55 protein-coding genes (2 of these 55 cut by a window edge) are annotated in these 57,671 nt (G+C 49.0%); 24 read left to right on the forward strand and 31 right to left on the reverse strand.

Features of this window, described 5'->3' with window-relative positions; genetic code table 11:
* Positions 1 to 595: the final stretch of an aspartyl protease family protein gene (locus tag B160_RS0123940; protein ID WP_018630490.1), read on the forward strand. 605 nt of this gene lie to the left of the window's left edge; 595 of the gene's 1,200 nt are visible here — the last part of the coding sequence; the start codon falls outside the window, past its left edge; its stop codon occupies positions 593 to 595.
* Positions 596 to 718: 123 nt separating this feature from the next.
* Here B160_RS0123940 and B160_RS0123945 read toward each other — a convergent pair whose 3' ends face one another.
* Positions 719 to 1,189, reverse strand: a complete 471-nt coding sequence (locus B160_RS0123945) for a hypothetical protein (RefSeq protein ID WP_157558207.1) — start codon at positions 1,187 to 1,189, stop codon at positions 719 to 721.
* A gap of 108 nt (positions 1,190 to 1,297) precedes the next feature.
* On the opposite strand from B160_RS0123945, the gene ruvB reads away from it, so the two are divergent.
* Positions 1,298 to 2,332 (forward strand): Holliday junction branch migration DNA helicase RuvB, encoded by a 1,035-nt coding sequence (gene ruvB, locus B160_RS0123950; protein ID WP_018630492.1) that lies wholly within the window; start codon positions 1,298 to 1,300, stop codon positions 2,330 to 2,332.
* A 129-nt stretch (positions 2,333 to 2,461) separates the two neighbouring features.
* Here ruvB and B160_RS0123955 read toward each other — a convergent pair whose 3' ends face one another.
* Both B160_RS0123955 and B160_RS0123965 read right to left on the reverse strand, forming a co-directional pair.
* Positions 2,462 to 3,160 carry a response regulator transcription factor gene (locus tag B160_RS0123955; RefSeq protein ID WP_018630493.1) on the reverse strand — a complete coding sequence of 233 codons (699 nt, stop codon included), beginning with the start codon at positions 3,158 to 3,160 and terminating at the stop codon, positions 2,462 to 2,464.
* Positions 3,161 to 3,463: 303 nt separating this feature from the next.
* Positions 3,464 to 3,862 (reverse strand): hypothetical protein, encoded by a 399-nt coding sequence (locus B160_RS0123965; protein ID WP_018630495.1) that lies wholly within the window; start codon positions 3,860 to 3,862, stop codon positions 3,464 to 3,466.
* 214 nt (positions 3,863 to 4,076) lie between these two features.
* Here B160_RS0123965 and B160_RS0123975 point away from each other — a divergent pair, with 214 nt between their 5' ends.
* Positions 4,077 to 5,609, forward strand: coding sequence for a helicase HerA-like domain-containing protein (locus tag B160_RS0123975; RefSeq protein ID WP_018630497.1), 1,533 nt, complete (start codon positions 4,077 to 4,079; stop codon positions 5,607 to 5,609).
* Between the two features lie 129 nt (positions 5,610 to 5,738).
* On the opposite strand, the gene B160_RS0123980 is transcribed toward B160_RS0123975, so the two are convergent.
* Genes B160_RS0123980 through B160_RS0123995 form a run of 4 tightly spaced genes read right to left on the reverse strand, consistent with a single transcriptional unit; the run spans position 5,739 to position 12,761 of the window.
* The gene (locus B160_RS0123980; protein WP_018630498.1) at positions 5,739 to 8,120 is read right to left on the reverse strand and encodes a hypothetical protein; all 2,382 of its coding nucleotides are present in this window, start codon (positions 8,118 to 8,120) and stop codon (positions 5,739 to 5,741) included.
* Positions 8,121 to 8,135: 15 nt separating this feature from the next.
* Entirely contained in the window at positions 8,136 to 9,287 is a 1,152-nt protein-coding gene (locus tag B160_RS0123985) for a DUF4249 domain-containing protein (RefSeq protein ID WP_018630499.1), read from the reverse strand.
* A gap of 1 nt (position 9,288) precedes the next feature.
* Positions 9,289 to 12,054, reverse strand: a complete 2,766-nt coding sequence (locus B160_RS0123990; RefSeq protein WP_018630500.1) for a TonB-dependent receptor — start codon at positions 12,052 to 12,054, stop codon at positions 9,289 to 9,291.
* Complete coding sequence (locus tag B160_RS0123995; RefSeq protein ID WP_018630501.1) at positions 12,054 to 12,761, reverse strand: hypothetical protein; 708 nt, start codon at positions 12,759 to 12,761, stop codon at positions 12,054 to 12,056. Before B160_RS0123995 ends, B160_RS0123990 begins: the two co-directional genes overlap by 1 nt.
* A gap of 185 nt (positions 12,762 to 12,946) precedes the next feature.
* Between B160_RS0123995 and kbl the strand changes: the two genes are divergently transcribed.
* From kbl to B160_RS0124010, 3 genes are all read left to right on the forward strand, one after another.
* On the forward strand, positions 12,947 to 14,134 hold the full coding sequence (kbl, locus tag B160_RS0124000; RefSeq protein ID WP_026309988.1) for a glycine C-acetyltransferase: 1,188 nt from the start codon (positions 12,947 to 12,949) through the stop codon (positions 14,132 to 14,134).
* 5 nt (positions 14,135 to 14,139) lie between these two features.
* The gene (locus tag B160_RS0124005; RefSeq protein ID WP_018630503.1) at positions 14,140 to 15,129 is read left to right on the forward strand and encodes a hypothetical protein; all 990 of its coding nucleotides are present in this window, start codon (positions 14,140 to 14,142) and stop codon (positions 15,127 to 15,129) included.
* A 150-nt stretch (positions 15,130 to 15,279) separates the two neighbouring features.
* Entirely contained in the window at positions 15,280 to 16,815 is a 1,536-nt protein-coding gene (locus B160_RS0124010; RefSeq protein ID WP_018630504.1) for a S10 family peptidase, read from the forward strand.
* Positions 16,816 to 17,081: 266 nt separating this feature from the next.
* Here the strand turns inward: B160_RS0124010 and B160_RS0124015 are convergent, their stop codons facing one another.
* From B160_RS0124015 to B160_RS0124050, 8 genes are all read right to left on the reverse strand, one after another.
* Positions 17,082 to 17,609 (reverse strand): YceI family protein, encoded by a 528-nt coding sequence (locus B160_RS0124015; RefSeq protein ID WP_026309989.1) that lies wholly within the window; start codon positions 17,607 to 17,609, stop codon positions 17,082 to 17,084.
* Between the two features lie 70 nt (positions 17,610 to 17,679).
* Entirely contained in the window at positions 17,680 to 17,949 is a 270-nt protein-coding gene (locus B160_RS0124020; protein ID WP_018630506.1) for a DUF4143 domain-containing protein, read from the reverse strand.
* Between the two features lie 120 nt (positions 17,950 to 18,069).
* Complete coding sequence (locus B160_RS30890; RefSeq protein ID WP_018630507.1) at positions 18,070 to 19,239, reverse strand: TlpA disulfide reductase family protein; 1,170 nt, start codon at positions 19,237 to 19,239, stop codon at positions 18,070 to 18,072.
* A 46-nt stretch (positions 19,240 to 19,285) separates the two neighbouring features.
* Positions 19,286 to 20,731 carry an Asp-tRNA(Asn)/Glu-tRNA(Gln) amidotransferase subunit GatB gene (gatB, locus tag B160_RS0124030; protein WP_018630508.1) on the reverse strand — a complete coding sequence of 482 codons (1,446 nt, stop codon included), beginning with the start codon at positions 20,729 to 20,731 and terminating at the stop codon, positions 19,286 to 19,288.
* Between the two features lie 184 nt (positions 20,732 to 20,915).
* On the reverse strand, positions 20,916 to 21,902 hold the full coding sequence (locus tag B160_RS0124035) for a PDZ domain-containing protein (RefSeq protein WP_018630509.1): 987 nt from the start codon (positions 21,900 to 21,902) through the stop codon (positions 20,916 to 20,918).
* A gap of 114 nt (positions 21,903 to 22,016) precedes the next feature.
* Positions 22,017 to 22,889, reverse strand: a complete 873-nt coding sequence (locus tag B160_RS0124040; RefSeq protein WP_018630510.1) for an ion transporter — start codon at positions 22,887 to 22,889, stop codon at positions 22,017 to 22,019.
* 57 nt (positions 22,890 to 22,946) lie between these two features.
* Entirely contained in the window at positions 22,947 to 25,568 is a 2,622-nt protein-coding gene (gene alaS, locus B160_RS0124045) for an alanine--tRNA ligase (protein ID WP_157558208.1), read from the reverse strand.
* A gap of 145 nt (positions 25,569 to 25,713) precedes the next feature.
* Positions 25,714 to 26,616, reverse strand: coding sequence for a hypothetical protein (locus B160_RS0124050; protein ID WP_018630512.1), 903 nt, complete (start codon positions 26,614 to 26,616; stop codon positions 25,714 to 25,716).
* A gap of 182 nt (positions 26,617 to 26,798) precedes the next feature.
* Here B160_RS0124050 and B160_RS0124055 point away from each other — a divergent pair, with 182 nt between their 5' ends.
* From B160_RS0124055 to B160_RS30895, 4 genes are all read left to right on the forward strand, one after another.
* A complete protein-coding gene (locus tag B160_RS0124055) occupies positions 26,799 to 27,266 on the forward strand; it encodes a methylglyoxal synthase (RefSeq protein ID WP_018630513.1) in 468 nt (155 codons plus the stop codon).
* A gap of 23 nt (positions 27,267 to 27,289) precedes the next feature.
* Positions 27,290 to 27,700, forward strand: a complete 411-nt coding sequence (locus tag B160_RS0124060) for a four helix bundle protein (protein WP_018630514.1) — start codon at positions 27,290 to 27,292, stop codon at positions 27,698 to 27,700.
* 23 nt (positions 27,701 to 27,723) lie between these two features.
* Positions 27,724 to 29,763: an excinuclease ABC subunit UvrB gene (gene uvrB, locus B160_RS0124065; protein ID WP_018630515.1), complete on the forward strand. Its 2,040-nt coding sequence runs from the start codon at positions 27,724 to 27,726 to the stop codon at positions 29,761 to 29,763.
* Positions 29,764 to 29,996: 233 nt separating this feature from the next.
* Positions 29,997 to 30,410: a hypothetical protein gene (locus B160_RS30895; RefSeq protein ID WP_018630516.1), complete on the forward strand. Its 414-nt coding sequence runs from the start codon at positions 29,997 to 29,999 to the stop codon at positions 30,408 to 30,410.
* Between the two features lie 244 nt (positions 30,411 to 30,654).
* Here the strand turns inward: B160_RS30895 and B160_RS0124080 are convergent, their stop codons facing one another.
* The 4 genes from B160_RS0124080 to B160_RS0124095 all read right to left on the reverse strand — a co-directional run bounded on the left by B160_RS0124080 (position 30,655) and on the right by B160_RS0124095 (position 33,420).
* Positions 30,655 to 31,305, reverse strand: coding sequence for a class I SAM-dependent methyltransferase (locus B160_RS0124080; protein WP_018630517.1), 651 nt, complete (start codon positions 31,303 to 31,305; stop codon positions 30,655 to 30,657).
* Between the two features lie 124 nt (positions 31,306 to 31,429).
* Positions 31,430 to 31,945, reverse strand: coding sequence for a hypothetical protein (locus B160_RS0124085; RefSeq protein WP_018630518.1), 516 nt, complete (start codon positions 31,943 to 31,945; stop codon positions 31,430 to 31,432).
* 493 nt (positions 31,946 to 32,438) lie between these two features.
* Entirely contained in the window at positions 32,439 to 32,945 is a 507-nt protein-coding gene (locus tag B160_RS0124090; RefSeq protein ID WP_018630519.1) for a hypothetical protein, read from the reverse strand.
* 13 nt (positions 32,946 to 32,958) lie between these two features.
* The gene (locus tag B160_RS0124095) at positions 32,959 to 33,420 is read right to left on the reverse strand and encodes a MarR family winged helix-turn-helix transcriptional regulator (RefSeq protein ID WP_018630520.1); all 462 of its coding nucleotides are present in this window, start codon (positions 33,418 to 33,420) and stop codon (positions 32,959 to 32,961) included.
* Between the two features lie 179 nt (positions 33,421 to 33,599).
* Here B160_RS0124095 and B160_RS30050 point away from each other — a divergent pair, with 179 nt between their 5' ends.
* The 7 genes from B160_RS30050 (at position 33,600) to B160_RS0124130 (ending at position 38,557) form a co-directional block, all read left to right on the forward strand.
* Positions 33,600 to 33,851, forward strand: coding sequence for a VOC family protein (locus B160_RS30050; protein ID WP_018630521.1), 252 nt, complete (start codon positions 33,600 to 33,602; stop codon positions 33,849 to 33,851).
* 92 nt (positions 33,852 to 33,943) lie between these two features.
* On the forward strand, positions 33,944 to 34,855 hold the full coding sequence (locus tag B160_RS0124105; RefSeq protein WP_018630522.1) for a hypothetical protein: 912 nt from the start codon (positions 33,944 to 33,946) through the stop codon (positions 34,853 to 34,855).
* Between the two features lie 109 nt (positions 34,856 to 34,964).
* On the forward strand, positions 34,965 to 35,468 hold the full coding sequence (locus tag B160_RS0124110; RefSeq protein WP_018630523.1) for a thermonuclease family protein: 504 nt from the start codon (positions 34,965 to 34,967) through the stop codon (positions 35,466 to 35,468).
* A gap of 156 nt (positions 35,469 to 35,624) precedes the next feature.
* Positions 35,625 to 36,737 (forward strand): type I restriction endonuclease, encoded by a 1,113-nt coding sequence (locus B160_RS30055; RefSeq protein WP_018630524.1) that lies wholly within the window; start codon positions 35,625 to 35,627, stop codon positions 36,735 to 36,737.
* Positions 36,727 to 36,999, forward strand: coding sequence for a hypothetical protein (locus tag B160_RS0124120; RefSeq protein WP_018630525.1), 273 nt, complete (start codon positions 36,727 to 36,729; stop codon positions 36,997 to 36,999). The genes B160_RS30055 and B160_RS0124120 overlap by 11 nt, the downstream gene beginning before the upstream one ends.
* A 23-nt stretch (positions 37,000 to 37,022) precedes the next feature.
* Entirely contained in the window at positions 37,023 to 37,598 is a 576-nt protein-coding gene (locus tag B160_RS0124125) for a hypothetical protein (protein WP_018630526.1), read from the forward strand.
* Complete coding sequence (locus tag B160_RS0124130) at positions 37,595 to 38,557, forward strand: DUF4407 domain-containing protein (RefSeq protein WP_018630527.1); 963 nt, start codon at positions 37,595 to 37,597, stop codon at positions 38,555 to 38,557. The genes B160_RS0124125 and B160_RS0124130 overlap by 4 nt, the downstream gene beginning before the upstream one ends.
* Before the next feature lie 71 nt (positions 38,558 to 38,628).
* Here B160_RS0124130 and B160_RS0124135 read toward each other — a convergent pair whose 3' ends face one another.
* Complete coding sequence (locus tag B160_RS0124135; RefSeq protein WP_018630528.1) at positions 38,629 to 40,167, reverse strand: glycoside hydrolase family 10-like protein; 1,539 nt, start codon at positions 40,165 to 40,167, stop codon at positions 38,629 to 38,631.
* A 188-nt stretch (positions 40,168 to 40,355) separates the two neighbouring features.
* Between B160_RS0124135 and B160_RS31440 the strand changes: the two genes are divergently transcribed.
* A complete protein-coding gene (locus B160_RS31440) occupies positions 40,356 to 40,925 on the forward strand; it encodes a hypothetical protein (RefSeq protein WP_018630530.1) in 570 nt (189 codons plus the stop codon).
* A gap of 172 nt (positions 40,926 to 41,097) precedes the next feature.
* Here the strand turns inward: B160_RS31440 and B160_RS0124150 are convergent, their stop codons facing one another.
* From B160_RS0124150 to B160_RS0124165, 3 genes are all read right to left on the reverse strand, one after another.
* Positions 41,098 to 41,418 (reverse strand): ferritin family protein, encoded by a 321-nt coding sequence (locus tag B160_RS0124150; protein ID WP_018630531.1) that lies wholly within the window; start codon positions 41,416 to 41,418, stop codon positions 41,098 to 41,100.
* 83 nt (positions 41,419 to 41,501) lie between these two features.
* Positions 41,502 to 42,407: a DUF4267 domain-containing protein gene (locus tag B160_RS31240; protein WP_018630532.1), complete on the reverse strand. Its 906-nt coding sequence runs from the start codon at positions 42,405 to 42,407 to the stop codon at positions 41,502 to 41,504.
* Between the two features lie 87 nt (positions 42,408 to 42,494).
* Positions 42,495 to 43,082, reverse strand: a complete 588-nt coding sequence (locus B160_RS0124165) for a Crp/Fnr family transcriptional regulator (RefSeq protein WP_026309991.1) — start codon at positions 43,080 to 43,082, stop codon at positions 42,495 to 42,497.
* Positions 43,083 to 43,940: 858 nt separating this feature from the next.
* Here B160_RS0124165 and B160_RS0124175 point away from each other — a divergent pair.
* Positions 43,941 to 44,618, forward strand: a complete 678-nt coding sequence (locus tag B160_RS0124175; protein WP_018630535.1) for an NAD-dependent epimerase/dehydratase family protein — start codon at positions 43,941 to 43,943, stop codon at positions 44,616 to 44,618.
* Positions 44,619 to 44,677: 59 nt separating this feature from the next.
* On the opposite strand, the gene B160_RS0124180 is transcribed toward B160_RS0124175, so the two are convergent.
* Positions 44,678 to 45,133: an SRPBCC family protein gene (locus B160_RS0124180; RefSeq protein WP_040680388.1), complete on the reverse strand. Its 456-nt coding sequence runs from the start codon at positions 45,131 to 45,133 to the stop codon at positions 44,678 to 44,680.
* Positions 45,134 to 45,290: 157 nt separating this feature from the next.
* Between B160_RS0124180 and B160_RS32315 the strand changes: the two genes are divergently transcribed.
* Both B160_RS32315 and B160_RS32320 read left to right on the forward strand, forming a co-directional pair.
* Positions 45,291 to 45,521 carry an ORF6N domain-containing protein gene (locus B160_RS32315; RefSeq protein WP_018630537.1) on the forward strand — a complete coding sequence of 77 codons (231 nt, stop codon included), beginning with the start codon at positions 45,291 to 45,293 and terminating at the stop codon, positions 45,519 to 45,521.
* 9 nt (positions 45,522 to 45,530) lie between these two features.
* Positions 45,531 to 45,869, forward strand: a complete 339-nt coding sequence (locus B160_RS32320; RefSeq protein WP_245562277.1) for an ORF6N domain-containing protein — start codon at positions 45,531 to 45,533, stop codon at positions 45,867 to 45,869.
* Positions 45,870 to 45,928: 59 nt separating this feature from the next.
* On the opposite strand, the gene hemL is transcribed toward B160_RS32320, so the two are convergent.
* The 4 genes from hemL to B160_RS0124205 form a co-directional block, all read right to left on the reverse strand.
* Complete coding sequence (gene hemL / locus B160_RS0124190) at positions 45,929 to 47,218, reverse strand: glutamate-1-semialdehyde 2,1-aminomutase (RefSeq protein ID WP_018630539.1); 1,290 nt, start codon at positions 47,216 to 47,218, stop codon at positions 45,929 to 45,931.
* A 38-nt stretch (positions 47,219 to 47,256) separates the two neighbouring features.
* On the reverse strand, positions 47,257 to 47,613 hold the full coding sequence (locus B160_RS0124195) for a four helix bundle protein (protein WP_026309993.1): 357 nt from the start codon (positions 47,611 to 47,613) through the stop codon (positions 47,257 to 47,259).
* A gap of 101 nt (positions 47,614 to 47,714) precedes the next feature.
* Positions 47,715 to 48,551 (reverse strand): undecaprenyl-diphosphate phosphatase, encoded by an 837-nt coding sequence (locus B160_RS0124200; protein WP_018630542.1) that lies wholly within the window; start codon positions 48,549 to 48,551, stop codon positions 47,715 to 47,717.
* Between the two features lie 64 nt (positions 48,552 to 48,615).
* Complete coding sequence (locus tag B160_RS0124205; protein ID WP_018630543.1) at positions 48,616 to 48,867, reverse strand: DUF3098 domain-containing protein; 252 nt, start codon at positions 48,865 to 48,867, stop codon at positions 48,616 to 48,618.
* Positions 48,868 to 49,195: 328 nt separating this feature from the next.
* Here B160_RS0124205 and leuS point away from each other — a divergent pair, with 328 nt between their 5' ends.
* The gene (gene leuS, locus B160_RS0124215; RefSeq protein ID WP_018630545.1) at positions 49,196 to 51,976 is read left to right on the forward strand and encodes a leucine--tRNA ligase; all 2,781 of its coding nucleotides are present in this window, start codon (positions 49,196 to 49,198) and stop codon (positions 51,974 to 51,976) included.
* A 46-nt stretch (positions 51,977 to 52,022) separates the two neighbouring features.
* Here leuS and B160_RS0124220 read toward each other — a convergent pair whose 3' ends face one another.
* On the reverse strand, positions 52,023 to 52,412 hold the full coding sequence (locus B160_RS0124220) for a DUF4488 domain-containing protein (RefSeq protein WP_018630546.1): 390 nt from the start codon (positions 52,410 to 52,412) through the stop codon (positions 52,023 to 52,025).
* Positions 52,413 to 52,611: 199 nt separating this feature from the next.
* On the opposite strand from B160_RS0124220, the gene B160_RS0124230 reads away from it, so the two are divergent.
* Together B160_RS0124230 and B160_RS0124235 are read left to right on the forward strand one after the other, a co-directional pair.
* Entirely contained in the window at positions 52,612 to 53,898 is a 1,287-nt protein-coding gene (locus B160_RS0124230) for an OmpA family protein (protein ID WP_018630548.1), read from the forward strand.
* 89 nt (positions 53,899 to 53,987) lie between these two features.
* Positions 53,988 to 55,235 carry a M16 family metallopeptidase gene (locus B160_RS0124235; RefSeq protein WP_018630549.1) on the forward strand — a complete coding sequence of 416 codons (1,248 nt, stop codon included), beginning with the start codon at positions 53,988 to 53,990 and terminating at the stop codon, positions 55,233 to 55,235.
* 194 nt (positions 55,236 to 55,429) lie between these two features.
* Here the strand turns inward: B160_RS0124235 and B160_RS0124240 are convergent, their stop codons facing one another.
* Positions 55,430 to 56,092, reverse strand: coding sequence for a LytR/AlgR family response regulator transcription factor (locus B160_RS0124240; RefSeq protein WP_018630550.1), 663 nt, complete (start codon positions 56,090 to 56,092; stop codon positions 55,430 to 55,432).
* Between the two features lie 172 nt (positions 56,093 to 56,264).
* A protein-coding gene (locus B160_RS0124250) for a sensor histidine kinase (protein WP_018630552.1) crosses the window boundary here: on the reverse strand, positions 56,265 to 57,671 show its 3' portion. 69 nt of this gene lie beyond the right edge of the window; the window shows 1,407 of its 1,476 coding nt (coding positions 70–1,476); its start codon lies beyond the right edge, outside the window; it ends in the stop codon at positions 56,265 to 56,267.

The raw sequence follows: 57,671 nt of genomic DNA on the forward strand, positions 1-57,671 counted from the left end.
TGACCTGGGCGCCGGGCTTACTGTTTTATTTTCAGATGATTTTATGAACGACAGCGCCTTTTTAAAATCAAAGCGGAAAACCTATTTAAAGCAAGGGGAAGGCCTGGGCGGCCGGGTGGATATGCGTCTTACCGTGATGAAATCATTGCGCATTGGCCCCTACAAGTTCCGGAATGTGCCGATCAATATCTTTGATGATGACTACAATGTAACCTCCTATCCTTCGCTGGGAGGACTGATCGGGAATGAAATTTTCAGAAGGTTCAATGTCATCATTAACTATGGGAAGCAACAGATCCACCTGACACCCAATCGTTTCTTTACTGCGCCCTTCGATTATGCCTACTCGGGCATTGAGCTGTACCTGATCAACGGCATGGCCATTACCGGAAAGATACCGGCCGGCTCCCCGGCGGAGAAGGCCGGGCTGAAGGACGGAGACGAGATCCTCGCCGTCAACAACAAGTTTGGGTTACAGCTGGATGACCTGAAACAGGCCCTTCAATCCACCTACGGTAAAGTGAAGATCATTTACCGCCGCAACGGTGAGCTGCGGTCAACAGTCGTAAATGTCATCAATATCTCCCGGAAATAATACAAAATTGAATTATAATTCAGGCCGGTACTTCCCGTATAGTGCCCCCCGGTAGCTGTCAGGATGATAGCCGTTCAGGATAATGGAATGGATCCATTACGGATACAACCGGTATACGGCAGGTTAAATCGTTATACTCAAGAGATATCCGTCGCTGACTTTTTGAGAGGAAGCACCATGGTCCTTTACTTTTACATCACTGATCTCATACTTTCCGGTATTGCCCAGCTTTGAGGAATAGGAAACTTCAAGCAGAATATTGGGCTTAACCTTTAGAAAAAAACGGGACCGGTCCGGCATTGGAAAAATAATAGCACCCTTCAGATCGTCCGGGAATGCTACCGAGATATTGGAACTGCTGATCAGCTGGTTCAAAGCGTTCCGGACCTCGATATCTGTAACGGCGACCTTATTCTCCAACAGGTAATTGCCTCCTGTATTTTTATTGGTGAGCGTAATATAAAAACGTACCGAGGCGCAGTTTGCACAGTAATTATCGGCAGCGCCCATAGCCCCGGAGGGGCCCCTCTCACTACTCTTTTTACATTGCACCAACAATAAAAGCACAAAAGACAAATAAAAAAGGGATCGCATACTGCTTTTTTTACTATAGACGGGCAAAATACAAAAAACGAAACAGACCGGGCCAAATTTAGCTACCGGGCGCCGCCTCATTTTTATTTATAATATCTTTGGGCAACAATGAGCAACCCCAATTTAAACAAAGAAAAGCAGGGCATGAACGCTGTGGAGAGCGATTTTGAGAACACCATCCGCCCGGGCCAGATCAGGGATTTTGCCGGCCAGCCGCAGCTGGTGGAGAACCTGGTCATTTTTATCAGGGCTGCAAAAATGAGAGGAGAAGCGCTGGACCATATCCTTTTTCATGGCCCCCCGGGACTGGGGAAGACCACCCTGTCCAGGATCGTAGCTAATGAACTGGGTGTGAACATAAAAGAGACCAGCGGGCCGGTGATCGAAAAGCCGGGCGATCTGGCCGGATTGCTGACCTCACTGGAACCCAATGATGTATTGTTCATCGACGAAATTCACCGGTTGAGCACGGTGGTGGAAGAATACTTATATGCGGCGATGGAAGATTACCGGCTGGATATCCTGCTGGACAGCGGACCCAATGCCCGGAGCATCCAGCTTTCCCTGAACCCGTTTACGCTGGTGGGCGCTACCACGCGGAGCGGGCTGCTGACGGCCCCGCTGCTGTCGCGGTTTGCCATAAAGTCCCGCCTGGAATATTATAATACAGATACGCTCCAAAAGATCATTTTACGCTCGGCCGAGATACTGGGGGTGACCATTGCGAAAGATGCGGCGGCAGAAATCGCCGGCAGAAGCCGGGCCACCCCCAGGATCGCCAACGGCCTTTTAAGAAGGGTGCGGGACTTTGCCCAGGTGCTGAACGATGGGATCATTGATACGGGTATTACCAGGCATGCCCTGAAGGCGCTGAATGTGGATGAATACGGGTTGGATGAAATGGACAACCGGATCCTGCTGGCCATCATCGAAAAATTTAAAGGCGGACCGGTGGGTATCACCACCATCGCCACAGCCGTGGGAGAAGAGCCGGGAACCATCGAAGAGGTGTATGAGCCTTTTTTGATACAGGAAGGGTTTTTGCAGCGCACGCCCCGCGGACGCGAGGTAACACATAAAGCCTATGAGCATTTAGGCAAAAAACCGGGAAACCGCACTCCGAACCTGGAGCTGGACCTTTAAAAAACATTGAAAAGTTAAGAAATCAAAGAGGTTTCATAACCCGTGCTACAGCGGGTATACGGAACCCGGCAAATAAGAAACCCGCGCCGGTATCCCGGCGCGGGTTTCTTATTGATATCCGGAAAAAATTTAATCCTGCACTACCAGCCGGAATCCATTCCCATGAATGTTCACGATCTCAATTTTTTCATCGTCCTTCAGGTACTTGCGCAATTTGGCAATGTACACATCCATACTTCTCCCGTTGAAATAGGTATCGCTGCCCCAGATCTTTTTGAGCGCCTGTTCACGGGGCAGGAGGTCATTCAAATGCTCTGCCAGCATTTTCAGTAATTCGTTCTCTTTTGGAGAAAGCGTTTGTGTATTGTCGTTGTGAATGAGCTGGCGCAATTTGGGATTAAAATGATAGCTGGCCAGCTGGTATTCCTTGTTCTCTGTTTCTTTATTCAGCTCCTCATTTCTTTTAAGGATGGCACGGATCTTTAAAAGCAATACCTCACTGTCAAAAGGTTTGGTGATGTAATCATCGGCTCCCAGCTTATATCCCTGGATGATGTCTTCCTTCATGGTCTTGGCGCTCAGGAAGAACAGGGGAATGTCCGGGTCCACATTGCGCACTTCTTCTGCCAGGGTAAAGCCGTCCATATGCGGCATCATCACATCCAGCAGGCAGAGGTCAAATTTTTCACGCTGAAACGCAGCCAGACCTAAACGGCCATCCCGCTCCAGGGTAACGTCGTAATCATTCAGTTCCAGGTAATTTTTCAATACATTGCCAAGGTTAGGATCATCTTCGCACAATAATATCCTCGGTTTTTTTGTTTCCATGTTGCTGTGTTTGAGTTATTAGATGGCAAATAAAGTTAATGCTTTTTAATACACTAACAAATGGAAACGAATTTTTTGTTAAAAAGCAGCTGCCCTGCTGCAATGCAGAAACGCGCAGGAACGGCGATGACCGGAAAAATAAACAAAGGAGGCTGCCCGGCATATGTTTCAGCAAACATAGAAGACAGCCCCCCTGATGGAGCAAGACCGGTGATTTCAGTGCGCGTACCGGGATAACGATCATTTATCCGGCACAGCCGGGATGTTTTTCCTTTAATGATACAGGAATCGATCTCCGGCGGCCTATTTTTTGAAAATACGAAAGGTTCCTTCGCCACTTACATCGGCGCCATCTCCCCAGGTTCCGTCCATCGTGGTGAAACCGGCGTCAACGACCGCCTGTGTAGAATAAGAAGTGGCCGGTGGATAGGTATAGGTGGTTTTAACCGTGTTACCCGCTACAATATAAGTGCCCTCTGCTTTTCCGGCAGCAGCAGTGTCCGCATCGTCCGCATAAACCCTTACCGTTCCGTTTGAACGGAACAGGAAGTTAAATGTCTTGTCCGGTACGGCACTTCCATAACCATACATTCCTTCCCAATAACCTACAACGGTGGGTGCCGGCGGCGCATCTTCTTTTTTCTTCTTGCATGCGGCAATGATGCACAGGGCAACGATGGCGAACAGTAATGTTGATTTCATAATACGGGGGTTTTAGTTTTTAAGATTGAATCACCCAAAATTATCCGGATGGCTGGATTGCCACCAGCGCAGATTCCCTGTTTTTTTTACCGTATTTCTACGTATTTTGTATCCGGTAACTACCTTGTGCGGGCAACAGGAACAGTTTATGGTTGCCAGGGTTTTTATTTTTTTCAATAAACTTTGGGAATATTGCAACACCAAATATTAAATTATGGCAGATACAGCACAATTTTTACAGGCCGTAAAGGATGGCTACACTTTTAAAGGAGAAAGTTATAAGATAGGCCGGGCGCTCCTCAACGGGGAAGTAGTACCGGATGCAGATGTAAACCTGCCTTTTAAAACGCTGAACCGCCACGGTTTGATCGCGGGCGCCACAGGTACGGGAAAGACCAAGACCCTGCAGGTATTGTCGGAAGGACTGAGCGATGCAAGCATCCCGGTGTTGTTGATGGACATAAAAGGAGACCTGAGCGGGATTGGTGCTGCAGGCGCAACCAATGATAAAATTGCGGAGCGTTGCCAGAAGCTTGGGATCGAATTTAAGCCGGAGGCCTATCCCATCGAGTTCCTGACATTGAGCGAAGAAAAAGGGACCCGCCTGAGAGCTACCGTAAGCGAATTTGGCCCGGTGCTGTTCTCAAAGATCCTGAACCTGAATGATACACAGGGAGGATTTGTGGCCCTTATTTTTAAATATTGTGATGATAATAAATTACCCCTGGTAGATCTGAAGGATTTTATCAAGGTACTGCAATACGTGAGTGATGAAGGAAAAGCGGAGCTTGAAAAAAACTATGGAAAGATATCCACCTCCTCTACCGGAACCATTCTGCGGAAGGTGATCGAATTGCAGCAGCAGGGTGCCGATCTCTTTTTTGGCGAGCGCAGTTTTGATGTGGAAGACCTGATGCGCATCAACAGCGACGGGCGCGGCATGGTTTCGATCGTACGCGTTACCGACCTGCAGGACCGCCCCAAGCTGTTTTCTACCTTTATGCTGCAACTGCTGGCAGAATTGTACGCAAGCCTTCCGGAGGCGGGAGACCTGGAGAAACCCAAGCTGGTGCTGTTTATTGATGAGGCGCACCTGATCTTTAATGAGGCCAGCACAGCGTTGCTGGACCAATTGGAGACCATCGTAAAGCTGATCCGATCCAAAGGAGTGGGCGTATTTTTCTGTACACAGAACCCGATGGATGTGCCGGCTCCCATACTGGCGCAGCTGGGATTAAAAGTGCAGCACGCCCTGAGGGCCTTTACAGCGGCCGATCGTAAGGTGATCCGGCAAACAGCAGAGAACTACCCGCTGAGCGATTTTTATAAGACAGATGAATTGCTGACGCAAGTGGGTATCGGAGAGGCCCTGGTGACCATGCTGAATGAAAAAGGGATCCCTACCCCGCTGGTACACTGTATGCTGCGGGCACCGCAAAGCCGGATGGATGTTTTAACGGATGCGGAGATCAACAGCATTACCGCCCAATCGAAGATCGCGGCGCATTATAACGAGGTGATCGACAGCGAAAGCGCCTACGAAATACTGGCGCAAAAACTGAACGACGCTGCCGAAAGAACGGCGCAACAGGCAGAAGAAAAAACAACAAAGCGCGGAGCTGCGGAAAAAGGCTTCTTCGACAACCCGATCGTTAAAAGCATCGCGCGTACGGCGGGCAACACCATCGTACGGTCGCTGCTGGGTGCGATTGGGCTGGGCGGCAGGAGAAAGAAAGGGCTCTTTTAAACTTAAAATATCCAATGAAGAATTTGAAATGAAAAAGGAGATCCCGCTTAGGTGCGGAAGCCTTCTGATCCGAAAGAAAGCCCTTTCTTCGTTTTGCATGGGATATGCACTATTTTAGTTTTCCCCGGACTACTTTACCGTAAACGTAGCCTCTGAAAAAACAGGGGTCCCTTTGCTGGAAATACCCTGTAATACAATTTTATAATCGCCCCTGAAGTCGGATGTAAAGCAGTCCAGGCTCAACGGCTGCCGGCTGTTGAGTTCGATATCCGGCTTCCAAAGCAAGGTGGTACGGTTGTCGGGGATCCGCAGATCGCCTTTATTCCCATCTGCATAAACCGGTGCGTAGAAGATCCGCTGCAGCTGCAACCCTTCGTAATCGATGGCAACAGCAGAGGGGTCGAGCTCAAACCCGTCAAATGCAGATGTATAGGTCTGGAAACTTACAATGCCGGAATACAGGGAAGAGCCGATGAGATACCTGCGGGGCACCACATCCAGCCTTTTTACCTTGTACGGGTTATAATTAAAGATGCTGTTATAATCGGCCAGGGGCACACCATCCAGCAATACCAGCACCGCATACCGGTATACATTCTGGTATTTTTCATCATAGATCGTCATATGGAGCTTCCGGTCGCGCATCACCACATTTATCGGCCGTACATATTCGCGCAATACCTCCTCCATGGTTGAAAACCGTTTGTAGTTGTCCAGGAGGTAACTGATCTCGGGCTTACCATAAAAAGGCAGGGTATCCTTTGCTGCTGGCGTTGTATAGCTATTGATCCGGTCTTTATAATAGATATTGACCGTTTGCATGGCAATGCTGCGTTTTAACAGGTACGCGCTGTCCGCAGGATCAGGAAAATAGAGCGGCTGGGTAAAGGAACGGTTTGCACTGTCGATGAACGGCGAAATAATTGCAGTAGTATAGCTATCGGTGGAGTTAGCGGAAGGGGTTGGCTTGATAAATATATCCCCCGGGCCATAGTATTTTTTAACATTGAAGCGGACAATGCCCGAAGAGTCGCTGGTGCCGTTGTAAAGGCCAAAGGGAATGGATGGAGCCGTTAGCAGGCAGGAAACTCCCGGGGCAGGTTGTTGGTTCCAGTTATTCAAAACCCTTGCGGCAACAATATGCCCATCATACTCGGGCAGGTATTTTAATGAGGGGTCAAACAATGGTTTACCGGTATCAAAATGCCGCCATCCGTTTACAAGCATCAGGTTCTCTATGTAGTCTCCGTGAGTTGCCCCGGGCGTAAGATAAAATTCCGGGGATTCAATAGTTCCTGAAAGGCTGGCAGTGAGCTGGAGATACGTGCGGATATCCGATGCTTCTGTATGCCGATCCATTGCGTAAACCGAAAGGGAGCCCTGTATGGTTTCAAGACTGTCTCCATCCAACGCGGGTACCAGCTTTATGGCAGCATGGTCCCTTATCGCCAGTTCCTGTTTACCGGTACTAATGGCTACCACTGTTGAAGGCTGTTTGGCGGGAATGAAGACCAGGCGTTCATTTACAGGCCGGCGGTCTTGATCGAACAGTGTAAAGCAGATCACACCGGTTCCGAGCCTGGCTTTACTTACCCGGATCTCGATCGCATTACGGGTTTGCAGATCCACGGTGGTGGCAAACCGGTTCTTTTGTTCGTTGTGCGCCACCAGCGTCATCCGTTGCGGATCTGTGTTGTGGATCGTTATTTTGACCAGATAGGTGCCGTTTCCGTTATCGCTTATGTTTAAAACAGCACCGCTGGTCCGGGGCACGGGCAGCGTTGCTTTTAGAAGATCTTTCCCCGGTATCATTACTGCCGCGGTATATTTCCTGCCGGGCAGCGGTGTATAGGTAAACTGGCCCAGCCCAAATTTCAGGAGCTCAAAACGGGCAACGGTATCCGTGCCGTTTTCGATAACGTATCCGGTGGCTGGCAGTCCTTTTGTGGTTTTGGGGTCCAGTACCTGCACGCCTAATTTCGAGGGGATCCCTTCAACCAGGGTCCCCCCTTCGGGAAAGAACCGGATAATGGCCGCCGGCTGCACAGTACGGGCCGGACGGACGGCTGCCGCAACCGTATTGGTAACAAGGATCCTTTTTCTAAAGAGGGCGTTTTCGTTGCCTTGCTTCATCCGGCTGGTATAGGCAACAAGGGTATAAGCGCCCGTGGCAAGATGAACGGGAAGGTAAAAACTGCCCTTTCCCGTGCCCCGGTTGGCCTGTATCTTGGATTGGATCACCGATCGTCCTTTATCATTTATGAGTTCGATATAAAGGATACTATTGTAGTGCGCCAAAACATGCGTGCCTGCATTCAGAAGATACGTTTTAAACCAGAGGAGCTCGCCGGCCAGGTAGGCCTCCTTGTCGCTGTGAACAAAAATGGTTTCGTGTACCGGTTCTTTTATGGAATCCTGCAGCTGCGCCATAGCCGCCATGTGTGTGTACAGACCGATGAGGACCATCAACAGCCGGCAACAACGAAGAAAAGAATGAAGGATCATAAACATATTTGCTCAAAATTATCAGGGCCAGTAAGATGGTTTTTGAACCTTTCCGCCTCTTGTTCTGCAATCTGTACAGCTTGAAAAACCAGCCGCATATCCCTCTGTGCGGGGTTCCCGTATCGTATAGTCTACGGGGATAATGTTGCCTGGGCCGAACGCCACACGGGTGCTGTCCTTGTTTTGGAGTACAAATTGCAATTCGCAGTATTGTCCGAAGGCCCATCCGGCGGGGCGGTTTATAAATATCCGTTTCTGTGCGGGCGCCGTTGCCGAAATATACCCGATAACAGGCTCCTTTGGATCACTGGTACAATGGATATTGCCCCTTAACTCGGAAGGTAAGGGGCCAAAAATATCGCCGATAGACTCCGTATTCTTTTTCATGAGGTCATAGAATTCATAGGCGGCTTTGTCCATGGCATATTGGCGCAGCAGGATGCTGTATTTTACAGAAAGACGTTCGTCGCCGGCCGGTATCAGGTTCAGCGGCTGCTGAAAAATGACATCCGAGGTGAGTTTTGCGGAGTTGGCGATATAGATGCTATTGGACCGGCCATATTTCCAGCAATAGTAAATGTCTTCCTCCGGAAATCTCCGGACCCTGACCCCGGCCGGATCTGCGTCGGGAGATTCAGGATCGTAGATCAGCGTGGATCTGAAAAAGCTGTTGATCTCCCAGGTTTCATCAAAATCCCACCGGTAATAGATCGTACTGTTGGTTGCATCATGCGTATTCACATATAATTGAATACCTTTTTCGCTCTGCTTCCAGCCGATGCTATCGATTTCCGGGGTCATTTTTACGGATACAAAATCGGAGAGATATTCCTTTCCATTGGCGGTTCTGATCCGTATACGGTAACGATTGTTTGAAGACAACCCGAGGGTATTTTCATAATTGCCCGGTGTGCTCATGGGCAATTGCTTTACAGAGTTGTCGCTGCCTTCAACGGAAACGCTTGCATGAAGCTCGGGGCTCGCTTCCCTGATGCCGTTAACCGGCGTGGTCCTTGACAGGACCAGGTTTGTTGCAACGCTACCGGCGTTCAGGGTCCCTTCCACAACCAGGTAGCCGGTTCCCGGGGCGTCGATCTCCGGGTAGTACCGGTCCTTGCATGCCATGCAGAGAACGATGATGACCAGTATCTGAAAATAGTATCCCTGTTTCATTTTAAAATCGGATATTATAATTGATAAATGGTATGGCGCTTCCGAAAATGGATAGTTTGTATCCGTTCACAGCACCTTTTTCAGAGATAAAATATACCGAATACGGATTTCGTCTTCCCAAAAGGTTGTACACACCGATCGTCCAGGAATTATGGGTCTTCTGGTGCACTTTATGGTTCCCGTCAATATTCATCGAAAAGTCCGTCCGGTAATAATCGGGGATTCGGTATTGGTTCCGCTCGGAATACAGCATTCTTTCTGAACCCTGGTAGTAGAAGCGGCCTATCGGGTAGGTGATCGGCCTTCCAGTGCTGTACGTGGAGTTAAGCGACAGGCTGAACCGGTGGTTGATCCTGAAATTGCCGACAATGGTTATGTCATGGGGTTTGTCATAATTGGCAGGATAATCGGCTCCGTTGTTGACCATCGAACCAAGGCTTTGATCGGTAGACCGCAGCAGGATGCGGGAATATGTATAGCCGATCCAGCCATTCAGCTTGCCCACCGGCTTTTTGATCAGGAACTCAAGACCGTAGGCCTTACCTTTAGTACTGATCACATCCGTTTCGATATGATGATTGAGCAGCAGGGTTGCACCGGGCTTGTAATCCAGGTAGTTTTTAATGTTCTTATAATAGACCTCAACCGATGTTTCGATGGTATTTGACTTCAGGTTCTTATAAAAGCCAAGGGAAACCTGGTCGCCGGTCTGAGGCCTGATATTGGGATCGCTTAGTTTCCAGATATCGGTCGGCGAGATGATCGTGGTGTTCGACAGCAAATGAATATATTGTCTTAATGAATTGTATCCTGCCTTTACGGAGAAGGTGGGAGTAAAGGCATAACGCATAGAGAAACGGATCTCCGGTCCCTGGTAATTATTGATCACCTTTCCTTTGTTGTAATGTGTGATACCGGTGCGGGTATCATCGGTAAGGGGCTGCCCTTCCCGGTAATGGCTTACATCCTGCGGGCCCAAATAGGAATAAAACGAATAGCGGAGACCGGTACTGAAAGAAAGCTTACCCGTGGCGTTGAAGCGATGCGTTATATATGCGGCGTTTTCGAGTGCCCGCTCTGCACTTACTGTATCGGCCCTTACCAGCGACTGGTCGCTGGCGGGTTCAAAAGTGCCCGGCTGCAGCAGGTAAGAAAGGGAACTGACCCCAAAATCAAACGAATGCTTTTGGTTCATGAAATAAACAAAGTTCAGCTTGCCGTAAAGCTGCCGTATATCAAAGAACAGTTTAAACCCGTTGATGACATTGGAATCAGCGCCGATATTATAACGGTAATAATCATAGCCGCCGATAAATTCCGCCTGTAAGCGACGTGTAAAATTCTTTTTCCATTTCAGCGACAGGTTCCGGTTGGTATAGCGATAGGTGGTATCACTATTCAGATTAAACCGGTCATTGCTATAATAAGCGTTCATGTAAATACTGCTGCTGGAATCGAACCGGTGGCTGACGCCAAGGTTAAGATCCTGGAAGGAAGCCCGGCTTTGGTCATATTCCTCCGGCAAAAGATTGATCAGCCAGTTGGCATAGGTGGTACGTCCGCCAAAAATAAAGGAGGTTTTGTCTTTTACAATGGGCCCTTCCAGCTGAAGGCGGCTGGTGATCAGCCCGATCCCTGCTGATCCGGTGAGCTGTTTCTTATTTCCCTCCCGGCTGTTCACATCCAGTACAGATGCCAGGCGGCCTCCGTATTTTGCCGGCACAGAGCTTTTGTAGAGTTCAACATCTTTTACAATATCCGGGTTAAAGGCGGCAAACATGCCAAAAAAATGCGCAGGATTATAAATGGTGGCATCATTGAAAAGAATAAGATTCTGATCCGTCGAGCCCCCCCTTACGTTAAAACCGGTGCTGGCTTCTCCAACTGTTTTTACACCCGGTAAGGTGGTTACCGCCCGCAGGATGTCAGCCTCGCCAAAAACCGTCGGAATGCGTTTGATCTCCTGGATGCTCAGGCGTGATACCCCCATCTGCACATTCCGTATATTCCTTGTTTGCGTGGAGGAAACGATCACTTCTTTTAACGTAGGCACCTGTTCCTGCACGGCAACATCCATGCGCCCGTCGGTATGCACCACCAGGTTCAGGTTGGTTTCCCGGATGCCCAGCCCCATAATATTGAGCACGTGTTTCCCGGGCGGGATGCTGAGCGCGTAATTCCCATAGGCATCAGAATTTGAAAAATAGGCATTGTCAACCGCCACAGAAGCATTGGGGAAGGGCTCTCCCGTACGTGCGCTTTTTATGTTCCCGGTCAGCAGCACCTGAGGATGACGCGGGCCATTCCGGTTCCCGATCTCATAGACTTTTTCCTCCGCCTTAATATGCCGCCGGTCTTTATCGTTCAATCCATAATCGGTTGATGGCACCGTCTTTGGCATTGGAGCTGCCCCGCCGGAACGGTAGTATATACCCGCAGGCAGCGCGAGCTGAATCTTTAAATTGCCGGTGATATATACTTTTTTCCCCCCATCGTCAATGGCATAGGTCAAAGCGGTCCCGTTCAGGGCATTTTGCAGCTGCGCAGCTAAAGGGCCGTTTCCGGATGGAGCCGGGATCATTAAAGAATCGATCTGCTTCCTGTCGTAGTAAAAAAAATATCCGGACTGTTGCTCCAGTTGCAAAAAACAGGCCTTCAGAGGGATACTGTCCCGTGTGGCATCCACCGGCGGTATTGCCGTTTGTGCCATAGTGGAAACGGAGCACAGGTTGGGGAAAAGGAAGAATATGAAAATCCTTTTTAACATTAGTCCTGGTTATAAAGTTGAGCGGCCAGCCGGATGGCGGCCTCAGGCTCTTTTCTGAACCTGATCTGTTTTCTTTTCAGCGCTTTATGAATGGCTGCTTTTTTCTCTTTCAAAAGTGCATATAAATGTTTTTTTGAAGATACGGGGTAAAACGCCCCCTCCTTATACAGATAGAACCGGTTGCTCCAGGCAAATTCCCGCTCTACCTTCGATTGACCAACGGTTTCCTTGATGAATTTCTTTCGCAATACCAACGGGGTAAGCCGCCCTTCATCAAGGATCTCATAAAAACCGGCAGGCAGCGCTTTGCTGTCAGCGGGCCCCAGTTTTATAAATTTTCCCTTGTCAATGGTAAACGCATCCAACAGGTTGCCAGGAAGGATAACGGGCATTTTATTGGCGTTTTCGATCAATAGCTCGCCGGCAACCGCATCATACTTTAGCCGGACGTTCTTGTACCAGGTACTGTCAAAATACAATGTACCCTCCGTCCATTGATCTTCACCCAGGAACGGTGTGCCGGTTATGGTGGGCAGGTATCCCTGGTACAGGCGTCCGTTGTAAATGGGCAAATCATTGTTAAATCTTGCATAGAACTCGTCGGGGAGGTAGACCGGGTCTTTAAAAAGAGAGGCCCGGCCCTGCTGGGCATACAAAGCAGCAGTCAGCAGTATGCAAAAAAGCGTTAGAACCGTTTCCTTTTTCATGGGTGGTCAACAATGGTTATTGCTGTAGAACATAAAAATAGGCTAAATACAATTCCGGTACAAATATTTTCAATTGTTTGGTTCAACCGATTGAACAAAGCCGGGAAAACACGTTTTTGTATGGCTTTTTTTTACACCTTTGCGGCGTGCCCTGTGATCTTGCGGCGCAGTTAAATTATTTTCATATGAACGAAAACTTTACAAAACGGATCGGTGCAGAAGTAGATGAAATAAAGGCTTCCGGCCTGTATAAGACCGAGCGCATCATCGAAAGCGCCCAGGGAGCAGAAATACAGGTGAATGGCAGAACCGTGATCAATTTTTGCGCAAACAATTACCTGGGCCTGTCTTCCCATCCGGAAGTGATCAAAGCCGCGCATGCGACCATTGATGCCCGCGGGTACGGAATGAGCAGCGTACGCTTTATTTGTGGTACGCAGGATATTCATAAAGAGCTGGAGCAAAAGATATCAGCGTTCCTTGGAACAGAAGATACGATCTTATATGCAGCGGCCTTTGATGCCAACGGCGGCGTGTTTGAACCGCTGTTTAACGACGAGGATGCCATTATCTCCGATGCGCTGAACCATGCAAGCATCATCGACGGCGTGCGTCTTTGCAAAGCGCAACGCTACCGGTACGAGCACAATAATATGGCGGACCTGGAAGCAAAACTGAAAGAAGCCGCTGGTGCCCGCAGCCGGATCATTGTTACCGATGGTTCGTTCAGCATGGACGGCACCATTGCCCAGCTGGATAAGATCGTGGAGCTGGCGGAAAAATATGATGCGGTGATCATGATCGATGAATGCCATTCCTCCGGGTTCCTGGGCAAGACCGGTCGCGGCACGCATGAGTACCGGGGCGTAATGGGCAGGATCGACATCATTACCGGAACGCTGGGAAAGGCACTGGGCGGCGCTTCCGGCGGGTTCACCTCCGGGCGGAAAGAGATCATCGATATGCTGCGTCAGAAATCAAGACCTTATTTATTCAGCAATACCCTGGCACCTTCCATTGTAGGCGGCTCCATTGCCGTGCTGGATATGCTCTCTTCATCTACACAGCTGCGCGACAAGCTGGAGTACAATACCCAATATTTCCGGGAAAAGATGAGCGCAGCCGGATTTGATATTAAACCGGGCGACCACCCTATTGTACCCATTATGTTGTATGATGCAGTGCTGGCGGCGGACTTTGCTTCGAAGCTCCTGGATGAAGGTATTTATGTGATCGGGTTCTTCTTCCCCGTGGTACCAAAGGGCCAGGCACGCATACGGGTACAGCTCAGTGCCGGTCACGAACAGGCGCACCTGGATCAGGCGATCGCGGCCTTTACAAAAGTGGGAAAAGAACTGGGAGTATTAAAATAATTACGATGGTATATACAGGGCTCATAGGAGATGATCGTGTACCAACGGCCTCTTGTGAGCCTTTGTCATTAACGCAAGGGGTACTGCGGAGACCTTTTTGGGTACTGGTGCTGCTGTTTTTTTTGGGGACTGCGGACGCACAACAGGTAAAGGTGCCTGATCAATACCCTTCGCCCATGCAGGAGACCGTGCGTTTGCATGAACGGATCTCATTTGATGAACACAGGGGCATTGCTTATACGCTGGACAGCTTACTGACCAAACCGGTAGAGGTCTATATTCCGGAACGGCTAAAAAAAGCCAGGTGGGCAGATCTGCTCATTCATTTTCACGGAGTCAGTTATGTAACCGCATCAGCGGCGGAAAACAGTAAAACAAACCTTATTGCTGTATCCGTAAACCTGGGTTCGGGGTCGGCAGCCTATTCCAGGCCTTTTCAGAATGATACCGTTTTTAAACGGCTGGTAACGGCAGTATGGAACTCCGTCCGGGAACATCTGGGAAACGGGATGCAGCAGCGCCGGATCATTTTAAGCGGGTTCAGTGCAGGCTATGGCGCTATCAGAAGCATCCTGTCGGACTCCGCAGATTTTAAAGTGGTCAATACGGTTTTGCTGCTGGATGGTTTGCACGCCAGCTATATACCGGAGCGGAAAGTGCTGGCGCAGGGCGGGCTTATCGACACGGTGAGCCTGGCGCCTTTCCTGGCCTTTGCCCGGCTGGCAGCTGAACCGGCCACCGGCAGGCGAATGCTGTTCACCCATTCGGAGATCTTTCCGGGAACCTTTGTAAGTACAACCGAAACGGCCGGCTACCTGCTGCGGCAATTGGGGCTGAAAGCGCGGCCTGTTTTAAAAAAGGGACCGGTGGGCATGCAGCAGATCAGTGAAGCCGGCCAGGGAAATTTCCAGGTGCTGGGGTTTGCGGGGAATTCCGCTCCGGACCATGTGGACCATTTTCACGGGCTGCCCTTTTTCCTCCGCCGGCTGCTTTAATCCGGAGGCGGACCGGGTTGCAAACACGGGAAAGGCCGAGGGGCTTCAACAAAGCAGGCTGTTCCTTTTTCCGCCGGTACCAATGGCAGCCATTCCTTTGAAAAAAATCGGTAGGTTTGATCCTTCCGGTTGGTTTAATAAAAAGACGATATGAATAAATTTATCTGTTGCTGCACTGTCCTCCTGTGTTTTACCGGTATATACGCTCAAACATCCAAATCCAAAGCGGAACCTGCCAAACAGGAAAAACCGGCAGCTGAAAAAAAGCCTGCCTCACCCGACCTGAGCTTTGATCCGGACGCCGCGGTGACCACCCACCATACGGTGACCATCAATGGGCAGAAAGTGCCGTATAAAGCGATTGCCGGAACGCTGCCGGTTTGGGATGAGGATGGAAAGGCCATTGCCGGTTTGTTTTATACCTACTATGAACGTACGGATGTAAACAAAACAGCCCGCCCGCTGGTGATCTCTTTTAACGGCGGGCCCGGTTCCGCTTCTGTATGGATGCATATCGGCTATACCGGGCCGGTGTTGCTGAATATAGACGACGAGGGCTACCCGGTACAACCTTACGGGTATAAGGAAAACCATCATTCGATCCTTGATGTAGCTGATATCGTTTATGTAGATCCTGTGAATACCGGGTACTCCCGGATCGTGGGCAAGGACGTTCCCAGGACCAAGTTCTTTGGGGTCAATGCAGATATTAAATACCTGGCAGACTGGATCAATACTTTTGTAACAAGGTTCGATCGCTGGGGTTCTCCAAAGTACCTGATCGGTGAAAGCTACGGTACCACCCGGGTTTCCGGTCTGGCGCTGGAGCTGCAGCAGGCACACTGGATGTACCTCAACGGGGTCATACTGGTATCACCCACCGGCCTGGGTATAGAAAGGGGAACGGCAACAGATGCCGCCCTGCGCCTGCCGTATTTTGCCGCTACGGCCTGGTATCATAAAAAACTGGGAGCGGACCTGCAGCAAAAAGACCTGGAAGCGTTTTTACCGGAGGTGGAAGCGTTTACCATGAACCAGCTGCTGCCGGCCATCAATAAAGGAAGCCTGCTGGATGATGCCACAAGGAACACGATTGCGGAGAAAATGGCCGCATACTCGGGATTGTCGCAACAGGTGATCCTGCAAAACAACCTGGACGTTTCGCCAAACCTGTTCTGGAAGGAGCTGCTGCGTAAGGAGGGGTTTACCATTGGCCGTCTGGACTCGCGTTACAAGGGGATCGATAAGCGCGACGGTGGCGAGCGGCCGGACTTTAATGCCGAGCTGACGGCATGGCTGCACGCTTTTACACCACCGATCAATATGTACCTGCGGAATGAGCTGAATTATAAGACGGACTACCCGTATAATGTATTTGGCCCGGTGCATCCCTGGGATAACAACAATGACCATACCGGTGAAAACCTGCGCAGCGCGATGTCCATCAATCCCTATCTTCATCTGCTGGTGCAATCCGGTTATTATGATGGCGCCTGCGATTATTTTAACGCCAAATACAATCTCTGGCAGATGGATCCTTCCGGTAAGTTAAAGGACCGGATCCAGTGGGCCGGGTTCCGCGGCGGGCATATGATGTACCTGCGAAAGGAGGATCTGAAAACGAGCACGGAGCAGATCCGGGCATTCATTAAAACATCCATTCCGAGCAAGGCAGCAAAGTATTAATCAGATCGCTATCGCCACAAGAATGCCGGGGCACAAAGCTGCATCATCGACCATATATTTTATGTAGCGCTCACGATGGTCCCGCCATTGCGCCCCGATGCCTGATATTGCCTATACCGCGAACTGAAGTTTGCAGTTGATGCCTGGCCGGGCCCCTTCAAATGGAATGCGGAAGATCATCGGCCAGTGGGCGGGAACAGAATTGAGCGCATAAAAAAGACGGTCTCATTCAGAACCGCCTTTTGAGATCTTATTTTGACCAGGTGTTATGCCTCCTTCACCAGTTCTGCATTGATGTGTAGTTTTACGTCGTCACCTACCACAACACCTCCTGTTTCGGTCATCGCACTCCAGCTCAGTCCAAAATCCTTACGGTTGATCTTTCCGTTCAGCTCAAAACCCGCTACGGTCTGACCATAGGCATTGGGACCAATACCGCCCAGCTCTACCTTCAGGGTTACACTTTTTTTCACCCCGCGAATGGTCAGATCCCCGGTCATTTCAAATTCATCACTGCCTTTGGGTACAATCGCTGTTGATTCAAAAGTTAACTTCGGGTGGTTGGCGGCATCAAAAAAATCAGCAGATTTCAAGTGTTCATCACGCTGTGCCGGTCCGGTTGAAATACTATCGATATCCGCGCTGAAGCTTACTTTAGCGTCGCTGAAATCTTCTTTATCGGCAATAACAGTACCCTCAAAAGAGGTGAATTTTCCGGATACGTTTGAAATCACCAGGTGTCTTACTTTAAAGCCTATTTCCGAATGCATCGGATCCATTGTCCAAGTTGCCATAGTTATTTTATTTTTTGTGATTTGATACCACAAAATTAATGTTGAAACATCGGTTGAAAAATAACCTACATTAAGATGGGATGTTAAGGTTTTGTAAAGATCCGGGTGAATAAGGATCCGGATTCAGCCATCGTGGTAAATTACCAGCGCTACGGTCACTGCACAACGCGGGGAGCTTGTAATCACCTGTAACAGCATTGCGTATGCCATTGTCGTAAAAATAAACCTTTCTCTTACGGTTAATTTCATTGTGAAGATTGCGTGCAAAGGCCGTGAGGCGGTGGACCAGGAAAACCTGTTCCGGCAGGTAAATATATTGATCCACTGTTTCACTTTTCATAGATTATATTCCTTAAAAAAGGAATATTTGTGGAGTATAATCCTGAAATAGACTCATTTTTATGGATCATATTCCACAAAAGCACAAAAATGCTTGGCAGCAGATCAAGAACATCCGGGATCAGGGGAAAATAGCGGCCAGCTTATTTTCCAGGTCAATGCCTCTCAGACCTTCGGCAATGATCTTGCCTTGCGGGTCAATAAGCACGTTAAAGGGGATGCCGCCAAATTTATACATCGGAACCACGGGGGACTCCCATTTTTTAAGATCGCTTACCTGTGTCCATGCCAGCTTATCGTTTTGAATGGCGTTCTTCCAGGCATTGGCATCATCATCCAGCGAAACGCCTAAAATGGTAAAGCCTTTGGATTTATACTTATTAAAAGCGGCAACAATATTGGGGTTTTCCGCGCGGCAGGGACGGCACCAGCTGGCCCAAAAATCTACCAGTACATATTGCCCTTTAAACGAACCAAGCGATACCGGTTTGCCGGTAATATCCGGCAAGGTGAAATCAGGGGCCTGCTTTCCGATCCAGGTACGGTCTTCCGCTGCTTTGATCTCCTGTTGGAGATTGAGTTTTAGTCCGGCTACGGCTACGTGGTTGGGGAATTTTTTTGTAACCCCGTCGATCAGGTCGATGACCTGCTTGTTGTCGAGCGGCTCAAGGCCCAGGCCCTGTCCGTTGGCGGTTGACTGGTAATAGCCCAGCTCAAACATGGATAAAGCCGGGTTGATGCCTTTTTTAATTTCGCCCAATGTATATTCCTTTAACCGGACCCCGTCCTGTTTGATCGTTTGCATGAGCAACGCAGCGGTACTGTCGGCAACTTTTACACTCCGGAGGCTGTCCAGCTGATGGGCCTTGTTGACCAGCGGGATCATCTTTTCATTGAATGCCAGCATAAATTCCTTCATGGCCTGGCTTGCAGGGGAATTCTTTACCTCGAATTTTTCGGGCAGTTGAGGATTCCGGGAACCCATCGTAATGTCCAGATCCACTTCCGGCCCGTCATTGATAACGGAAGCTACCGGAAATTGGAGCTGATCCAGCCGGATATTGTAAATAGCGTCTTCCATCGCTTCGGTCTTTAATGTAAATTTTCCGTTTTCGATATCCGAAGAGTCAACGATCACCGGTTGCATAGAGCCTACAGGAACTTCTTCCAGATATACTTTTTTGCCCTGGGTATTGGCGATGCTTCCGTTTACAGTGAAGGTCTTTTTATTGTCTTGCTGGCAACTGCTGAAGACAGCTGCCAGGAGGACTATTGCTACGAACTTTTTCATTATTTTAATTTTTCCAGGATCGAGGACCTGTTAGGTTTTACGCCTTTTATTGCAATTTTTTCAACAAGATCTCGTTGGTCTTTTTCGGATCTGCTTTGCCTTTTGTCTGTTTCATCACTTCCCCCACAAACAGTGCCAGCAGGCCTTTCTTTCCTTTTTTGTATTCGGTCACTTTCGGTGCCAGTTTTTCCAGCACGGCGTCGATCACCGGTTCCAGGTCGGCTGCGTCTGACTGCTGGATCAGGTTGTTCTTTTCTGCCAGCGCCAGCGGTTGCGCTTCCGGGTGCTGTAATAATAGCTGGAAAAGCCGGGTGGAAGCAATAGAGAAGCTTACTTTTCCTGCATCTACACACTCGATAACGGCCGCGATCTGTGCCGGTGTTACCGGAAAAGCCTGTATGGGGCTGTTGTTTTCGTTCAGCCAGCTTTTGACGGGCCCCAGCATCCAGTTGGCAGCCGCCTTATAATTCTTTGTGTGCTGCAGGATGGATTCAAAATAATCGGCATGATCCCGTTCTTCTGTAATTACATGGGCATCGTATTCCGGTAATTGATAACCGGCCGTATATTTTTTTATGCGTTCGGCAGGCAATGCCGGGATGGATTGGTGTATCGCTTCAATAAACGCATCTTCCAGGTCAAAGGGAGGCAGGTCGGGGTCCGGAAAATACCGGTAATCCTCCGCATCTTCCTTGTCGCGTATGGCAAAAGTGGTACCGTTGCCGGCGTCAAAGCTCCGGGTTTGCTGGCGGATGGTTTCCCCTGCTTCCAGCAGGCCCATCAGGCGCTCTGCTTCAAAATCGATGGCCCGTTTTACGTTGCGTATGGAATTCAGGTTCTTGACTTCCACCTTGGTGCCTAGCTTTTCAGCACCTTTCAGCCGAACAGAAACGTTGGCGTCGCAGCGCATACTGCCTTCCTCCATGTTGCCATCGCATACTTCCAGGTAGCGCACCAGTTTGCGTAGCTCTGTTACATAGGCGAAAGCCTCTTCGCTGCTCCGGAGATCCGGCTCGGTAACGATTTCCACCAGCGGTGTTCCGGCCCTGTTGTAATCGACCGCTGTATTATCAGCATCCACATCATGCAGGCTTTTTCCTGCATCCTCTTCCATATGGATCCGGTTCAGCCGGATATCTTTGGTACCGGCAGCAGTTTTTACGGTCACATGCCCGTTTTTACAAATGGGAGTAGTATGCTGTGATATCTGGTAGCCCTTTGGAAGATCGGGATAAAAGTAGTTTTTACGGGCAAAATAGTTCTTCTGTTCAATTTCACAATGACAGGCCAGTCCCAGTTTTACGGCGTACTCGATGGCTTTCCGGTTCATTTTTGGAAGACTGCCCGGGTGTGCCAGGGTAACAGGACTGACATGTGTATTGGGTTCTGCGCCAAATGCAATGCTGTCCCCGCAAAAAAGCTTGCTTTCTGTCAGCAGCTGGGCATGCACTTCCAGGCCGATCACGATTTCATATTTTTCACTCCATTCCATGTTTGCCTATCAATTGTTCAGGTCCGCGAAGATACGCAAGCCGATCGGTTTTCCGGGCCAATAAAAAGCCGCCCCGATCATATCGCGGCGGCTTTTAAACCCTAAATCACGAAAACTTAAAAACTATCAGCATATAGAGATATGCTACCGATATAACGCGTTATGGGAAAAAAAGTTGAAAAAATCAAAGATCCGCGGTTTTTATCCTTGCCGATTGCGTAACAGTGATCTGCTGGCTTTTCCCGTTCCTGCTGATTTTGAAATCAATGGATGCTTTTCTGCTGCCCCGGATCAGCCGGGAGGCCTGGTCGGTGTTGTTTACAGCCTGGCTGTTGATCTCTTTTACGATGTCTCCGTTTTTCAGACCGGCTTTGTCTGCGTCAGATCCTTTGTCCACATCGAGGATCTTAACACCCTCACCTTTTTCCAGATCCTGTATGCGGATGCCGATCCTGGGTGTATTGCTCTCCCAGTCGGGCGAACCGTAGAACCGGAAATTCCGGTTCCCATTGCCCTGATTGGGCAGCCGGCGCATCAGATCGTTAAAATCGATGCCCGGTGAGGAAAAGTAGCTCCCATTGCCCCCGAAATTATCCGGGGCTTTCCATTTTGTAAGAGTGGCCTCGGTCGTATAGCTTTTGTCATTCCGCTTATAGGAAATGGATACTTTATCGCCCGGGTCTTTGTCTTTTATTGCAGCCGAAAGTTCGTCCGGCGCGTCAATTTCCTTTCCGTCCACGGCGGTAATGATATCGCCCTCTTTCAAGCCCGCCTTATCGGCAGCACTTTCTTCCGATACATTCATAACGGTTACGCCGTCATCGGTTTTTTGGGTTACCACACCCAGCATGGCCTTATTGGGTGTCGGCATGGCCTGCCAGTTACCGCCATTCATGTTAAAAGAGCGCGCGCGGTCGGAAAAACCGTTCTCATTGTACACGTCCAGGTCCTTGATCTTCTTTCTTTTTACCGTGATATCGGCGTCTTTTTCGGTGTCGGCCGGTTTCCCGTTTACGGTAATGTTATCACCATCGATGACAATATTCATCCGGCCGTCGGCCGCTCCTTTTTTGGTGATGATGATCTGTTCGGCTTCCTTGTTTTGATTGCGGTTCTGTGCAAAGCCCATTGCCGGCATCAGCAACGCAAAGAGTACATAATACGATTTCATTTTTTTGTTTATTTATGGAATTCCCCTGATTTCAGAAATACGTTTTTTTTCGTAGTTCAAAGTTATGGCTTTTGCTAAATACGAAAATATTCGGAAATGTTAAAAATCTGCAGATCAGGATGGCATTTTTTCGCCGCAGTTACTGCAATAAACGGCGCCGGCAGTATGACCGCCCACATGACAGTGCGGGCACCGCTTCCCCCGGTTTCTTTTTTCTTCCTGGATCACAGAGGCCGACATGATACCGGTAGGAACAGCGATGATCGAATAGCCCAGGATCATGATAAAGGAAGCGATGATCTTTCCTACTGCGGTTACCGGGGCTACGTCCCCGTATCCGACGGTGGTAATGGTAACCACGGCCCAGTAAATGCTTTGCGGAATGCTGTTGAATCCCGAATTGTGCTCGTACTCGACCACATACATCAGCGATCCCAGGAAAATGGCCAGCAACAGGACAAAGAACAGGAAAACAACAATTTTACGGAACCCCCGGATGAGCGCGAATATCAGTACCCGGCTTTCATCGAGGAATTTTACCATCCGGAAAATGCGGAAGATCCGGAGGAGCCGGAAGCTGCGCACGATCATAAACACATGCCACTGCGGATAAAGGAACTCCATATAAGACGGCAGGATGGCCATCAGATCGATGATCCCGTAAAAACTGGTGGCGTAGCGCCTGGCCGAGCGCACGCAATAGAGCCGTAAGATATATTCGATGGTGAACAGCACCAGGAAAACAATATCGAGGGTCTGGAAAAGCGCTGCATGTTTTATCGACAGGACATCCACGCTTTCCAGCATTAAGAGCGCAATATTTGAAAGGATAAGCACAAAGAGCCCGATATCAAAGATTTTTCCGGCTACGGTGGTAGCCTGGAAGATAGTGATATAGAACCATTCCCGGAGTGTTCCTTTTTCATCAGGCCGGTTCTGATCCTGTACCACATCGGGTCTGTCGGGTATTAAACGGAACAACGACATGCTGTGTCTGAGGTCTATTATTTGAAGTCGGGTCCCAACCTCAAACTTTAAACAAATTTAAACCAATAACCTTTTCACTGCTTCGATCACCTTATCCAGGTTGCCGGCTTCCTGTCCGCCCGCAGTGGCCAGGGTCTTTTGCCCGCCGCCGCCGCCTTTAATGAGTGGTGCTACCTGTTGTTTGATGATCTGGCCTGCATCCAGGCCTTTGGCGGCAACCACGGTGTCGGCAATAGCAATGGCTACAGAAGCCTTGCCACCGATATTGGCGCAAAGCACCACCACAAAATCCCGCAGGTGGTTCTTCAGATCGCCGCAGAGTTTCTTCAATGCATCCGGGTTGCTCACTTCCACGATATCGGCGATAAAATTCACCTGGTTGATGATTTCATCTTTTTGCAGCAGGCTGTTGCGGATGCCTACCAGCTCTTTTGCTTCCAGGCGTTCCACTTTCTTTTCGAGAGCTGCCTTATCCGTAATTAATTTTTCAATAGCTTTTAATGGATTCGTGGCTTTCAACAGTTCCCCAACCTGTTTGTATTCGGCTACTTTTTCGCTCAGGTAGCGGAAGGCTGCCGGGCCGGTCAGTGCTTCAATCCGGCGTACACCCGCAGCCACGGCAGATTCGGAGGTGACCAGGAACATACCGATCATACCGGTTTGAGGCACATGGGTGCCCCCGCAGAGTTCTACAGAGAAGTCAGGATCGATGGTCACCACGCGGACCGTATCTCCATATTTTTCCCCAAAAAGTGCCATAGCGCCCAGTTTGAGGGCTTCTTCCTTGGGCATTTCTTTAATCACCACGGGAATGTTCTCCCGGATCTTTTCATTGACGATCATTTCCACCTTCCGGATCTCTTCATCGGTGATCTTAGCGAAATGAGAAACGTCAAAACGCAGCACATCGGGAGATACGAGCGAGCCCTTCTGGTTCACATGGGCTCCCAGCACCCGTTTCAGTGCGGCATGCAGCAGGTGCGTGGCCGTGTGGTTATAAGTGGTATTCAGACGTTTTTCAAAATCCACAACAGCGTTTGCTTCTCTTTCAACAGCCGTAGGCAGCTTGTCGACGTATTGGATGATCAGGTCATTTTCTTTTTTGGTGTCCGTTACCGGTATGACCTCATCGCCAAATTGGAGAACGCCGGTATCGCCCACCTGTCCGCCGCTTTCGGCATAGAAGGGTGTGGTCTCCAGCACCAGCTGGTATTGTTCCTTGTTCCTGGTTTTTACCTTACGGTATTTGGTAATCCTCGTGGGCACATTGAGATCGTGATAGCCTACGAATGTTACCGGTATTTCTTCGTGCACCGGCTGCCAGTCTTCCGTATCCACGGCTGTTGCCGCACGGCTGCGGTTTTTTTGTTGTTTCATCTCGGCCTCGAAACCGGCCTCATCGATAGCGATGTTATTTTCTGAGGCGATCAACCGGGTCAGATCGATCGGGAAGCCGTAGGTATCATAGAGCTCAAATGCTTCTTTTCCTGCTATGGTTCCCGAAGCGGCACCCGCAGCGATCAGCTCATCCATGCGTTTCAGCCCCTTTTCCAGCGTGCGCAGGAAGGAATCCTCCTCTTCTTTAATGACCTTACTTACAAAGGCTTCCTGTTGTTTTAACTCGGGGAACACCTGTTCAAACTGGTTAGCAATAACGCCTGCCAGCTGGTTCAGCAGCGGTTGTTTATAATCCAGGTAAGAATAGTAATAACGTACTGCCCGGCGCAGGATCCGGCGGATCACATAACCCGCGCCGGTGCTGGCAGGCAGCTGCCCATCGGCAATCGTAAAGCTGATGGCCCGGATATGGTCGGCCAGGACGCGGAACGCAATGGCTTCCCTGCTGTCACTGAAGTCATATTTTCTCCCGGTAATCTTTTCCACCGCCGCAATGGTTCCGGAAAAGACATCCGTATCGTAATTGGATGTTTTGTTTTGCAGCACCCGTACCAGGCGCTCAAAGCCCATACCGGTGTCTACATGGCGGGCCGGCAATGGCTGCAGGCTGCCGTCCTTCAGCCGGTTGAACTGGATGAATACATTGTTCCAGATCTCGATCACCTGCGGATGATCAGCATTGACCAGGGTCTTTCCATCGGCCAGCTGCCGTTCCGCATCCGTCCGGCAATCCACATGGATCTCCGAACAGGGGCCGCAGGGACCTGTATCGCCCATTTCCCAGAAATTATCTTTTTTGCTTCCGCGGATGATGCGGTCTTCGCTGATCCATTTTTTCCACTCCGTTGCAGCTTCCTCATCATAGGGCAAGCCTTCCTTTTCGTCACCCTCGAAAACGGAAACGTACAGCCGGTCTTCCGGTATTTTAAATACTTGGGTCAGCAGCTCCCAGCTCCAGGCAATGGCTTCTTTTTTAAAATAGTCTCCAAAGCTCCAGTTGCCCAGCATTTCGAACATGGTATGGTGGTAGGTGTCCACGCCTACTTCCTCCAGGTCGTTGTGCTTACCGCTCACGCGCAGGCATTTCTGGGTATCGGCTACCCGTGGAAAAGGGCTTTGTTTATTTCCGAGGAAATAGTCCTTGAACTGGTTCATCCCCGCATTGGTGAACATCAGCGTGGGGTCGTTCTTTACCACAATGGGAGCCGAGGGCACAATTACATGCCCTTTGCTTTTAAAAAAGTCTAAAAAAGCCTGCCGGATTTCGGTACTGGTCATCATATAAAATCACCGTAATTAAGGCGGTGGGCTGCAAATTTAGTTGATTCAGGGCGTATAAAGAATGCCGCTGATTCGCAGATTGAGATGTATTTGACAGCCGAGCCATTGGAGCATAAAAAATCAGCGCATCTGCGGCTTAATATACCTATTTCCGCTTTCCTTCAAACGGGTAAAACGACAACCCCAGCGACAACAGGAACTTCCGGGAACGCAGATCCCTGTTTTCATAAACGGTGGGGGGAGCGTCTTCGTTTGATGTGGAAGAGAGGGGGTTGGTGGCAAAATGCATCCCTACATCAAACTTCATCCAGGAAACATTTGGAAATCCCGCCTGGAACAGCATACTGGGCTCAAAAAACACTTTGTTCTTATTGGGGAGCGTGTTATATCCTACGCGGGCCTGTTCATCTTCGGTATAATTGGTGCTGATATTGCTGGTGGTCATTAATGAAAACTGGGGCGCAACAGACAGCCGGGCATTATCCGTAAAGAAGAAATTAAAGGAAGGCGTAATATGACATTTAACAAACTTGTAGTCGTAGTACCGTCCACGTTCCGTTGGGATACCCGAATCGGTGGATTTGGAGGAACCAAAGCCGGCGCCCAGGATCCCGTTAAAATAGACTTTTTGCGATGCTCCCATTGCTGTATAAAAACCAGCGCCCACATCGATCATGGAGCGGGTATAGTTTATTTTGCTGGACTGGTTGCCATCTAAAAGATCATCATCATTGAAACGGTCTTTCTCAAACCGGCGCATTCCGGCTACCTGGATCATAAAGTGATCGGTAACGGCCACCGCTGCCTGCACGTCAAAGCCAAGATTTTTATCCATTTTATCCTCGCTGCTGCTGTCGAGGTCAATATCGCTGAACAGGTTATTGGGATTTGCAGCAAAGGCTCCGCTCAGTTTAAAATCGCCCTGCTGACGAAAGAAAGAGGCGTTATAAACAGCAGGGTTATGGATGTACCGGGGATTGGTGCTGCTGCAGGAGGCCAGGCAAAATATAACGATGACCGCAGCAACCGGGGATACAGAAAGCTTCATTGTTGTTGTTTTATAGAATAAAAATACTGACTTTTTAAACAATTGAAGCTTAAAAGGGCGACGGCTTTCTGTCAAACACTAACATCTGTTCGTTTAAAACATGCCGGGGCAACGGGTCTGCTGTATCCATCCCGGGTTTTGTATCTGGTTATTATTCTATCTTAGCTCTTTAATAAAAAACAATGGTACGAACACTGGGGGCACAGAAAAGAATTGCGCTGGTTGCGCACGATCATAAAAAGGATGAGCTGTTAAGTTGGTCGATGACGAACAGGGAGAAACTGAAGCAGCATGCGTTGTTTGCCACCGGAACCACCGGAACCATGCTGGAGCAGGCATTGCAGCTGCCCATCCAAAAACTGCTCAGCGGCCCGCTGGGCGGCGATCAGCAGATCGGGGCGATGATCGCTGAAGAAAAGCTGGACATCCTGATCTTTTTCTGGGACCCCATGGAAGCACAACCCCATGACCCGGATGTAAAAGCGCTGCTGCGTCTCTCCGCAACCTATAATCTGCCCGTGGCCTGCAACGCAGCTACTGCCGATTTTATGTTTGCCGCTCCCTTTATGACCCTGGAATACAAAGCCGTGCAAACGGATTATTCAACGTATTTGAAACGGAAATTACCGGAGGGGGGTGGTAATTTATAGTTTTTGATTTATTGTTTATCGTTATGAGCACCATTTTAAAATTTGAAGATCTTGAAATCTGGCAACAGGCGCGGATGCTGTCATTTGAGGTGTTTAAGGCAACGCAGAAGCCACCTTTTTCTTCCGATTTTCGATTTAGAGACCAGATAAAGGCAGCGGCAGGATCTGCAATGGATAATATCGCAGAAGGATTTGAGCGCTCGTCAAGGCTGGAGTTTATCCATTTCCTTGGAATAGCAAAGGGATCTTGCGGAGAAGTGAAATCACAACTATACCGGGCCCTGGATCAGAACTATATTTCAAATGATTTGTTTAATGAAACGTATAACGGATATACAAAATTAGCTTCGGGTATAGCCGCGTTTATCATCTACCTAAATAAAACTGAGGCGCGTGGTCTACGGTTTAAAGACAGGACCGACAATAAACCATAAATAAAAAACAATAAATTCTCTCAATGCCGTTCAACTTAAATATCCCCTTCCCGCCCGCCGGCGATCAGCCGGAAGCGATCCGGCAGCTGACCGAGGGTATCCTGGCTGGCGAAAGATACCAGACCTTACTGGGTGTTACCGGCAGTGGTAAGACCTATACCATGGCCAATGTGATCCAGAACGTGCAGCGGCCAACCCTTATCATCACCCACAATAAAACCCTGGTGGCGCAGCTGTACGGGGAGTTCCGGCAGTTCTTCCCGGATAATGCGGTGGAGTACTTTGTCTCTTACTACGATTATTACCAGCCGGAGGCCTATATGCCGGTGAGTGATACCTATATCGAAAAAGACCTGGCCATCAACGAGGAGCTGGACAAGCTGCGGCTGCGGGCTACCACCAGCCTGCTCAGCGGCCGGCGGGACATCATCGTGGTAGCATCCGTAAGCTGCATTTATGGTATGGGAAACCCTACGGACTATGAGAACGGGATCATCCGGATCGATAAAGGACAGACCCTCTCGCGCCAGGGATTTTTGCATGCCCTGGTGAACTCGTTGTACACCCGTACCACATTGGAGTTTACAAGGGGCAGCTTCCGGGTAAAAGGAGACACAGTAGACATCAACCTGCCCTACCTGGATTTTGGTTACCGGGTTACCTTCTTCGGGGATGAGATCGAGCAGATCGAAAGCATTGATGTAAATACCGGTAAGCGGATCAACAAAATGGAGAATGCAGCCATCTTCCCCGCCAACCTCTATGTGGCGCCCAAAGACATGATCAACCAGGTGCTGTTTGAGATACAGGATGAGATGAATGCCCAGGTGGAGTATTTTAAGCAGCAGAACAAGCTCATCGAAGCGCAGCGTTTAAAAGAGCGGGTAGAGTACGACGTGGAAATGATCCGGGAGCTGGGTTATTGCAATGGTGTAGAGAACTATTCCCGGTTCTTTGACCGGCGGAACCCCGGTACCAGGCCTTTCTGCCTGCTGGATTATTTTCCCAGGGACTATATCACCATTATTGATGAAAGTCACCAGACCATGCCGCAGATCAGCGGGATGTATGGCGGCGACCGCAGCCGGAAGCTGATCCTGGTAGACTACGGGTTCCGCCTGCCTTCCGCTATGGATAACCGTCCCCTGAATTTTCATGAATTTGAGAACCTGCAAAACCAGGAGATCTTTGTCTCCGCAACGCCCGATAAATATGAGCTGGAAATGACCGGTGGCGTGATCGTGGAGCAGGTGGTGCGGCCGACCGGCCTGCTGGATCCGCCGATCGAAGTGCGGCCAAGCATCAACCAGATCGATGACCTGCTGGATGAAATTGACAAGACCGTGAAGAAAGGCGACCGGGTACTGGTGACCACCCTCACCAAAAGGATGGCCGAGGAGATGGACAAATACCTGCACCGGATCAACATTAAATCCAAGTATATCCACAGCGAAGTGGATACACTGGACCGGGTGGAGATCCTGCGCCAGCTTCGCCTGGGCGAAATTGATGTGCTGGTGGGGGTGAACCTCCTGAGGGAGGGGCTCGACCTGCCGGAAGTGAGCCTGGTGGCCATACTGGATGCGGATAAAGAAGGGTTTTTGAGAAATGAGAAGTCCCTTACCCAGACCGCAGGCCGCGCGGCGCGCAATGTGGATGGCAAAGTGATCTTTTATGCCGATGTAATGACGGGCAGCATGCAACGTACGATTGATGAGACCGAGCGCCGCAGGGAAAAACAGATCGCCTACAATATAGAGCATAATATTACCCCACGCACGGTGAAAAAATCGAAGGAACAGGTGTTCAAACAAACTTCTGTGCTGGACATTAAAGGGTTTGATGAAAAAGATAAATACGCTATTGGCTTTAACGAAGATATGATCACCGTAGCAGCGGAGGATCCGGCGGAGTATAAGACCATCCCGCAGATGGAAAAAGCCGTTGCCAAAATAAAGAAGGAAATGGAAAAGGCGGCAAAAGACCTTGACTTTATGGAAGCCGCACGGCTGAGAGACGAGATGTTCAAAATGCAGAAAGAGCTGGAAGAAATGAAGCGATAAAAGGATGGGGATCGTTTCAACCGCCCGGGGCCGTAAAGATTTTTTGGCGTCCTCCCGGAATAGATACCGGGCCTGGTTGCTTATGTTTTGAATGCCCCGGGCCTGGCAATTGCCCGATAGGCGTTGCATGCGATGTACGTTAATTATCAGAATCAGATCTGCGGCAGCAGTTTTGTACCTCCCCCGGCGTGGAAACATTTCCTTATTTTGTAACGCAAAATGTTCAGCTTTTTATGCAGATAACCTTATCCGGGGTAACCATTGTTATGGAGTTACATGCGGTTCATATCCACAGTGATGAACCCTTGCTTCAATTCTTGGCCGGCGACCCCTTACAAAATACCGACCTGCTGGTAAAAGAGCTGCTCCGGGCCTATGAAGCTGCATTTCACCAGCCGTTGGATATTTCCCCCGATTCGCTTGCTGTAGAGATCTGGGGGCACGTGTATGTGGAGCAGTTTGCAGGGTATATTGCCCGGCTGACGGACCTGAACCTGGTCCGAAAACTCCTGTACCCCGTACAGAAATACTGTGCGGTCATTGATTGCGGGGAGCAAGGGCACGACAGCAACCGCTGGTTCTGGGACCTGCTCGCTCCGCTTAAGGCAACGATTGGCGGATGGCTACCGGGTAGCGGAAAGAGCTGACCAATTGTTTTATGCTTTTACCGGTTCGGGACTATGAAAGCAAAGGCCATCCAGGCCCTTTTGTCACTGTTACAAGCCTGCTGGTTACAATATGAAATGCAATGGTAAACTTTGTAACCAGAATGTTACAAGATCTCTTGTTACAAAATATTTTGTAACTAAACTTTTTGTAACAGGGACAATATCCGACTCCGCAGGCTTCAGAGACAATCAAAAAGCTCATTTACAGAGGGTTGTAATGACCCTATCGAAGCACAAAAACACTCACATCGGTTTCCTTGTCATTAAGCGTAACAGCGCTGTTCCATTGCTGTGCAGCGTAAGGAAGCAATGTGGTGATGAAGGGCTTTGCCATCAGCCGCTGCGGGGTGCTGATGATTACGGTAACCTGATGTTGCAGGAAGTGATCAATTACTTTTTTGAGCCCGGCAAATACAGCGGGCTCGTAGTTTACGTCGCTGAGCAACACCACGCCGGGCAAAGGCAATGCCAGGGCATTTTCCCAGTTCAAGGTAGTGGCCGTTACATTTTTCAGTTGTAACTGCGCTGCCGATCTTTTTACATAAGCTGACGCAAGCGCCTCTTTATCGCTGATGGTTACGTGTTTGGCAACAGGAGCAGCGTATAAGCCGGGCAAACCCAGACCGGCGGCCAGCTCCAGCACCTGCTGATCCGTAATGTATTCCTTATGCTGCTGTAAAAACAGGCAAAGTCCTATTGCTGCCGGCCATACCTGCGCCCAGTAGGCGGCGTTTTTATTGTACCTATAAGCCTGTTGCACAAAACCGGGGAGAGGCATACAAATTTCCAGGTTGTGATCGCCTATTGCAAAAGCCTTCAATACAAAGGGGGAATACATATGCCCGCAAAGAAAAGGAATTATTGAGGTACTCATATCCCTCCGGCACATATTACGCCTGTCTTTTCAACAAATGATAGCCGGCAGCCTTTATAGCCAGGCTTGTCTGTGCAATACCTGCATCCCACCGGCTGAACCTGAAATTTAGGAAATGAGCTATTTACTTTACCGCCGCCAGGTCATCTGCATCAAAAACATACTCCCGCCGGATGATATTTCCCTGCGCATCTGTTGTTTCCTTATACTGATGGTAAGCGTAAATATTAGGGGCACCGGTTGGCGAATCGTCACACTTAAAGCCCGGGTCTTTTAAGATCCGGGCTTTGGTATTACAGGCGCTGTCCATACGCTCCTTGTCCTGGATAACGATTTTTGCAATATCAAATTTTTCCACAACACTGGTATATTGAACCCGGTAGGGATCGCAGTTTTCGGTGCAAATGAACAGCTCGCTCTCATAAAGACCACCGGCGGCAATTCTAAGCGTATCCTGGTATACCAGCGTATCCGGTTTATAGGGTTCCCGCGGCCATATGGCCCCTCTTCTGATCTCTACCGGTACCGAAAGTTCATTTTTAAAGGCAGTGGTGAAGGTGTAGCCCTTCTTTTGGTCGTTGTCTTTTTTACAGGCTGCAAAAATGATTAGCAGGCAAACAATGGATACCAATACTCTCATGAAATTTGTTTTGTTTCTTTACAGAACGCATGTTTCTGTTAAAAGGCAACACCGCAACAGCACATTCTTCATTGCGCTCTCCATCAAAAGCGTCTTTCGACGACGTTCCCTTCGATAATGTCACCCTTCGACAGGCTGCCAATGACAGATTGCTTACGCATTGGAAATCAATTATACTTTAGTTATGCCGAACAATGTCTTGCTGAACTTGTTTCAGCATCTATTCAGCCTCTATGCATGATTTAGGCAGATCCTGAAACAAGAATAGATCCCGGAACAAGTCCGGGATGACATCTTCAGGATGACCCAAAGCAGGCTTGTCACAGCTTCATTGATTTTGCAATGCAAATTGAAAACTCAGGATGACATTCCCGAAGGGCGTGCTTTTCCTGTCATGGTGAGCTTGCCGAACCATGACGGTCCCGTATTGAGGTGCTGAAGTGAGTGACACAACGAAGCCGCCATAAGCGCTGAAGTCGGCCCATGAAGCAACTCACCCGTTCTTTAACCCTGCCAGCTTTGCCAGCAAGGGAACTAACCCTATAGATAGGGCTATAAAAACACCTACGCGTATATAGTTTAAGGTGCGCCACTGTTGTGCGCGGCTTACTAAATCGGTGCTGAAGGGTTTGCCGTTGGCGATGGCCTGGAACTCGATAATGTTGGGAGCAAAATATGCAAGGGTCCACACCCGCAATGCAACATGTACGGCAAATAAGACCAGGAGTCCGTTCCTTACCGGATCGATTTTCCAGCAGAAAACCACGGCCAGGATAAATGTAAGCTCGTGAAGGGAGTGGGCAATGATCCAAAAGGTCTTAAGATCTGCACCATACGGTTTTTTGAAGTATTGGAAGGACTGCGGCGGGGCGGCCGTCCATTTGGGAACGAGTACTGCCGTTTCAAAAAGTTGTGCTCCGTTCAATAAAAAATAAGCGAGGATGGTTACCAGCAACCAGCCTTCAGCTCTTGACAGGTATTCCATATTAACGTTTGCCATGATGTATTGTTTTTTATTTAGCATTGTTGTTGAGCTCGCTGGTAAAGGCCTTCATAATGCCAACCGAAGCGCGGAGATAACCGGCGATCAGCTGCACTTCCTTCTTGCTGTAGGTGGAGATCAGCTTTTCTACTTCCGCCTTTAGCCATTGGTTAGAGCGCTCAAACAGCTTTTTTGCCCTGGCCTTATCAGCAACGATCAACACTTTCCGCCGGTCGGTTTTATCCGGCTGGCGACTTACCAGTTTCCTGTTCTCCAGCCGGTCGATCATGGCGGTTACCGCGCCGGTGGTCAGACCGGTTTCACCGGACAGCTCCCCTGCTGTAAGTGGCCCCTGTCGCAGGACCAGGCTCAGGTACTTATGGTCAACGCCCGTAAGGCCGGCGCTGCGGGCAATGGCCTCATGCATCAGGATGGTTGCATCGGAGACCGCTCTTCCCAGATCGCTTAAATTTTCCGCATCGGATAGTTGCATATATCTTTATAATTAATTATCTTGATGATAAAGATAAATTAAAATTCCTGTTTCACTGAATTTTTATCGCCAGATCGGTAACCCCCGGTTAAAATTCCGGTGAATGACGAGGAAACCCGTCGCAGACCACCCTGCTATTGCCGTGAATACCCCTGGTACAGCCGCTTTCCGGAAAGAGCATGTTTCATGACCACCTTGCCCGGTATCCGGCAGGCGGCACGCAGCACCTTGCATTCCGCTTACCGGTTGAGGACTTTGACCGGGTCACCGCCGGGCTGCACAAACAGGGCCATGCCCTCATCAGCGAAGTGGATCATCCCATTGCACGCATGGCGTTCTTTGACACCTGTCAAACGCTGGGCCTGGTTACGGAGATCATGGGTATAACGCCGGAAGGGTGGGTGGCCGTTGAGCAAATGAAGCGTTCGTAGAACAGCGGACCATAAATCAAACACATTATCATGGTGTACCTGCTTTACGGGTTCCCGTAAATTTCTTAGCACTACTTTGCAATCTTTGCAGCATGTTTGCGGATTACACGAACCGGGTACTGCAGGATTATGAGCAAAAAAGGACGGCCAACCGGCTACCGATAAACCTTAGCGCGCCTACCCCGGCCCGGCTAAGAGATGAATGCCTGATCGTATGCAGGGAAAGATGGCAGCGGCGGGATGAAAAGACCCTGCGGGATTTTTTTGATCAGGCCGGCGACCAGGCCGCATACCTGCGCCTGATCCGGAATTGCGATATTGACCGGTTCCGGCCCCTGAGCAATTTTTTGAAAAAACAAACGATCTCAACCGACGACAAAAATATTTTGCTCCTGGCCTGGCTCACCGGCTTTGAGCCTTTTGAGTCTGAAAGAAATTATGACGGGAATAGCCCCGAGGACAATACAGAGGAAACAACAGCACCAGCGGAAAGTACCGGGCAAAAACCGGAGGCAATAACCGGTGACGGGATCATAAAAAATGACGAAACCAAGATAGTTGCAACCAGCCAACCGCCGCCGATGAAACCGAAGCGTTATTTTAAAGCCATCATCATACCGGTAGTGCTTGCGGTTCTGGCAGGCGTATTTCTTTATCTGCATTTAAAAGTCCAAAGATCCCCCGCTGTAATGGGTACCGTCATAAACAACCGGGAGGCCTGCATGTACTGGACAGGGGATCACTACCGCCAAATATCCTGCAGCCAAAAAGTTTATGGAGCCCAGGTGATTGCGCTGGACACCGAACAATTGGTCCATTTTAAAAAAATAACCCGGCCGGACACCATTACCGCAGCGGATATTAACCGGATTGCTTATATACGGCTCAACGGGAACATAGAGTTCTATACAAGAATGGGCAACCACCCCGTTTACCCGGAACGAAACCTGAGACCCCTGTCGGAGCATATCTATGAAAAGCACATCCTTCCGTTGAAACATTAACGGCCATGCTTTTGATAACCGGCCGCCGCTCTATACACATAAAAAATTTAAAGGTTCCTCAAGTACATTATCCCCGCATTCCTGTACATTCCCACAAAAATAATCATCCATGATGCATTGGTGTATCGCATTTCTTCTTCTGTTCCCGGCAGCCTGTAACGGACCATCGGTCAAACCGTACAGCAGCCCGCCGCAAGCCCCCGAAAATAAAACGGCTTACAAGGTAGTGGGCGTTAAAGATGGAGACACGTTTGTACTGCTGATGAACGGAAAAGAGCAGGTGGTGCGACTGGCCCATATCGACTGCCCCGAAAAGAAACAGCCTTTCGGAAACAGGGCAAAACAATTTGCCTCCGGCCTGTGTTTTGGAAAAAAGGTCACCCTCGTTCATCAAAATAAATATGACCGGAACAGGCGGCTGATAGCGGAAGTGATCCTGGAAGACGGTCGCAACCTGAATAAGGAGCTCGTAAAGAACGGCCTGGCCTGGCACTTTAAAAAGTACTCACATAATAAAGAATATGCGGCGTTGGAAACTGCTGCAAGGCGCCAAAGAAAAGGGCTTTGGACCGATGCACGCCCCGTCTCACCCTGGAACTGGCGCCGCCGGTAAGGCCGCTCTCCCTCCAAAAAATGAGCCTTCCTGCTTCTTACGGTTTCCCGTAATACATATGTGAAACAGCACCCTACCTTAGCTGCAGATTACAGGGTAATGTGACTCAATTCCCTGTTATCAAAAATTCACTATTCATACATTAACTGCCACAAAATGGAACCTGATTTAAAACTAAAGCTGGAGCAGCTACACCAAAGAGTAGATGCATTAAAAGACCAGATCAATACTGAAGAAGCCACAAAAAACGCTTTTGTAATGCCGTTTATCCAGATCATCGGCTACGATATTTTTAATCCCACCGAAGTGATCCCGGAATACATTTGCGACATCGGCACAAAAAAAGGAGAGAAGATCGATTATGTGATCAAAAAAGACGGTGAGCCCATCCTGATCATTGAGTGCAAACACTGGAAAGAGCATGCAGACGCGCACAATTCCCAGCTGCACCGGTACTACCACGTTTCCAAATCGCGGTTTGGTGTGCTCACAAACGGGCTCGTGTACAACTTTTATGCAGACCTGGAACGGCCCAATGTGATGGACGATAAACCTTTTTTTACGCTGGATCTTTCCAACCTGAAAGACTCCGGCATAAAAGTTCTTGAAAAATTCACCAAAAAGGATTACAATCTTGAAAGCATCCTGGACTCCGCCGAGGCGCTAAAATACATTAAAGCCATCCGCAATGAATACGAAAAGGAACTGGAAGATCCCTCCGACGAATTTGTAAAGCTATTGGTGACCCGGTTTTTTGAGAAACCATTAACGGCCTCCCGGCTCGCCACTTTTAAAGAATATACCAAAAGAGCCATCTCCAATTCGATCAACGAATCCATCAGCTTCCGGCTGAAAAATGCATTGAACATCAATGAAAAAACGCCCGTACCGCGGGGTAGCGGGGCCGTGGGGCCCATTGATGAACATACGGAAGGGCCCAGGCTGATCACCACCGAAGAAGAAACAGAAGGCGCGCAGATCATCAAAGCCATTTTAAGGGAAGTAGTGCCGGCCGCCCGGATCGCCTTCCGGGACACACAATCTTATTTTGGCATCTTACTGGATGACAATAACCGGAAGCCCCTGGCAAGACTGCATTTCAATTTCTCTAAAAAATACCTGGAACTTTTTCATAAAGGAAAGGACAACGGGGAGAAAAAGCTGCTCGACTCCCTGGATGATATGTACCAGTACCGGAAAGAGTTGCTGGCTACGGTTGCCAGTTATCAGCAAAAAAACGATAAAGAGGAATCATCCAATGACCGTTAAAGTATATTATGCAGAAAAGCTTTTTGATCCAAGGTGGATCGAAAAGCGGAAACGGATCCTGCACCGCGACAACAACCAGTGCGCCATTTGCAGGAAAGCAGAAGGAAAGCTGCACGTTCATCACAAACAGTATCATGTTATAAAACGGCTGCAAAAGCATGTGGATCCCTGGGACTATAATGATAGCCTTTTAACCACTTTATGTGAAAGCTGCCATAACCGCGGTCATTATCGATATGCAATACCGGTAAAATATATTTAATTCAGCTTAAATCAATTGAAGCAATGGGATTTTTTGACTTATTTAAAAAGCGCGCGCCGGCGCCGGCGGAAATGCCGGAGGAAACAAAGAACCATACACTTCCCGAGATCAAAGAGGAAGATTTCATTGACAACTCGGACCCCATAGAAGAAAATACCCCCACCTATTCTGTGGAGTTTGGTTCTAAGTTACCGATAGACATCATCTATGGTTTTTTAAAAGAGGATTATGAAAATAAAGCCTACAACGACGCGTTGACAAACCCCGATCAATCTTACAAGGATGCCAACCTGGCCATTGTTCGCAGTAACCTGGAAATAAAATTCAAACAGGTCTTTTTAAAATATGAAGACATGCTGCGGGAGATCGGCTTTCACATCCATTCCCGCGGGCAGGCCGGCTTAACCGATATCGTAGAGTTGCTCAGGTCCAAACAAAACACGTACGAAAAACATATGGAAGAGCTAAAAAAGATGAAAGAAGACCTTGACAGTGGGGAGCTGTATATGATGGGCATCTTTAAATCGTATGAGGTAGGATTTACCCGTGGGCTGGCATCGCTTTCTTTACACAACTTAAAAATCGACAATACACTATGAAGAAAGATTGGTGGATAAAAACAGGCTGTTTGCTAACAGGCTGGAATTACCGGATATTGGGCACCTGCACCGAGGCCAGCCGGAAACAGCTGAAAAAATATGCTTCCGCAATCCTGATCCTGATCATTCTCTGGTCCTTTATAGGATATTCCTTTGCAGAACGGTATGTGCGCGCATCGCTCTGGGGCTGTATCCTTACCGCCATTATCTTTGTGTTGATCATTGTTCAGATCGAACGCCAGATCATACTTACAGTTGGCAAGAGCAGCTGGCTCAGCAGCTTTCGTGTAGTGATCGCTTTTATCATGGCGATCCTTGGATCCACGATACTGGATCAGGTCATTTTTAAGGACGATATTGAAAAGAAGATGATCCAGATCGTGGACCGGCAGGTAAACGAGCAGCTGCCCAACCGTTTAACGGTCATCGATAAAAAGCTGCAGGAGCTTCAGGTAGAAATCGATTCCCTGGATAAGAAAAACCTGGTTTTGTATGAGGAAATATCGAAGCGCCCGACCATCAACACGGTTTCTAAAACCACAACAAACCTGCAGATCCGGCAAAGCGATGGCAACTATACAACCCGGCCGCAAACAACCATATCCACAACACCGATCGCCAACCCTAAAGTAAAGGAGTCCGAGATCAACGAACAAAACCTGGCGGTATCCCGGAAACAAAAAGAGGATTACACACAGCGGAAAATAAAGGCGGAAAGCTCCCTGCGGCAGGAGCTTAAATCCAAACAGGGTTTTTTGGAAGAGTTAAATGCCATTATAGAAATACTCATGGAACGACCCATTGCGCTGGCCTTTTATTTCATTCTTTTTTTGTTTTTAATGTCGCTTGAATTATTTGTCGTATTCAGCAAGACCGGCGACACCCAATCAGACTATGATCTTGTAGTAGAACATCAACTGAAGCAAAAAAGAAAAACATTAGACCAGCTGGCGCAATGATGCCGGCAGCCACTCCCAGCCGGGCCTTATCGGTCAAAATTGATACACAGGTGATGCCAACGGCCTGCCGGTTATGGCGCCGGGGCAAGGCCGGTTAACGAAACCTCGGCTGCTGCACTTTCATTGCCGCTACGGTCCACCGCAGTTACCACAATGCGCCGCAGCGCGCCTCCTTCCTGCCGGCGGCTCAGTTGCAGGGAACGATCCGGTTGGCTGAGGATCTGGTAGGTCCAGCCATCGCCGTATTGACCGTACACGACCCAATGGAATACCGCTTCTTCGTTTCCCGGAGACCATTGCAGGGTAACCTTGTCTGCCTGTTGTGTAAACGATACCCGGGGCGCAGCAGGAGCGGTTGCATCCAGCCAGGGGCTGGACGGTACCAGGGCCTGTTTTTTATACGGCCCCTCTGCCAGCGCTTTTGCCAGAACAGGATTGCGGATCAGGGAAGAAATGCTCCAGTGCACCACACCGCTGCTTTGGGGCTGCATGCCCCGCTCGATCATGATCTGGCTGATGACCTCCGTGGTATTGCAGGCGCTGGTATCACGGCCTACGCTGATGCCGGGCCAAAGGTGGCGGTGCATGGTGTTCTCCCCCGACCACCACCCCAGCAATACCGGGTAGCTTTGTGCCAGGCGGGTAGTGGGCCAGTAAAGTTGTGGTGAGAAATAATCGACCCAACCTTTATTGAGCCACAGTTTAGCATCGGCATACAATTCGTCGTACTGATCAAAACCCGTTACCGACGCCGGGTGACCGGGACGCCAGATACCAAACGGGCTGATGCCGAATTTGACGTATTTCTTTTCTTTCTTTATTTCGGTATACAGCCGTTGTATAAAGGTATTTACACTTTGCCGCCGCCAATCGCCGCGCGTCAGCTTGCCGCCGCTCTTTTGATATTGTGCCCAGCTAAGGCTATCCGGAAAATCCTGGTTGCCGTTATAAGAAGGATAGGGATAAAAATAATCATCAAAATGAACCCCATCGATATCATACCGTTTTACAATGTCCATGACCACATCTACCCCATGATCCTGCGTGGCCTTCAGCGAAGGATCAAACCACCAATAGCCTTCTTTCAGCTTCACCACCAGCTCGGGTTTTGTTTTTACCAGTGAGTGTTCTGTTACCGGTCCGCCGGATACATGGTGCGCCCGGTAGGGATTCAGCCAAACATGCAGCTCCAGTCCTCTTGCATGTGCCGCATCGATCCAGAACTGCAGCGGATCGTAAAAAGGATCCGGCGCTTTGCCCTGGGTGCCGGTAAGAAAATAGGACCAGGGCTCCAATGCACTTTTGTACAGGGCATCCGCCTGCGGCCGTACCTGGAAGATGACCGCATTAAAATGATGCGCCTGTAAAAAATCAAGCAGGGCGAGGGCTTCTTTCTTTTGCTGCTCCACCGGTAAGCCGGGTTTACCGGGCCAGCTGATATTGGCTACCGTAGCTACCCAGGCCGCCCGGAACTCCCGGGCAACAGCCGGAAGGGACGCGCGGGACGCGGAATGCTTTGCTTCGTTGATAGCGGGTTTTTGCGTGGCACAGGAAAGAATGCCGGCAAGCACCAGCAAATAAATTGCAAGGAATAAAGAACGGGTATGCATAGCTCGTTAGAATAGAAAGGGTAAATGTACTGCAAATAATCCGCTTTTGGCGGACCGGAACGGGCGTTTATTCCACTCCCCGCATACGGATATGGGCACTTTTGCCACAGCGGCAACCGGAAAAGAAACCATAGTAGTACTGCTTACCCCGGTGGCACTTTATTTGTGCCGCTCTTTAAAAAAACATCATGAATACAGCACACAGCGAAGACCTTCAGGATCCTGAAAAGGACCGGCAAAAATTACAGCCCGACAAAGCGATCATGAACCTGCCCGATGTAGAAGACATTCCCGGCCAGGAAAACATTCATCCGCCCAACCTGCAGGAAATGGCAGATACCACTACCTCGTCCGATGATGAAGAGGGAACGGCCGTTTTTGAAGAAGGTACAGAAAGTGAAAGGCTGAACCCGGGAGAAGAACTGAGTGAAAACAATCCCACATCCGGGGATCCCCGGCAAACAGCCGGTAGCTTTGATGAAACCCTGCCAACAGAAATAAGCCCTGCCGGCAAAGAAGCGACCGAGGTTACCGATGAAGAAGTAGCCGCCCTGGACCAGACAGCATCCCCGGACGACGAAAACCAACGCCGGGCGCGCCTGGATGACAAGGACGCGGAAGGCGAAAAACTAAATGAAAAAACGGATAACTCCGGTGAGGACCTTGACGTACCCGGCGAAGAACTGGACGACGAGGATGAGGAGATCGGTGAGGAAGATGAAGAAAACAATGCATATAGCCGGAGCGACGATCAATAAACAAAGCCGGATCATGCCGGAGGCTTCATCGTCGTAAAACCATCGCTTCACGCAAATCGTGCAGGCACGGATCAGCCCCAGTGTGTCCCGGCCTATAGCGTCGGGCTCACACCCACTACCAGAGGAATAAAAATGTACTGTTTCCGGAAGCGGGCCACCCGGCATCGCCCTGCTATGCTCCTTCGGCCTTGTCTTCCGCTTTTTCGGCGTTCTTGATAATGTCGCCCTCTTTAAACAACACATTCTTTACAACAATGCGCCATTCCTTCTTTTTGCGCAGCAGGAACTCAAGATCCATGGCAAAATGGATGAATTCCTCCTGCTGGGCGTGCTGCATGATCTTTTTTGCCTCCCGGTCTTTTTCCACATGAATGCGCTGCTCATACCAGTCGATGGCTTCAGCTTCTTCGATGAGCGATTGGATCATCCGGGCAAAAGTGCGCACCGGCTGGGAGAGCTCCTGTGGTGGTTCGTGGTATTGATCAAATCCCATTGGTTCTGATTTTGAATGAATAAAGGTGCAACGCATAACCAACGCAAATTTTAAGCCACGTTTGCGTCTTGCGCTACCATCTTTCAGGCAAACGGGGAAGAACAATAGCGATCGATCAGTGTATTTAACCGGCCGCATTTCCTGCCTCTCCATACGAGAAAAGCAAACAATGGTGCCGCCATTTTAGCCATGCCTACCAGTTTGGAATCATTCAGGTATAAAAACAATGCCAGGTCGGTTAACCTTTTGGGAATACCTCTTTTATTTGTTAAACCATCATTGGCCAGTCCGTTCAGAACCTGTCCGGCCTGTTCAAACCGGAGGTTTCCCGGCTGTATGACCGTTCTTACCCGGCAATTCACGCCGGTGTTATTATAAAATGAATGCTGCTCACAGATGTCGATTGTAATACGGTCTCCTTTTTTCAATTGATAATAATGGCCGCTCTTGCCTACCTGAAGGCTCCCATCCAGCAATTCAAATGTTTCAGCAAACAACGTGTGATAGTGCCAGGGTGTTTTATCCCCCGGATAAATTGTGGCTTCCGTAACTGTTTCTGCATGACTGGCGGCTGAATGAATGATCTGCGCCGGCTTACGTACTACAACAGGTATCTTCCTTTTGCGTACAAGCAATAATGGGCCGGTGATGATGCAAATGAGAACCGCACTGAGATGCGGAATCAGCAACTGTAACTGATCGCTTTTATTCCATACGATCAGCAGATCGCCCAACGGCACTACCGTTGCGGCCAGCAGGCTGATCCCCAGCGCGCGGCGCTGACCGGTGCAAACAAGCAATACAAGGAGCAGACCGGAAAAGAGATCCCGGATGCCTTTGATCCGGTGAAATGAAAGGTCGCCACCTGTATCAACATTGATGCCGTAAGCACGCATCGCAACTTCAGGATCAAGCAAAAAGCGGGCTCCGATAAATAATAAACCCAGACCGGTAAGCAGGCAAACAGCCAATGCAATTTTTGTTGTCATATTTTTTTTTATTTGTTTCGACAACAAAATTCAGACAGGTGTACCGGCTATTGATGCACCTGGGTTAATAAATGTCTGCAGCCTGTTTCAGGATCCTTTTGCACCCTGATGAAGGATCCTTTTACGAATGCGGCTTAGAGACTGAGGCTTTACGCCTACAAAGGATGCGATATGGTATTGGGATATCCGCTGACCCAGATCCGGATGCTCTGTAATGAATTTCCGGTATCTGGCTTCCGGCGTATCGGTGTAAAAAGAGTTAAGGTCTGTCAGCGCCTGGATGAACACCTGCTCAATAATGACCCGGACCATCCGTTCACCGTATTTCAATTCCTGATACAATTTCTGCAGATCAGCATGGGTGATCACATACAGTTCGCTATCTTCCAACGCCTGTATCACCTGCTGCGATGGTACCCTGGGCACAAAGCTGGCGTAGTTGCTTATAAATTGGTTCTCCTGTAAAAAACCATAGGTCTTTTCTTCCCCGTCCACATTAATATAAAAACGCATCAGGCCCCTGCTGATAAAACCCGCGTATTTACAGATGGCTCCTTCAGATAAAAAGAACGATCCTTTTTTATAATTTTTCCGGATAAAAAGCTGACCAATGACCTGCTCCTCTTTCGGACTCAGAGGAATAAGTGACCTGATCGCCTGGATTAATTGCTTCATGAGTAAAACCGCTCTTTCTTTTGAATAAAAATAAGAAAGTTCTATGTGGTAAAAGCATGCGTTATTGATGCCGCCAGGCCGGAGCGCTATTCTAATCAGACTGTCTTTTCCTTGAACGTTGCGTAAATAGCCGGACATGGCCATGTCCCGGGTTAAACTCCTCTTAGAAGCTGTTTAAAAACGATCCGGGAGGATCCGTATAACCATTAAAAGTACCAGCTTTTTACCGTTTCTACTTAGGCACTTCGCTGTAGCCGTCATCTATACAAAGCGGGGTTAAGCGATCATTTTAGCAAAAGAGGCATAGCCTCGAAAGATCCGGCAAGAACGGGTTTCAACCCCGTTCACACGTCCCAAAGAGCAACAGAGAGCCATGGGCTCGGGGCATAATGATCCGTGCTGATGGCACTTATGAAATTACGGACTCGTTAAAGCCCTGCTAAAGCGCGGCTTTAACGACAACGACGTGCCGGATGGCGCTTATAAGGAGGATCAAAATTTTATTTTTCAACAGCTCTTAAGGACAATTGCAGGGGGCCACTGCGCCGGCACGATATAAATCAGTAAAAGGTTTCATTCTTTCTGCTTTTTGTTTCAACCGGCTTTTTTACAATGGGCTAATTTTGCAGCTAAACAGGGTTGCATTGGATAACCCGGAAAGTCGTGGCCGCCTATATCGCGGCCCTTCCTGAGCATCCGGAAAAGATATAAAGGCAGGCGTGGGGGGTGAACAGACCCGGCGTGTAGGGCGATAGCCTTCTTTTTATTAAGAAAAGATACCGGGAAAACCCCCAAGGCAATACCTTTGTAAAAGCCCGGATCCTGAGTACCGGTCATTTTCTTTAATAAAGACCCAAGATGAAATTAAAAGTGATCATAACCGGCGCTACCGGCATGGTAGGCGAAGGGGTATTGCAGGAATGCCTGGTTAACCCGGCAGTGGAAAAGATCCTGCTGATCAACAGGAGACCCAGCGGTTATCTTCACCCGAAGATCGAGGAAATACTCCACAGCAATTTCAATGATATCGCCCCTATTGCCGACCAGGTGAAGGGTTATGATGCCTGCTATTTTTGCCTGGGTGTTTCCTCGATCGGGATGAAGGAGCCCGATTATTATGCGGCTACTTATACCCTTACATTGAACTTTGCCCGGGTGCTGGCCGGAAGGAATCCGCAAATGACCTTTTGCTATGTTTCCGGGGCAGGAACAGACAGTACGGAGAAAGGACGGCAAATGTGGGCAAGGGTAAAAGGAAAGACCGAAAACGACCTGATGAAGTTACCCTTCAAAGCCGTATATCATTTCCGGCCTGCTTTTATGAAGCCCACTAAAGGAGCGCGCAATGTAAAAGGCTTTTACAAAGTGATTACCGCGCTTTACCCTTTGTTCCGGGTATTGAATGCCAACTATTTTTTAACCCTTGAAGAAGTGGGTAAGGCCATGATCCAGGTATCGGTCACTGGTTATCCGGCACCTGTTATTGAAGTAAAGGATATTGTCCGGCTTGCGAAATCAAATATCAGCACGAAGTAAAACAAGCGTGTTATTGTCGAAAAATGCGGTAAACCCTTTGGAGCAGAATTATTTATATCTTATAACAAGCCGCCTCTGCCTGATGATTGGTTCTTCCAGCCCGATCGAATAATAGCGTAAAGGTAACGTTTCATAATCATCGCATCCACCAGGCGGCCCAATAGGCCCAACGGCGACTGAAAACAGAACAGATCTTTCATCAGCGTTCCGCCTTCTATACTACTGAAATAATGATCATGCTTTATAAACTTAAAGGCCCCACGGACCTGCTCATCCCTGAAATGAAACGGTCGCTGATATACCGTAATCTTTGAGGTCAGCTTTTGGCGTACTCCAAAATGAGTGGCCTGCCAGGTCACCGTTTCTCCCTCTCCGATCAACCCGGTGGTTTTTCCGGCAATGGCTTTTTCCTTTGTTTGAGCGGTTGAAAAGCTGTGCAGATCAATGCTCCTTGCCAGATCAAAACAGGTTTCGATATCCGCTCCGATATAGGTTCTCAATTCAATTACAGGCATGCTGTTTTGAGTTGTCGATTTTAAGATGAATAAAGATACATCCGAAAGGACCATCATCCATTAATCCTTTATGCCCTCTGTTTGCATTACATTATTAAAAAGCATAATGCAACTTGGAAAATAATTTGTACCTTTTGATCACTAAAACATCTACCCTATGCAAATCATCCGCAGCATCCAAAATCGCATTTATGAGATCCGGGGTGAACGCGTGATCCTCGACTTCGACCTCGCCGTCCTTTATGAAGTAGAAACAAGAACGCTGAATCAGACCGTAAAAAGAAACAGCAAACGATTTCCTGCCGATTTTATGTTCCAATTGACCCGGCAGGAATTTGCCGCATTAAAGCCAGAAATCAACAAATCATACAACGATGATTTTCAATAAGTTACGGATATGTCATCACAAATTGTGATGACATATCCCGGGAAACGGCCAAAGACTGCACTACCTTATGCCTTTACGGAACAGGGAGTAGCAATGCTCAGCGGCCTCCTGAACAGCGACAAAGCCATTCAAATGAATATCGCCATTATGCGGGCATTCGTGGAGATCAGAAAGATCGTGCTTCAGCAGGGCGATCTGAAGGAACAGCTGAAACAGATCCAGGAGCGCATTACCGGCCACGATGCGCAGCTTTCGGCTATTTATGATGCTATTGAAAATTTGCTGGACGAGAAGGTAGCCCAGCAAAAATGGAATGATCGCCGGCGGATCGGGTTTAATACGAAATAAAAAAATTTATGCCCTTTGCGGATGATCCGGAATAAAAACAACAAGAACAACGAGCGGAATTAAAGCTCCTCCAAACTCTCTTTCACTGCCTGTATGGTCTGATCCAGGTCCTCCTTCGTGAGTGCGTTGTTCAAAAACCAGCTTTCAAAAGCCGAAGGCGGCAGGTAAATGCCCCGCTTCAGCAAAGCATGGAACAACCGGTTAAACCGTGCATTATCAGCTGCCGCAGCCGCAGCAAAATTCACTACCGGCTGAGCCGAAAAATGAATGCTGATCATGCTGCCCAGATGGTTGATCACATAGGGCTGCCCCCATGCCTTCAAAACGGCGTCCAGTCCGTCTTTCAGATACAGGGTCTTTTCATCCAGTTCCGTCAGCAACTCCGGTTTTTCCTTTAGTGCTTTCAGCAGGGTTAAGCCTGCCGTCATCGCCACCGGATTACCGCTCAGCGTACCGGCCTGGTACACGCCACCCAACGGGGCCACTACTTCCATAATATGCCGCTTACCGCCAAAAGCGCCTACCGGCATCCCGGCCCCGATCACTTTGCCATAGGTTACCAGGTCCGCATCAATACCCAACCGCTCCTGCGCGCCACCCAGCGCCAGGCGAAAACCGTTCATTACTTCATCAAAGATCAGCAGCATCTGCTCCTCATCGCAAATACGGCGCAGGCCTTCCAGGAAGCCCGGCTCCGGAAGGATACAGCCCATATTGCCCGCTACCGGCTCTACAATAATGGCCGCTATTTCACCTTTGTGCCCCGCAACCAGCTTTTCAACTGCCGCCAGGTCATTATACGCACAGGTAAGTGTGTCATTGGCGGCACCGGCGGTAATACCCGGTACGGTTTGTATATTAAAAGTAGCCACGCCGCTGCCCGCCTTCACCAGGAAAGGATCGGCATGACCGTGGTAGCAGCCCTCAAACTTGATGAATTTATTCCGGCCGGTATAGCCCCGGGCCACCCGCAGCGCGCTCATACAGGCCTCGGTACCGCTGTTCACCATACGGATCAGGTCTACATTGGGCACCATGGATTTGATCAGCTCTGCCATCTCCACTTCAATTTCCGTAGGTGCTCCAAAAGACGTGGCTTTTTCCACCTGCTGCTGAATGGCCCTGGTTACCGGTTCATAACCATGCCCCAGGATCATAGGCCCCCAGGAAGCGATATAGTCGATATAACGTTGCCCGGCCACATCATAGAGGTAGGCCCCCTTTGCTTTTTCAAAAAATACCGGTGTACCGCCTACGCTTTTAAAAGCCCGTACAGGCGAATTAACTCCGCCGGGGATACTGTGCAGCGCACGTTCAAATAAGGATCTGCTGGACTCGTATGTATACATGATGTGAATTGTGAATGGTCAATAGTTAAAGCGCAAAGCTACTTTGATTTGATCAAACCGGTAAGCAGTTTGAAAGAGCTTTGCAATTTTTCTCCCATATTATTGATTGGATAATTATTTAAGTAGTCAAGTGCAGCGGCAGCATCGAGGGCAGCATCTATTTCAATTATGGATCCCCGCGCTATTTCGTAGTAACGTTTCTTTTCCGGTCCCGATTTTCTGGATGCCCCTTCTGCAATATTTAATAGGTTGGATAGTGCCGCTCTCCTTATTTGCGAGGCCATCCCAAATTTTTCGTAATCAGGCAGCGTTTTTGAAAACTTGTAACATTCAATAAGAAGTCTATTTGCACTTTTATAAACTTCAAGATTTTGGTGATTTAATCTTAGAAACATAGTAATTAGCATTTGCCCATCAAGGTAGTCAATTTTTCATTACAACGGATCTATTTCACCATTGACTATTGCCTATTGACTTTCCCCATTGCCTATTCACATTACGCAATCACCCCCTTATAAATCAATATCAGCAATACCGCTCCTGCAATGATCCGGTACCAGCCAAAGGCCTTGAAACCATATTTTTTCAGGAAATCGATAAAGAATTTGATCGCCAGGATGGCCACTACGAAAGCCACCACATTGCCTACAATAAAAGCGATTGTATTTTCTTTTGACGCCAGGATCAGCTCATAGCCCTTTTGCGTAATACCTCCCTGGTTCCATTTTTTCAGAAAGATGGAGTACAGGGTGGCTGCAGCCATTGTAGGTACAGCCAGGAAAAAGGAAAATTCTGCGGCAATATTGCGGGTCATCTTCTGCTGCATTCCGCCAATAATAGAAGCGGCGCTCCGGCTTACACCGGGGATCATGGCCACCACCTGCCACAAGCCTGTGAGAAAGGCTTTGGGATAAGAGATCTGCTCCACGGTTTTCACCGTTGGGTGATTGAACATTTTATCAATAAACAGCAGCACAAATCCGCCGATCAGCAGGGTTGTGGCTACTACCGTGGGACTTTCGAGCAATTGGTCGATCCTATCGGAGAACAGATACCCCAGCACCAGAGCGGGGATGACCCCCACAATGAGCTTAAAATAAAACGACCAGTTGATGCCCCCCTCTGCTTTTGAAGGAAAAAACCGGCGCCAGTACAGCACCACTACCGCCAGGATGGCGCCCAGCTGGATGGCTACCTCAAACAGTTTGGTAAATTCCTCCTTCTCAATCCCCATAAACGAACTGGCAATGATCATATGCCCGGTGGAGGAAATGGGGAGGTACTCGGTAATGCCTTCTACAATTGCAATAATAATAGCCTGGATAATGCTCATAAGGGACTTTAAAAAATAAGGCGACATAAAGTAGCCGCCTTAAAATTCTTTTATTGAAAATCTTTTATTTTTTTTCAGGGGATGATCTTTTAAAGATCGCATATATTTCAATGGCCAGCCCAATGAAAATAATGATCGGCGCAATGGTGATACGGGTAGTGCTATATACGGCGTCCCTGTTGAATACATGCGGGTCCTCACTTTTTCCGCCCGACATCAAAAACATACCCAGGGCGATCACAACCGCCCCGATCAGCATCCAGGTATAATTGGACCTGGAGAACATGGAAGGCGTGCCATTTGTTGAAGTAGCCATACGCTGACAATTTTAGGGTTGCAATATAATATATTATCGGCAATGCCCGGGTCCGGGGAAGCAAATGTTCCTTCATTTAATTATTTTTTATAAAAACCCGGGGGGCCGCCGCTGATGCGCTGATCGCTTTCGTACTATACTACAGCTTCAATCCCACTGCACACCTTTTCTGCAGCCTTTGCCTTCAAAATACCCGCCAGACCAGCTTTTTTGACAATACATTACTTAAATTTGCCCCCCAAGTCCGGTTTCCTGATCTTTTTTGTTGAAAATGAAGCACAAATCCTTTTCACACGCAAAGGAAAAGGCCGGATCAATACACGGATTTATGGAGTATAACTTTAATGAAATAGAGAAAAAATGGCAACGCTTCTGGTCGGAAAACGGCACCTACACCGTTTCCAATAAGAGCGACAAACCCAAATACTACGTACTGGATATGTTTCCTTACCCCAGCGGGGCCGGTCTGCACGTGGGGCATCCCCTGGGCTATATAGCCAGTGATATCTATGCCCGCTATAAACGCCTGAAAGGGTTTAATGTGCTGCACCCGATGGGTTATGATGCTTTTGGCCTTCCGGCGGAGCAATATGCCATTGAGAATGGCATTCACCCCGCTGTTTCCACCGAAAAAAACATTGCCACATTCAGAAAACAGCTGGACAATATCGGTTTTTGCTTCGACTGGAGCCGCGAGGTGCGCACCAGCGACCCGCAGTATTATAAATGGACCCAATGGATCTTTTTGCAATTGTTTGAAAGCTATTTTGACCGGCAGCAGCAAAAAGCGGCGCCCATCAGTCAACTGGTAGTCTTATTTGAACAATATGGATCAGCGGCGCCGGGCATTAAGCCCTCAACCTTCAGCTTTACGGCCGAAGAATGGAAGGCGTACAACGAAGCCCAAAAGCTGGATATCCTGATGGACTTTCGTTTAGCGTATTGCGGCTACGGAGAGGTGAACTGGTGTGAGGCACTGGGCACCGTGCTGGCAAATGACGAGGTCGTGAACGGCGTAAGCGAGCGCGGGGGCTACCCGGTAGTGAAAAAGAAACTGCGGCAATGGTACCTGCGCATAACAGAGTATGCGGATCGCCTGCTGGAAGGTTTGCAACACGTGGATTTTAGCGAAGCCATGAAGGAGATGCAAAGCAACTGGATCGGGAAATCCAGCGGTGCCGAAATCAAATTCTCAATTCTCAATGCTCAATCCTCATTAACCGTATACACGACCCGTCCCGATACCATCTTTGGTGTGGACTTTATGGTGATCGCCCCGGAGCTGGACCTGGTGGACCAGATCAAGACGCCCGGACAGGCTGCTGACGTGGATGCCTACATCGCTTATGTAAAAAGCAGGAGCGAGCGGGAACGCATGGCGGAAAAAAAGATCAGTGGTGTGTTTACCGGCGCTTATGCCGTCAATCCTTTCGATGGCCGTGAAATTCCCATCTGGATCAGCGAGTACGTACTGGCCGGGTATGGAACGGGAGCCATCATGGCGGTGCCTTGCGGCGACGAGCGCGATTTTAAATTTGCCAAACATTTCAATATTCCCATCACCAATATCATCGGCAGCCATTTTAACGGCGAAGACGCCAACGCCACCAAGGATGCGGTGCTGGAGAATTCCGGCTTTTTAAATGGTGTACCCATGCGAGAAGCCATGGAAACCGTGATCAGGGCCGTGGAAGAAAAAGGCATCGGGAAACGCAAGGTGAACTATAAAATGCGGGATGCTGCTTTTAGCCGTCAGCGTTATTGGGGCGAGCCCTTTCCCATCCAATGGAAAAACGGAACGGCCTACCCACTGGATGCTGCGGACCTGCCGCTGGAGCTGCCAACGGTAGACAGCTATAAACCCGGACCGGAAGGCGAGGGGCCCCTGGCCAATATCCCCGAATGGGTAGCCCGGGAGCTGGAAACCAATACCATGCCCGGTTACGCCGGATCCAGCTGGTACTTCCTGCGTTATATGGATCCTAAAAACGACCAGGAATTTGCCGGCCGCCCCGCTACGGACTACTGGAACCAGGTGGATCTCTACATTGGCGGTACCGAGCACGCCGTAGGGCACCTGCTGTACAGCCGTATGTGGACAAAAGCCCTGTATGACCTCGGTTATATCGGTTTTGATGAGCCCTTCAAACGGCTGGTGAACCAGGGTATGATCCAGGGAAGCAGCCGCTTTGTGTACCGCATCAATGGCACCAACGAATTTGTGTCGCAGGGCCTGATCGCCACCGACGGTACTTATAACGGACGGGTACTGGATAACATTCACGTGGACGTAAATATTGTAGATGGTACGGTGCTGGATCAGGAGGCTTTTGCAAAATGGCGTAACAGCGAGTTTGCCGGTGCCGCATTTATCCTGGAGGACGGCAAATACATCTGCGGTACAGAAGTGGAAAAAATGTCCAAGTCCAAGTTCAATACCGTAAACCCGGACGACCTGGTAAATAAATACGGCGCCGATACGTTCCGGATGTACGAGATGTTCCTGGGGCCGGTAGAAATGAGCAAACCCTGGGATACCAAGGGTATTGAAGGAGTACATCGTTTCCTGAAAAAATTATGGCGCCTGTTTTACAAAGAAAATGCAGACGGAACCTTTACCCATATATGGACGGATGAAGCGCCCACCGCAGCTGAACTGAAGGTGCTGCACAAAAGCATAAAGAAAATTGAAGACGACAATGAACGGTTTAGTTTTAACACCGGCGTGAGCGCCTTCATGATCCTGGTAAATGAGCTGACAGACCTGAAATGTCATAAAAAGCAGGTGGCGGAACCGGTGCTGATCATGCTGTCGTCCTATGCGCCGCATATTGCCGAAGAGCTCTGGCACGCGCTGGGTAATGATTCCAGCGTGCTGGATGCTGCCTTCCCGGTGTTTGAAGAAAAGTATACAAAGGAATCCGAAAAAGAATATCCTATTTCCATTAACGGGAAAATGCGGACCACCATGACCATCTCCCTCGAGGCATCGCAGCCGGACGTGGAACAGCTGGTGCTGAACAACGAGATCGTACAGAAATGGATGGACGGCAAACCGCCCAAAAAGATCATCTATGTAAAGAACAAGATGGTGAACGTAGTGGTATAGATACCGGTCTTTTCCTTAAAAAGCCGGTCAACGGGCAGTTGGTATGCTACTGTCCGCTGATCAGCTTCAGCTTTTTATACACCTCGGTAAACGTTTCACCGGAAACCTTATAGGAAAGACGCAGCAGGCTATCGCCCGTAAGTTGAAAACGGACCAGTTTCTGACTGCCAACCTGCTCCGGAAAAGCAGAGCGGACCGTCTTTTCAAGATAGCTGCTTTCCGATTGCATTATATAGGCTCCTTCCATGGAGATCCCAAACCCATCATCGCCCAAACCAATGTTCATAGTGGTACCATCGGCATGAAACAGCTTCAGCAAACCGGTTGAAGCGCCCTCCATCTGCAGTTCCCAGATACCGGTGAGCCGGTGATCAGTTCCCGGGGTCAGCGCCATAAGCAGCGCGATCGCCGGCATCCAAAAGAAGTGTTTTCTCATTGCCTGAAAAATTTAAACGGAAAGATAGGGTTTCTTTTTCCGGTGCCGCCGGTCCCATATAGATCTGTTACATTTTTATCACCTTCCGGTCTTAGCCGCCTCATTTTAAGTTTTTTATAAAAAATGGCATATTTTTAGATAGAATTGAATGACGCATCCAAACTGCGCCTACTTTTAATCAAACTAAAAAACGCAAACTATGTCCATCAACATTGTAGATCTTGTTAAGAACTATGTTCCACAGGATTTGATTGCAAAAGCCGGCTCCGCACTCAATGAAAGCGAAGGAAACGTTTCCAATGCAGTTTCTGGTATCATCCCTGCAATCCTGGGTTTATTTGCCTCCAAAGCATCATCCGGTGAGCAGGGTGCTGCCGAGGTGCTGGATACTGCCAAAGGCTTTTCCGGCAGCGGTATTCTGAGCGATGCCGGTTCCCTTTTTGGCAATGCGGATCTCTTATCAAAAGGTACCAGCCTTTTTAATGGATTGCTTGGCGACAAAACCAATTCCGTTATTGACACCATTGCTAATTTTGCCGGTATCAAATCCTCTTCCTCCGGATCACTGATCAGCATGATTATGCCCCTGGTATTGGGGCTGCTGGGCAAACACGCTACCGATAACAACCTGAATGCCAGTGGTTTTTCGAGCTTTCTGGGATCGCAGAAAAGCAATATCCTCAGCGCGCTTCCTTCCGGGTTGAGTTCCCTGGGCGGCGCATTGGGACTGGGCTCCATCAGCGATGGCGTTCAGCAGACCGTTTCCAATGTTCAGGAAACGGCCGCTTCAACCTATAACTACGCAGAAGAAACTGCACAGAAAGCCGGTGGTGGCGCCAAATGGCTGTTACCACTTTTACTGCTTGCGGTCGTAGCCCTGGCGCTGTGGTATTTTCTTGGAAAAGGCTGCAACAATGCTTCCACAACAGGCGCCGATACGGATACCACTGCCGCTGCGCCAATGGATACCAGCATGACGACGCCCGAAACACCGGACGCATCCACCACCAGAACCCTGGCCGAAGTGGTGCTCCCCAACGGGGTAAAACTACAGGCTTACCCGGGTGGTATTGAAGACCAATTGGTGCAGTTCATCCAGTCTGATGCCTACAAAGCCGCTACCGATAGCACGCTGAAAGAAAAATGGTTCAATTTTGATGACCTGAATTTCGAGTTTGGAACTACAAAACTGACCGATTCTTCCAAACGCCAGCTGGATAATATTGCCGCCATCCTGAAAGCTTTTCCCGATGCAAAGATCAAGGTAGGCGGATATACTGACAAAAAAGGAGATGACGCCGCCAACCTGAAACTTTCCGACGGCCGGGCTAAAGCCGTGCAGGCTGCGTTAAAAGCCGCGGGAGTAGGCGCCCAGGTTCCGGAAGCAGAGGGCTATGGCGAAACACTGGCCCAGGTGGATGAAAATGCCGCCGATGAAGCACGCGCCGCAGACCGGAGAACCTCCATACGCCTGCTGAAAAAATGATTACATGTAAACCCTGAACACAGCCGTTTCCCGAAAGGAGGCGGCTTTTTCTTTGCCCCCGGGAACAGAATTCATCTTACTTTCGCCGAATGATACGGTTTGACAGATTTACTTTAGCAAACGGATTGCGCGTGATCGTACACCAGGATACCGCTACGCCCACTGTTGTAATGAATATTTTGTATGATGTAGGCGCAAGGGACGAAGCTCCGGAACAAACGGGTTTTGCCCACCTCTTTGAGCACCTGATGTTTGGCGGATCGATAAACATTCCCGAATACGACGAACCGCTGCAACTGGCCGGGGGCGAGAACAATGCCTATACTACGAATGACCTCACCAATTATTATATCCAGATCCCTAAAGAAAATGTAGAAACGGCCTTTTGGCTGGAAAGCGATCGCATGCTTTCCCTGGCATTCAACGAAAAAAGCCTGGAAGTACAGCGTAAGGTAGTATGCGAGGAGTTTAAAGAACATTACCTGGAAAAACCCTACGGTGACGCCTGGTTCAAGCTGCGTGAACTGGCTTATAAAAACCACCCCTACCGCTGGATGACCATCGGAAAAGAGCTCGCGCACATTGAGCATGCGCAACTGCAGGACGTAAAGGACTTCTTCTTTAAACACTATCGCCCCAACAATGCGGTAATGGTAGTTGCCGGCAACATTACCCCCGAAGTAGTAAAAGCCCTGGCAGAAAAATGGTTTGGCGATATCCCCGCGGGCGCTCCCAAAACCAGACAGCTCCCGGCCGAACTTCCGCAGACCGAAGCAAGAAAAGAGACCGCTACGGCCGATGTGCCGCTGGATGCCTTTTATAAATGCTGGCATATCGGCGACCGCCTGAGCCCGGAATACTATATCGCAGATCTCTTAACGGATATCCTCGGCGGTGGCGAATCATCCCGCCTGTTTGAAAGCCTGGTGAAAGAGCTCCAGCTCTTTGTAAACATCCAATGCTATCATATGGGCAGCATCGACCCGGGGATCATCTGCATTGAAGGAAAACTGGTAAAAGGCGTGGATATAAAAGAAGCCGAGGCCGCGGTTGAAAAGATATTGCAACAGGTAAAGGAGCAGCCCATCCCGGAAGCAGAGCTGCAAAAGGTAAAAAATAAAACGGAGAGCATGATGGCCTTTGAAGACATGAGTCTTTTGAACCGCGCCAACAGCCTGGCCTTTTACGAACTGCTGGGGGATGCCGGCATGATGAATACCGAGCTGGACCGCTACAGTGCTGTTACGATCAATGATCTGCAGGAAACAGCACAAAAGATCTTCCGGGAAGAGAACAGCAGCACCCTGTATTACCATGCAAAAAAGGAGGCTCTTTAGGTTTCACGTTTAATGTTCAACGTTCCAGGTCAGGCCCGTTTCCCTAAGGGATCTCCCAAGGAGCCCTTTGGACCTTCGGGTATAGTCCATGCAACTATTGCCCATTGCCTTTTCATGAAATAAAAAGGTACTGCCCGGAGTGAAGAATAGAATATGGCTTCATTTCCACATTTCCACATTCTCACATTTTCACATTAACTAAACGTATAACTATTACCGATGGGGAATTCCAGCAGGTCAATAAATACCGACTGCTTATTGAATTTTGTGACCTTATTCCTTGCCACGATATAGCTGCGGTGAATGCGTGTAAACCGGTCCGACGGCAATAATTGCAGGATCTCATTGATGGTGATGCGCGTCATGATCTTTTTATGCTGAAGGATCACATTCAGGTAATTACCGGCGGCTTCAATGTACAGGATCTCGCCAAGCCGCACGCGTACCTGCTCATAACCGTCCTTTAAAAAAACGGAATCCACGTCCTGCCCCCGGGCGTGCTTCAGGGAGAAAAGCTCCTGTGCCTTGGAGCAGGCCTTTATGAACCGGGCCAGGGAAAAGGGCTTCAGCAGGTAATCCACCGCATTCACTTCAAAGCCCTCTACCGCATGTTCGGTATATGCCGTGGTAAAAATGATCATGGGCGGGTTGGCCAGGCTTTTCGACAGCTCAATACCGCTGATATCCGGCATCTTAATATCCAGGAACACCAGGTCGGTCTTACTTTTTTGCAGATGATCAATGGCTTCAAAGGCATTGGTAAAAGTCCCTTCCAGCTTTATAAAGGGTACTTTGGCTGCCAGGTTTTTGATCACTTCCAGGGCAATGGGCTCGTCATCTATTGCAATGGCATTCATTGGAAAAGTTTAAGCGTTGATGTTGTTTTCAAAATTCAGAGGCCCTGTTTTCCTGCTGCAAATATCCGGATAATTTATGCATAAGTGCAATATCGGTCCAGAAACCAGTCCGGTCCTGTTGATCAAACGCTTCTTTTTGTCCCAAACGGATGCAGGTGTCAAAAAGTGCATTTTACAGCTGTATGGTCAGGTGTACAAAAAAATCTTTTGCAGTCTGCCGGATCACCAGCTCATGCCGGTCCGGGTACGCCAGTTCCAACCGCTCTTTTACGTTCTGAAGACCAATACCGCTTTTCAGCTTCTCCGGATCGCCATCGGGTTTCCGGTGAATGCTGTTTTGTATGTCAAAATACAATACCTGGTCCTGCGTATGCAGCGCAACGGAAATGTATGAAGGCTCCTTCAGACTGATCCCGTGTTTAAATGCATTTTCCACAAAGGGGATCAGGAGCATGGGTGCGATCTGCAACCCGGAGGCCGGCTCATCGATCTTCACCTGGATGGAAATATCCGGCGTATTAACGATGCGCAATTTCTGCAGGTCGATGTAGTTATTCAGGTATTCCACCTCCCGCACCAGCAGGATCTTGTCCTGCACGTTCTCATGCAGCATAAACCGCATCATATCGCCCAGTTTTTGGATGCCTTCCCCTGTCCGGTCTGCATTTTCCTGCAACGCCGTTCCATACAGGGTATTGAGCGCGTTAAACAGGAAGTGCGGGTTGATCTGGGAGCGCAGAAAACCCAAGTTGGCCTCAGAGGAACCAAGGGCCGTCTTCAGTCCCAGCTTTTCTTTCTGGTTCTTATAGATCCACCAGGCCAGGGGGATCACCACCAAACCGGTCCATAACAACAGCAATACGTAAATCCCCGGGAAAGGCATACCACCATTGCTTGTTGCCTTACAAAATACCGTAGCGATGAAATTGATCAGGAGGATAACGGGTATAATACGCGACAAATAATACCCGTTCCATGCTTTTTTTATCAACAGACCGGGGATCAGCACATAAATGTGAATATACAATACCAGCAATGCGTAGGGCAATACCACCGACCACAGGATCACCGCAAAAGGCGCTGCATTACTGCTTGCCAGCATAATAAAGATGATGAGCCAGGCCAGAATGCTCAGCCCGATAAAAAGGATGCGGGAGCCGTTGCTTTCCCTCAGTTTCTTTTTCAGCAGGGGGCTGAACAGCAGCTCCTTCAATCCATAATAGATCAGATAGAACAGGAAACCGATGGCAGCGGCTGCAAACCCCTCTACAAAAAAAGTAACGGTAACGTCCCGTTGAGTTGGGTAATAATCCAGTCCATACCGCCAGGCAAAAATATAGGTAAAGCAAACCGACAGCGCCACCGACAGCAGTAGGTAGGTACAGATCAGCAACGTGATCTTAAAGAAACCCTTCGTTTTTGTTTCTACGTACTGCGTAAGAAACAAAAATACCAGGTAGCTGATCAGCACTATTGCGATAAAAGGCTGCAGGTAGTTGGTATAAAAGCTATACGCAATGTGATTTTCCCCAAACTGGTGCCGCTCGTAGGAGTAGCTCCGGTTGGTGGCGATGACGAA

The organism is Niabella aurantiaca DSM 17617, from assembly GCF_000374125.1.
Lineage (GTDB): Bacteria > Bacteroidota > Bacteroidia > Chitinophagales > Chitinophagaceae > Niabella > Niabella aurantiaca.

Coding starts and splice junctions, on each gene's coding strand:
- B160_RS0123945 (WP_157558207.1), bottom strand. CDS start 1,189: ATGCGATCCCTTTTTTATTTGTCTTTTGTGCTTTTATTGTTGGTGCAA.
- ruvB (WP_018630492.1), top strand. CDS start 1,298: ATGAGCAACCCCAATTTAAACAAAGAAAAGCAGGGCATGAACGCTGTG.
- B160_RS0123955 (WP_018630493.1), bottom strand. CDS start 3,160: ATGGAAACAAAAAAACCGAGGATATTATTGTGCGAAGATGATCCTAAC.
- B160_RS0123965 (WP_018630495.1), bottom strand. CDS start 3,862: ATGAAATCAACATTACTGTTCGCCATCGTTGCCCTGTGCATCATTGCC.
- B160_RS0123975 (WP_018630497.1), top strand. CDS start 4,077: ATGGCAGATACAGCACAATTTTTACAGGCCGTAAAGGATGGCTACACT.
- B160_RS0123980 (WP_018630498.1), bottom strand. CDS start 8,120: ATGTTTATGATCCTTCATTCTTTTCTTCGTTGTTGCCGGCTGTTGATG.
- B160_RS0123985 (WP_018630499.1), bottom strand. CDS start 9,287: ATGAAACAGGGATACTATTTTCAGATACTGGTCATCATCGTTCTCTGC.
- B160_RS0123990 (WP_018630500.1), bottom strand. CDS start 12,054: ATGTTAAAAAGGATTTTCATATTCTTCCTTTTCCCCAACCTGTGCTCC.
- B160_RS0123995 (WP_018630501.1), bottom strand. CDS start 12,761: ATGAAAAAGGAAACGGTTCTAACGCTTTTTTGCATACTGCTGACTGCT.
- kbl (WP_026309988.1), top strand. CDS start 12,947: ATGAACGAAAACTTTACAAAACGGATCGGTGCAGAAGTAGATGAAATA.
- B160_RS0124005 (WP_018630503.1), top strand. CDS start 14,140: ATGGTATATACAGGGCTCATAGGAGATGATCGTGTACCAACGGCCTCT.
- B160_RS0124010 (WP_018630504.1), top strand. CDS start 15,280: ATGAATAAATTTATCTGTTGCTGCACTGTCCTCCTGTGTTTTACCGGT.
- B160_RS0124015 (WP_026309989.1), bottom strand. CDS start 17,609: ATGGCAACTTGGACAATGGATCCGATGCATTCGGAAATAGGCTTTAAA.
- B160_RS0124020 (WP_018630506.1), bottom strand. CDS start 17,949: ATGAAAAGTGAAACAGTGGATCAATATATTTACCTGCCGGAACAGGTT.
- B160_RS30890 (WP_018630507.1), bottom strand. CDS start 19,239: ATGAAAAAGTTCGTAGCAATAGTCCTCCTGGCAGCTGTCTTCAGCAGT.
- gatB (WP_018630508.1), bottom strand. CDS start 20,731: ATGGAATGGAGTGAAAAATATGAAATCGTGATCGGCCTGGAAGTGCAT.
- B160_RS0124035 (WP_018630509.1), bottom strand. CDS start 21,902: ATGAAATCGTATTATGTACTCTTTGCGTTGCTGATGCCGGCAATGGGC.
- B160_RS0124040 (WP_018630510.1), bottom strand. CDS start 22,889: ATGTCGTTGTTCCGTTTAATACCCGACAGACCCGATGTGGTACAGGAT.
- alaS (WP_157558208.1), bottom strand. CDS start 25,568: ATGATGACCAGTACCGAAATCCGGCAGGCTTTTTTAGACTTTTTTAAA.
- B160_RS0124050 (WP_018630512.1), bottom strand. CDS start 26,616: ATGAAGCTTTCTGTATCCCCGGTTGCTGCGGTCATCGTTATATTTTGC.
- B160_RS0124055 (WP_018630513.1), top strand. CDS start 26,799: ATGGTACGAACACTGGGGGCACAGAAAAGAATTGCGCTGGTTGCGCAC.
- B160_RS0124060 (WP_018630514.1), top strand. CDS start 27,290: ATGAGCACCATTTTAAAATTTGAAGATCTTGAAATCTGGCAACAGGCG.
- uvrB (WP_018630515.1), top strand. CDS start 27,724: ATGCCGTTCAACTTAAATATCCCCTTCCCGCCCGCCGGCGATCAGCCG.
- B160_RS30895 (WP_018630516.1), top strand. CDS start 29,997: ATGCAGATAACCTTATCCGGGGTAACCATTGTTATGGAGTTACATGCG.
- B160_RS0124080 (WP_018630517.1), bottom strand. CDS start 31,305: ATGAGTACCTCAATAATTCCTTTTCTTTGCGGGCATATGTATTCCCCC.
- B160_RS0124085 (WP_018630518.1), bottom strand. CDS start 31,945: ATGAGAGTATTGGTATCCATTGTTTGCCTGCTAATCATTTTTGCAGCC.
- B160_RS0124090 (WP_018630519.1), bottom strand. CDS start 32,945: ATGGCAAACGTTAATATGGAATACCTGTCAAGAGCTGAAGGCTGGTTG.
- B160_RS0124095 (WP_018630520.1), bottom strand. CDS start 33,420: ATGCAACTATCCGATGCGGAAAATTTAAGCGATCTGGGAAGAGCGGTC.
- B160_RS30050 (WP_018630521.1), top strand. CDS start 33,600: ATGTTTCATGACCACCTTGCCCGGTATCCGGCAGGCGGCACGCAGCAC.
- B160_RS0124105 (WP_018630522.1), top strand. CDS start 33,944: ATGTTTGCGGATTACACGAACCGGGTACTGCAGGATTATGAGCAAAAA.
- B160_RS0124110 (WP_018630523.1), top strand. CDS start 34,965: ATGATGCATTGGTGTATCGCATTTCTTCTTCTGTTCCCGGCAGCCTGT.
- B160_RS30055 (WP_018630524.1), top strand. CDS start 35,625: ATGGAACCTGATTTAAAACTAAAGCTGGAGCAGCTACACCAAAGAGTA.
- B160_RS0124120 (WP_018630525.1), top strand. CDS start 36,727: ATGACCGTTAAAGTATATTATGCAGAAAAGCTTTTTGATCCAAGGTGG.
- B160_RS0124125 (WP_018630526.1), top strand. CDS start 37,023: ATGGGATTTTTTGACTTATTTAAAAAGCGCGCGCCGGCGCCGGCGGAA.
- B160_RS0124130 (WP_018630527.1), top strand. CDS start 37,595: ATGAAGAAAGATTGGTGGATAAAAACAGGCTGTTTGCTAACAGGCTGG.
- B160_RS0124135 (WP_018630528.1), bottom strand. CDS start 40,167: ATGCATACCCGTTCTTTATTCCTTGCAATTTATTTGCTGGTGCTTGCC.
- B160_RS31440 (WP_018630530.1), top strand. CDS start 40,356: ATGAATACAGCACACAGCGAAGACCTTCAGGATCCTGAAAAGGACCGG.
- B160_RS0124150 (WP_018630531.1), bottom strand. CDS start 41,418: ATGGGATTTGATCAATACCACGAACCACCACAGGAGCTCTCCCAGCCG.
- B160_RS31240 (WP_018630532.1), bottom strand. CDS start 42,407: ATGACAACAAAAATTGCATTGGCTGTTTGCCTGCTTACCGGTCTGGGT.
- B160_RS0124165 (WP_026309991.1), bottom strand. CDS start 43,082: ATGAAGCAATTAATCCAGGCGATCAGGTCACTTATTCCTCTGAGTCCG.
- B160_RS0124175 (WP_018630535.1), top strand. CDS start 43,941: ATGAAATTAAAAGTGATCATAACCGGCGCTACCGGCATGGTAGGCGAA.
- B160_RS0124180 (WP_040680388.1), bottom strand. CDS start 45,133: ATGCCTGTAATTGAATTGAGAACCTATATCGGAGCGGATATCGAAACC.
- B160_RS32315 (WP_018630537.1), top strand. CDS start 45,291: ATGCAAATCATCCGCAGCATCCAAAATCGCATTTATGAGATCCGGGGT.
- B160_RS32320 (WP_245562277.1), top strand. CDS start 45,531: ATGTCATCACAAATTGTGATGACATATCCCGGGAAACGGCCAAAGACT.
- hemL (WP_018630539.1), bottom strand. CDS start 47,218: ATGTATACATACGAGTCCAGCAGATCCTTATTTGAACGTGCGCTGCAC.
- B160_RS0124195 (WP_026309993.1), bottom strand. CDS start 47,613: ATGTTTCTAAGATTAAATCACCAAAATCTTGAAGTTTATAAAAGTGCA.
- B160_RS0124200 (WP_018630542.1), bottom strand. CDS start 48,551: ATGAGCATTATCCAGGCTATTATTATTGCAATTGTAGAAGGCATTACC.
- B160_RS0124205 (WP_018630543.1), bottom strand. CDS start 48,867: ATGGCTACTTCAACAAATGGCACGCCTTCCATGTTCTCCAGGTCCAAT.
- leuS (WP_018630545.1), top strand. CDS start 49,196: ATGGAGTATAACTTTAATGAAATAGAGAAAAAATGGCAACGCTTCTGG.
- B160_RS0124220 (WP_018630546.1), bottom strand. CDS start 52,412: ATGAGAAAACACTTCTTTTGGATGCCGGCGATCGCGCTGCTTATGGCG.
- B160_RS0124230 (WP_018630548.1), top strand. CDS start 52,612: ATGTCCATCAACATTGTAGATCTTGTTAAGAACTATGTTCCACAGGAT.
- B160_RS0124235 (WP_018630549.1), top strand. CDS start 53,988: ATGATACGGTTTGACAGATTTACTTTAGCAAACGGATTGCGCGTGATC.
- B160_RS0124240 (WP_018630550.1), bottom strand. CDS start 56,092: ATGAATGCCATTGCAATAGATGACGAGCCCATTGCCCTGGAAGTGATC.